The sequence below is a fragment of the Arthrobacter sp. MYb224 genome (assembly GCF_002975455.1).
In the GTDB taxonomy this organism is placed as follows: Bacteria; Actinomycetota; Actinomycetes; order Actinomycetales; family Micrococcaceae; genus Glutamicibacter.
In genome coordinates this window covers 57,672-115,342 of record NZ_PCPU01000011.1, presented here as the reverse complement: position 1 = coordinate 115,342, position 57,671 = coordinate 57,672, and the positions used below count along the sequence as shown (strand labels likewise).

Here is a 57,671-nt window from a genome sequence, read left to right as displayed (position 1 = left end):
TGATCGGTTCCGGGAAGAGTCGCTGGGATCTGCCCACATCGAGCACCTGGCCGTTGCCGCCGAAGACGATCGGGATGATCTGGGCATCGCAGAGGAGCTGGCGAAGTTCGCCGGGCTCGAGTTCCACACCGTGCGCGGTCAGCCCCTTGGCCTGGGCCAGGTCTTCGAGGTTCTGCGCCTGCATATTCACCAGGATCTGCGGGGTAACGGTCTTGGCGCCCGGTGCCGATTGGGTCAGTGAGGCGAGCAGCGCGTTCAGGCGGCGCTGGGCCACCGTGACCTGGTCCGCTTCGGCCGCTCTGTCCGCGGCCCCTGTTGGTGCCTCCGGGCCGGGAGTGGGATTTCCGGCTGACTCGGGTGCGGAGGCTTCATCCTCCGCCGGGATCTGCGCCCACGTCGGGGCGGGCCGATCGCTGTCGAATAGCGTTTCGGGGGCCGGTTCGGGTGGGTTGGCGGAGCGCGCTGCTTGGCCGCTTCGGGTGCGCGGGTTGTCCGCCTGTCCGACAAATGAGCGGAATTGCTCGGCTTGGGCTCCCTTGACGCGCACCAGGTAGGTATCCACCCCGTTGCGGGTGCCGCGGCTGAAGAACCCGCATTCGGGCTCGGTGGCCTGCGCGTGGGCTTTGCGGTAGCCGGCCAGCAGGTCCGTGAACTTCTTTTCCCCGGTGGCGCGGTCTTCTTCGGTGAGCAGCTTGACCGCATGCGCCTGCATCGGCCGGCCGTCTCGGTGCGTTGCCACCGGGTCCAGTGGCGCGCCCTCGAAGCTGGTATCTGCCGGTTCCAGCTGCTCCAGGCTGCGGGCGGTTTTCGCGACGCGTCGTGGGTCCAGGCTTTCATGTTCGGAATGCAGTGTTGCGAGCTCTGCGAAGCGCGGCGACAGTGCGCTGCCGTCCATATTGCGCCGGGCCACCAGCAGGTGGGCGTCGTTGATCCGCCGGTCCGCCTCGTGGAAGTCCAGCCCGAGCCAGCCGGCGGTGAACCCGGCGGCATTCCGGTAGAGGGTGCGTCCGGATTCCTGGCGCGCCGCCCGGGAGTAGTCCGCCCGGTGTTCGCGGACCGCGCTCAGCTCTTCTTCGGCAAGCAGATGCGCGCCGGTTCCCTCGCAGTGGGCCGCCGCGCGAAGTTGCTCGCGCACGGCGTAGCGGAAGATGTTTTCGATGCACAGCGCGTGGGCGGCGGCCACGCGCGGGTCCGTTGATTCGCGCAGCCGCACCGAAAGCTTCTGCAGTACCTCCAGGCACAGCTCCATGACCTCGAGGAGCACGGCGATGGCGCCTTGCGGGATGCTCCCGGTCACGAATTCACGCAGTCCGGTCAGTCCGGCCGCTAGCTGGGAAATACTCATGCAGCCATCATCACGCCATTTCCGGCTGCGCCCCGCGGACGCCGACGGGCTGTGGAGAACCTCGGCCGGGTTAGTGCCCGCCGCCGAGCTTGCCGCCCAGGCGTTCGCGCATCTTCAGGCTCGCCGCGTTCAGCCCCTGGATCTGAACGGTCTTGCCGTACTTCTCGTACTTCGCGCCGATGGCGTCCAGCGCGGCGCTGGTGGAGGCGTCCCACAGGTGCGAATTGTGCATGTCGATGACCACGCGGTCCGGATCCTCGGCGTAGTCGAACTGGGTGTAGAGGTCGTTGGAGGAGGCGAAGAACAGCTCCCCGTTGACCTCGTACTTGGCGACCTGCACCCCGAAGTGCTCCTCCAGGCGGCGTTCGACGGTGACCAGGTGGGCCACCCGGTTGGCGAAGAGCACCATCGCGGTGAGCACCCCGACGCCCACGCCGATGGCCAGGTTGTGCGTGGCGACGGTGACCACGACGGTGGCCAGCATGACGGTGGTTTCGCTCTTGGGCATCATGCGCAGGGTGGCGGGCTTGATGCTGTGCCAGTCGAAGGTGGCCACCGAAACGAAGATCATCACGGCCACCAGCGCGGCCATCGGGATCAGCGCCACGATGTCGCCCAGGGCCACCACCAGGATCAGCAGGAACACCCCGGCGAGGAAGGTGGAGATGCGGGTGCGCGCCCCGGAGGCCTTCACGTTGATCATGGTCTGCCCGATCATCGCGCAGCCGCCCATGCCGCCGAAGAAGCCGGTGATGATATTCGCCGCGCCCTGCCCCCAGGACTCGCGGGTCTTGTTCGAGCGGGTGTCGGTGACGTCGTCCACCAGCTTGGCGGTCATCAAGGACTCGAGCAGGCCGACGAAGGCCATGGCCAGCGCGTAGGGGAAGAGCACCTGCAGGGTTTCGAGGTTCAGCGGCACATCGGGGAAGAACAGCGCCGGCAGGGATTCGGGCAGCTGACCCTTGTCCCCCACGGTGGGCACGGCCAGCGAGGCCAGCACGGTGATCAGCGTGAGCACCACGATTGCCACCAACGGGGCCGGGACGGCGGTGGTGAGCTTGGGCAGGCCGAAGACGATGAGCAGGCCCAGAGCCACCAGCGGGTAGACCAGCCAGGGCACTCCGAGCAGCTCGGGAACCTGGGAGAGGAAGATCAGGATGCCCAGGGCGTTGACGAAGCCGACCATCACCTGGCGCGGGATGAAGCGCATCAGCTTGGCCACGCCGAGCAGCGCGAGCAGCACCTGGAAGATGCCGGCCATGATCACCGCGGCGATGAAGTAGTCGATGCCATGGCTGGCCACCAGCGGCGCGATAACCAGCGCGATGGCGCCGGTGGCCGCGGAGATCATCGCCGGCCGCCCGCCGAGGAAGGCGATGGACACCGCCATGGTGAAGGAGGCGAAGAGCCCGAGGCGCGGATCCACCCCGGCGATGATGGAGAACGCGATGGCCTCGGGGACCAGCGCCAGGGCCACCACCAGCCCGGCGAGCACCTCGGTCTTGAGCAGCCGCGGGGATTTGAGCGTGCGCAGCACCGATTGGCGCTCTTCCGGCGTGGGAACCGGGGGTGCTGCCGTGGTTTTTGTCGCCATTACCGGCTCCGTTCGGGAAAGGGGGCGAGCGCGGTGGCACCGCGTTGCATAGAATCAGTGGGGTGTGCGCGGCTCTGGCCTCGGGCAGACCATGGCCGAGACCGGGAATGGCCCCGGCGGCGCAGCAACCGACTCAAACCTACCTTAACGTAAGGGTAGAGTTTAAATCCGAGGGATAAGGAGCATCACATGGACGAATCCACCCCGGCCCCGGCCGAGGCCGCACCGAGAATGCACATCGGGGACATCGCCGAGGCCACGGGCCTCTCCCAGCGCACCATCCGCCACTATGACGAGGTGGGCCTGCTTCCGGCCACCACGCGCAGCGAGGGCGGCTTCCGGATCTACACCCCCGCCGACCTGGCGCGCATGCTGGTCATCCGCTCGATGAAGCCGCTGGGCTTCACCCTGGAGGAGATGGGCTCGCTGCTGGACACCGTGGACACCCTGGCCGGAGATCCGCAGAACGCGCCCGCCCGCGCCCTGCTCGCGGACTACCTGCAGCGGGCCACCGAGAAGCGCAATAAGCTCGCGCTGAACCTCGAACGCGCCGATAAGTTCATCGAGGACCTGCGCGGCCGCTAGCCTGCACGCCAAGGGTGAGGCAGCTGGCAGTGCCCTGCGAATCAGCCGGGTTCCGGCCCGCCGGCCGGGTTGACCGCCTAGAGTCGTGAGCGTGATTGAACTTACCGCGCTCAGTAGCTACGAGGACGAGCTGGGCAACCGGATCGAGTCCCCCACCGTTTTCGAGAAGAACATAGCGATCAAGATCCGCGGGAAAAACAACCGCGTGCTGGTCGACCCGGACGCCAAGATCGGCCGGTTGGACCTGGTGTTCGACTGCGACAACGGGACGCTGCTCATCGGCCCCAGCAAGAAGAAGGGCTGGCAGCTGAACATCCGCATCGGGCAGGATGCCACGGTGCAGATCGGCCGCGACCTGACCACCACCGCCAAGGCCTTGGTCAGCGCGGTGGAGGGGGTGACCGTGCGCTTCGGCGATGATGTGATGATCGCCAGCGGAAACCAGTTCCGCGCCGATGACGGGCACCCGATCTTCGATGTGAAAACCGGCAAGCGGATCAACCCGGCCAAGGACATCACGGTCGGCAACCATGTCTGGATCGGCGCGCAGGCCGCGTTGCTGGCCGGCGCCAGCATCGGGGACGGCTCGGTGATCGGCTACCGCAGCCTGGTCACCGGCAAGATTCCGAACAATGTCATTGCCGCGGGCACCCCGGCGCGGGTGCTGCGCAAGAATATCGCCTGGGAGCGCCCGCACCTCTCCTTCCACAAGCCGCCCTATAAGCCCGATGCCTCCACTGTCACCAAGAGCGAGGCGTACTGGAACGACACCGTCGAAGCGCAGGAACACGCGGCGATCGCGATGCCGCAGGTGCAAAGCCAGCTGCCGAAAAACCTCATCCGGCGCGCCGCGGCGAAGCTGGGGCTCACCGGGAACGGCTAGGCGCGGCACAAGAAAAGGCCACCGCGAAGGATACCGAGCATCCTTCGCGGTGGCCTTTGCCCGTGGTCGGCGGGGTTAGCCGACCGCCACGCGCAGCTGGTTGTTCCATGGATCCATGAAGCGCAGCTCGGCACCGGTGTGGTGGTTTTCCACCTTCGCGAAGCTCAAGCGTTCGGCGAGCTTGCCGACCTCATCCTCGGTCGGGACGTTGATCAGCACCTCGCCCAATCCGAGGGTGTCCTTGCGCGGTCCTGCGCCGCGCGAATTCCACACGTTCATCGCCATGTGGTGGTGGTAGCCGCCGGCCGAGACGAACAACGCCTGGTTGCCCAGGGACGTGGTCTCATCGAAGCCCAGGGTATTGACGTAGAACGCCCGGGCGGTGTCCACGTCTCCTACCTGCAGGTGCACGTGGCCGATTTCCGCCTCCGCGGTACGCTGCGCGGCAATGGCCTGCTCGCTCAGGTGCGAGCTGAGGAAAGCGTTCGGGTCCAGGTGCACGGTGTCCATGGCCACCTGCCCATCGGACCACGACCACGCCTCGCGCGGGCGGTCCCAGTACAGCTCGATGCCGTTGCCTTCCGGGTCGGTGAAGTAGAAGGCCTCGGAGACCAGGTGGTCCGAGCTGCCCACGAAGCGGCTCTGGTCGAATTGCGCGGCGGAGAGCACCGTGGCGGCGAGATCCGCTTGGGTCTCGAAGAGCAGCGCGGTGTGGAAGAGGCCGGCCTCACCGGCGGCCGGCAGCTGGAGCCCCGGAGCGTGCTGCAGGTTCACCAAGGTCTGCGTGCCGCGGCCGAGGCGCGTGCCCTGGGCCGATTCGCCCAGCACCTCAAGCCCGAGGGCCTGCTGGTAGTAGCCGCTCATGGCCTTCATGTCCCCCACCTTGAGCTGCACGGCGTTCATCTGGAGGTCTGCGGAGAGCTTGTCTGCTTGGAGGATCGTCATGATGAGAGGCCTTTCTGTGTACCGGTCGACTGTTCTTGATTACTACCCTACTCCAGTTTACTTGAAGCTTCAAGTGTTTTGCCGATTACCTGCAAGTGTTCTCCAATACCCTCGGGCCCGCCACCCGCGGTTCACAATCGGATTTAAGTTGACGCGACAATGTTTCTCTTCTTGAATGAGCGAAGGGAGCTCATCACCCCACCCCACTCGCAGCTTCAAAAGGAAGTCATCAATGAGCAAGAAAAGAACCGCCTGGATTTCGATCGGCGTAACGGCCGCCCTGGTCACCGGCGGCGCGGTATACGCGGGCACCTTGAATAGTGACTCGCGCGGCACGGTAGTCCGCGTGATCGACGGGGACACCGTGGATATGCGCATCGCCGGCGAGGAAACCCGCGTGCGGCTCCTGAACATCGACACCCCAGAGACGGTGGACCCGGATAAGGCCGTCGAATGCATGGGCCCCGAAGCCTCCGACTACCTCAAATCGCTGCTCGCCCCAGGGGACAAGGTGAAGCTCGAGTACGACATCGAACGCACCGATAGGTATGGACGCACACTGGCCGGTGTCTACAAGGATAAAAGCCTGATAAATGCCGAGATCGCGGCCGCCGGTCTTGGCATCGCGGTCAAATATGAGCCGAACGTCCGATTCTATGACGAAGTGCTTCGGGCAGAGAAGGAAGCATCGACCACGACCGCCGGGCTCTTCGACCCAAACGCCGAATGCACTATCCCAGCAAAGCTGGAAGAAGCCACGCAAGCTCTGGGCCAGCTTGGCGACGCTCCGGCGGACTCGATCAACGAAGCCGAAAGCCTGGCCGGAGAGGCCGCTGCCGCCATAGCACTCGGACAAGGCGCCAAAAGCGCACTGGACAAGCTCACGCCGAACACGCATCCCGTTGCTTATGCGCTACTCGCCACGCACTTTGCCAAGAACGTAGCGAATCTCGATACATCAATATCGCGTGCAAACGGCATCGAACAAGCACATCAAGACCATAAGACCGCTCTGATCAAGGCCGAGGAAGAGCGAAAGGAAGCCGAAAAGAAGAAAAAAGAGGAAGCAGCAAAGAAAAAGAAGGCAGCGGAAGAAAAAGCAGCCGAAGAACAGCGCCGCGCAGCCATAGAGCGACAGCAACAAGCTGCCGAACAAAAGGCCGCCGAGCAACGTCGCCTCCAGCAGCAGAAACCGAAACCGGCCGCACCCAAGGTTCAGCAGCCGCGACCGAAAACTCAGCAGCCGCGCCAGCAGGGACCCAGCAACTACACCGGTCCGCGCTGCTACGCACCCGGTGGCAAGTCATGGAAGCCGTGCCCCTAGAGCCCGCCACGGCGGCCTGGCTTCACCCAACCCCTCGGATTCCCCGCTGGTACGCGGTGGCCCCGAGGGGTTTGCCATCTCCATTCCCCTCGGACCCGCCACTCGGCTGCCGCGAATTCAAAAAGCAGCGCGCGGGTGCTTTGAAATGCTTTGACATCCAAGTAGATTGGCACGTAACGCAGGTCACCTTTTGAAGCCACACGGAAGTTGGAGGACATCTATGAACGTCAGCGAGGAATTCCGCGCCGCCCGCAATCAACTCTTGGAGCTCCGCAAGGATTATTCAAAGGCCAGGGAGTCCTTCAGCTGGCCCGAGTTCACCCACTTCAATTTCGGCACCGACTGGTTCGACCACCTCGCCGCGGATCCGCAGCGAGGCGAGGAACCGGCCCTGATCATTACCGAACTCGATGGCAGTTCGACGCGGCGCACCTGGCGAGAACTCTCGGCCCGCTCCACCCAGCTCGCGCGCTGGCTCAGCGACCAGGGAGTGCAGCGCTCGGATTCGATCGCCGTGATGCTCGGCAACCAGGTTGAGCTGTGGGAAACGATGCTTGCCGGCATCAAGCTCGGGGCGGTGCTCGTCCCCTGCACCACCCAACTGACCCCGGCAGACCTCGAAGACCGGATCGAACGCGGCCACGTGTCCTGGATGATCACCAATGAGTCGGAGATGCACAAGTTCGAGACGGTGCGCGGAGACTACCGGCTGATCCAGATCGGCGGCGCACCGGCCGCCGGGATCCTCAGCTACGAGGACTCGCTCACCGCCGAGGCCGAGTTCGAATTGAGCGAGCCGACCCGGGCCGATGAGACCCTGCTGCGCTACTTCACCTCGGGCACGACCTCCAAGGCAAAACTCGTCGAGCACACCCACACCTCCTACCCGGTGGGGCATCTGAGCACGATGTTCTGGATCGGCCTGGAGCCAGGAGACGTGCACCTGAATGTGGCCTCCCCGGGCTGGGCAAAACACGCCTGGTCAAATCTGTTCACCCCGTGGATCGCCGAGGCCACGGTCTTCATCTACAACTATGAACGATTCGACGCCGCGGCGCTGATGGGCCAGATGGCCAAGGAGCAGGTCACCAGCTTCTGCGCGCCGCCCACCGTGTGGCGGCTGCTGATCCAGGCGGACCTGTCGCTGCTTCAAACTCCCCCGATCAAGCTGGTCTCCGCCGGGGAACCGCTCAACGCCGAGGTCATCGATCAGGTGCAGCGCGCCTGGGGCCAGGTGATCCGCGACGGCTTCGGGCAAACCGAAACCACCGTGCAAATCGCCAACCCGCCCGGAGAGCGCATCACCATCGGCGCGATGGGCCGTCCGATGCCCGGATACGAGGTGGTGCTCCGCGATCCGGCTACCGGCGTGGAAGGCGATCTCGGCGAGATCTGCCTGGTGACCGCGCCGCGGCCCCTGGGGCTGATGAAGGGCTATTTCGAGGACGCGGAGAAGACCGCCGAGGTGTTCCGGGACGGAGTTTACCACACCGGAGACATCGCCGAACGCGATGAACACGGGGTGCTCACCTATGTGGGCCGCGCCGATGACGTGTTCAAGTCCAGCGACTACAAGCTCAGCCCCTTCGAGCTGGAATCGGTGCTGATCGAGCACCCCGGCGTCGGCGAGGCGGCGGTGGTCCCGGCGCCGGATGACCTGCGCTTGACGGTGCCCAAGGCGTATATCGTCCCGGCGGCGGGCTATGAGCCCTCCCCCGAACTGGCGGAGAGCATCCTGGGCTTCTGCCGCGAGCATCTGGCGGCCTACAAGCGCATCCGCCGGATCGAATTCGCCGACCTGCCCAAGACGATCTCGGGCAAGATCCGCCGGGTCGAACTGCGCCGGGCCGAGGAAGACCGGCACCGCACCGGCGTAGTCGCGGGCACCGAATTCCGCGATTCGGACTTTCCCGCGCTGCGTCCGCGCGCCTAGCTCAGGCGCTGCGCACCCGCGTCTGGCGGATCACCAGATAGATCAGGTACGGCGCGCCGATCACGGCGGTGGCCACGCCCGCGGGAAGCACCACGGAGAATAGCCGGGCCGCGGCCAAATCCGCAAGCAGCACGAAGATGGCACCGACCAGCGCGCTATGCGCAACCGGCGGCACGGTGCTGCGCGCAATCAAGCGCGAAGCGTGCCCGCTGGCCAGCGCGACGAAGGCCAGCGGCCCGGCAATCACCGTCGCGGCCACCGCCAGCGCGGTGGCCAGGCCCAGCATGATGATGCGGTCCCGGCCCAGGTCCATGCCCAGCGCGCGGGAGGTATCCGAGTCCAGGGCGAGCACTTCGCGCTGGTTGCGCAGCGCCGCGGCCAGCGCGACGCCTATGGCGATGACCAGCGGGGCGATGGCCAGATCCGCCCAGGAAACGCCGTTGACGGTGCCCGCCATCCAGGTCAATGCCTGCTGCGCGTTGTACACGTCGCCCAGGGTCAGCATCCACGAGGTCAGCGCGGCGCAGAGCCCGCTCATGCCCAGTCCCACGAGCACCAGCCGGTTGCTCTCCAGCGAGCTGTGCCAGACCAGCGAGAAGACCAGCGCCGAGACCAGCAGCCCGCCCAGCGTGGCGGCGATCGGCAGCCCGTAGGCGTGCAGGAACATCGGCAGGCCCTGCACCTGGCTGGTGAGCGCCAGCAGCGCGACGGCGCCGAGCGCCGCACCGTTGGTCACGCCGAGGATATCCGGGCTGGCCAGCGGGTTGCGCGCCACGGTTTGGGTCAGCGCACCGGCCACGCCGAAGCCGACGCCGGCGCATAAGGCCGCGAGGCTGCGCGGCAGCCGGAATTCCATAATGGCCAGCTCGGTGCGTGGATCCGGGGATATGCCGAGCAGGCTGCCGACCACGTCGGGCAGCGGAATTGGGGTGCCGCCGATGGAAAGATGCAGGCAGAGCACCGCCAGCGTGGCCAGGAACAGCAGCAGCGCCGTCGGCGCGGTGCGTCGGGCGCTCATACGGTGACCGGCTTGCGTCGTCGGGCCACGTAGATGAAGAAGGGCGCCCCGAGCATGGCCACCACCACGCCGACCGGGAGCTCGCCGGGACGCGCCAGCATGCGCCCGAGCACGTCGGCGACCACCAGCAGCAACGCTCCGCAGACCGCGGAGCCCGGGATCACCCAGCGGTAGTCCGCGCCGAAGATCCGCCGCGCCACATGCGGCACCAGCAGGCCGAGGAAGGCGATGGGCCCGGCGAGGGTGACGGCCAGACCGGAGAGCATCACGATCGCCGCCAACCCGATGCCGCGCGCCCGGGGCGCGGTGATGCCCAGGGCCCGGGCCGAATCTTCACCGAGGGTCAGGGCATTGAGCCCGCGCGCATTGGCCATGGCGAGCCCGGTCCCGGCCAGCAGCAGCGGCCAGAGCGCCAGGAACGAATCGTAGCCTTGGACCACGGAACCGACCTGCCAGAAGCGCAGCGTCTCCAATGCCGCCTCGCTGAGCAGTACGATGGCGGAGACCACTCCGGCGCACAGCGCGGTCACCGCCGCTCCGACGAGCACCAGGGTGATCGGCGAGGCGCCGCGTCCGTCCACCCGGCCGATGCCGAAAACTATCAGGGACGCCGCCAATGCGCCGCCCAGCGCCAGCAGTGCCTGCGGCCAGGGCTGCAGCGGTCCGGAGAACACGGCCACCGAGACGATGGCCAGCGCGGCTCCCTGGTTGATGCCCAGCAGGCCCGGTTCGGCAATGGGGTTGCGGGTATGGCCCTGGATCAGGGTTCCGGCCATGCCCAGCGCGGCCCCGGCGGCCAGCGCAGTGACGGTACGCGGCCAGCGGATCTCCCGGATGGCGATGTCGCTGACCCGCTCATCGGGGCTGAAGAGGGCATGGCGCAGTTCGGCGATGCTCGAGGTGCTGCTGCCGATCCAGAGGCTCAGCAGCACCGCGGCGATCACACCGAGGGAAAGGGCGAGGAGGCTGGCGGCCCGTGCTGTGCTACGTGAAATGACTCATTACCCTTCGTGCGACGCGGGATGTTGCCCAAGTGGGCCAGAACCATGCTACTGTACATTTCGCAGATTGAGTTTACCCTTACCTAAGCTCGCGTCTAAGAATTAGACTATGCGCCAATAAGTAAATCATCTTCACGGAAAGCACTCGCATGCATACTTCGCGCTTGATCGGCCTCACTGCAGCCTTGGCCGCCGCAACCCTCACCCTCGCATCCTGCGGCGGCGCCGCAACCTCCGAGACTCCCGCCAAGGAAAATGCATCCGCAGATTCCGGCTTCCCGGTCACCATCGAGCACTTCCGCGGAAAGACCGAGCTGGCCGAACGCCCGCTGCGCGTGGCGGCGCTGGATCCGTCCTATGTGGACGCCACGCTGCTGCTTGGCGCCGAACTCGTTGCGTACACCGAGTACCGCAAGTCCGGCAACCCCTTCCCCGAATACCTCGGCGACGTCACCGAGCTGACCGAGGACGCGGTGAACGTTGGCACCACCACCGAGCCGGATCTCGAAAAGCTGCTGGCCGCAGACCCGGACATCATCATCTCGGCCGACGTGCGCCAGGGCGGCATGTATGACCAGCTGAATAAGATCGCCCCGACCGTCTTCTCCGAGTCCACCGGACCGACCTGGAAAGAGAACGTCGTGCTGCTGGGCGAGACGCTGGGCAAGAAGAGCGAGGCGGAGCAGGCAGTGGCCGACTACGAAACCCGCGCGGCCGCCGTGGGCAAGGAAATCCTTGCGCAGCAGGCGGATACCACCTACTCGCTGGTGCGCTTCGCCGGCGAAGACACCGCCCGGCTCTACGCCACGGATTCCTTCATCGGTGAAATCATGGCGGATATGGACATCCCCCGCCCCAAGGACGCTCCGGACACCACCGAGTCCATCTTCGTACCGCTGTCTTCCGAGGAGATCCTGAAGGCCGACGCCGAGGTCATCTTCCAGTCCACCTGGGCACCGGAAGGCGCCGAGGGCGACGCGTCGCGGGATCAGGAAAAGAAGTTCACCTCCAACCCGCTGTGGAAGAAGCTCACCGGCGAGGTGCTGCCGGTGGACGACTCGATCTTCCTTTCCTCGGTCTCGCTCCAGGGCGCCAACGAGGTCATCACCCAGGTGGCCGAGCACTTCGACGTGGATCCGCAGCTGTCCTAAGGCTGCTTGCCCGCCAATAACCGGCGGCAGAACGCCATCGAGCCCCTGCCCGGCGATCATTCGCTGCGGTACAGGGGCTCGATTGGTGTTTAGTGCTTAGGCACAGCGCTCATGGCTGGCTCTTAATTATTTGGCTGACTTCCGCACCGGCTCGGTGACCGTATCAGCGTGCTTCAAGCGCTTTTCGGCGCGCTTTTCCTTGATGGACTTGCCGGGTTTTTTCGCATCGCTCTTGCGTGGTGACTTGTTCGACATAATGTGCCGTCCTTGCCGGAAATGCTGGGCATTTCCAAAAATGGGGAGGGTACCCCGTTAGCCCTAGCCTAGGATATGCGGCAGTTTTTCTCTAGCTTTCGTCCGCCAGCGAAATGCGATTGTACGGTGTTGCAGCTGGATACCGAAAAAGCAGTCCGTAGAAAAATCTCCATCCGGGATTCGGGCTCGGACCTGCATTGGCGGATTCAACACAAGACGCTTGCGAGTTCTTTCCCCTGGGGATCCAGAATCCTTCGAGACCATCGGGAAGATATCCCTAAGCGATAGCCGGTGGATCGCTTTCTATCAGATAACCGGATAAACGATAGAAGGTACGCCACGTGGTCGCGCGCAACATGTCAACTCCCGTTTCTGCCGGTCTTCTGGCGGACATCGGCGCCTACCACCGCTGCCTCGATGCGTACCGCGATGGCAATCCCGAGCCGATCATCACGCTCTGCTCGGAAGCCTCATTCCGGGCAATCAGGAACGGCACACAACTTGCCGAGGACGTCACATCGATTGCAGACTTCTGGAAAGCCGACCCGTGATAAATGCCGCGGTTCTGGAAGCAGAGCTGGGACTCGACTACCTCAGGTCCAAACGGGGCAGATTCTGGCTCGCTCCCGAGATGCTCAATGCCCTGGAAGCCTTCGCAGAACGGGCAGACCGCCGGTAGCAGTCGGGTTCCGTCTAGAGCGCCTGCGCGCTCAAAAGGACTGCATGAGCTGCGGCCGGATGCTATCAACCAGCTGTTCCTCAACCGAGCAACCGAGTTCATTTTCTATCCCGCGGGCGCCCACGCTGGCGATCGCGAAGTTCACCACTTCGCGATTCGAGCCGCAAAACGAGGCAAAAGAAAGTTTGCCCTCATCCATATGGGCAATTTCTGAAATGGCAACAACTGTGAGCACGAGGCTTTGCCATCAAGCCGCGCCGAGGAGTTCATCGCCTCGATCAGGTTTGAAAGAGATGAAGCTGTCCGTCAGTCTTTAAAGCTTGTCGATACGATCACATTCAGCGGACGTACCTGGGTTGAGCGGCAGTAGAAGTTCGCCGCGATCTACTTTCGGTTTGAAAGTTCTGCCGTGAATAACAGTCGGCACCAACCTCGGCGAAGTGAAGCTGCCCCATGCTTCCTTGGATGGGTTGATGCAGGCTCGGTTTTGGGATGAATGGGTTTGAGAGAATCAGTTGGCTATCGCATAGCTGCAGGACTGCCCAATGGGACCCAACCAGGACCCCTCAACAATCGAGAGGCCCGTCTCCTGACAGATCCACTGGTTCAACCTACGTAGCCGTTCGCGAAGGACTTAGCGGCTTCAGCCACGTCCTTGTACCGCTCTTCGCGAATGGCTTTCGGAGGCAACTCGTAATCGAGCTGCTCGTTAACCGGGGTCGGCCATGCGGCAGCGATCTCCTGCGATTGGTTCTGGGCAATGCATGAAGCTTGATCCAGGAGGAAGCGAAGCCGGGCAGCGGACGCCGCGGTGGGCTTCAGCGCCCCACTGCTCCACTTGCGTACCTGGCCTGGGTCTTTGACTCCTGCGCCGGAAGCGATCAGCACCATGGGCAGGAAGCCAGTGAGTGCTTCAACGACCTCTGATTCTGCAGCCCGGACCGAGTGGCCACGCGCTGAAGTTGGCATGATAGTCATTGGGAGCCTCCCTCACCTAGGTTTGCCTCTCCGTCATACGCCGTTTTCCTCCCGCATGACACTCCTATGACTGGAATATCCCTGCATAGTCACTGCTAGGAGTCCCTCTGCACTTCAACCGCGCACGCGTCGGCCAGCTCTGGAGGCAAAGTTGTCCAACGCCTCAATGACCTTCGGTGCGACCCATACCCGGTGTCCGTTGATATGTCCCGAAAGCTTCAGGGCTCCCAATTGTTCCAGGCGATCGATATTGCGGTATGCGGCGCTGGAGGACTGCCCTGCAGTGTCACTGAGCATCTGGGCGGTGATGGCCGGCTCACGCACGATCAGCTCGATTGCCCACTTCAGCCCTTCACCTGGGGTGCGTCCGAACCCGGCGTAGATCTCTTGGCGAATGATGCGGATATCCTCTGCCAGTTGCCGCCCATTGGCGGTGGCCCGGAAGGTGGATTCTGCGAACATCTCCACAATCGGTTCAATCTGCCCCTCGCGGAAAGCTCCCAACGCATCGAAGTACGCCTTGGTGTCCGTCAGCAGGCCAGAAGAGACGGGAATGGTGACCTTCTCGGTAACCCCCTTGTTCCTCAGCATGGACCCAACCAATGCGCGTCCGGTGCGTCCGTTGCCATCCGGAAAAGGATGGATGGTCTCAAATTGAGCGTGGGCGATCGCCGCTTGGGTCAGCGCCGGGATGTCATCACGCTGCATGAAGCTGATCAGGTCCTCCATGGCCTGCGGAACTCGTTCATGGCTAGGAGGCACGAACATGGCTGCGTGCGGGGAATTGCCGCCGATCCACACCGCTTCGGTGCGGTAGCGACCCGCCATTTCCGGTTCAGAGCCAGCCATCAAGGCACGGTGCATGGCCAGGATGTTGGTTTCATCCAGGTTGTCGGCCAAGTCGACTGCGGCCACCATCGCGGAGATGTTCGAGGCCACCAGAGCTGCGTTGCTGCTGGAGCGGTCCCCTAACTGGGCCAATGCGATGCGTTTAGCCCCGACGGTCAGGTTCTCGATTTGGGAGCTGGCTGCGGATTCGCTTCGCAGGAGCAGGGCTGCGAATGGTGCGGCGTCGTCACCCAAGTCGCGGTCGAAGCGGACCGTTTCGATGGTCGCTTCCTCCACCAGCGCTGCGGCCTGTCCGGAGATTGCCGGGTTGGCGTTAGCGATGTTGGGGACGATGGCAGCTTGGTAGGGACCTCGTGCTCTCAGTCGCTGTCGTCGCGACTGGGCCGGATCGTGCTGTGCTTCCCATTGCTTTTCCTCATAGGCAATGGATGGCCATTCGGCTGCCGGTAGGCTGACTCCTGGTTCGGAACGGTGACGCTGAGCGAACTGCGCTCCAGAGCTGATACCTCGTGGGACACGTGGTTGATCCAAGGAGTCTCCCCTTTCTCGGGTGGGAATGCCTAGGTTCTATATTCCCACATTGTCAGATATATGGGAATACGAGCGGTAGCGACTACCACTTAGCTACTGCCGCCGAGGAGTACCTAAGTCCCACCCGACGATATCGAGGGCGCGCAGCGGTGTGATGGAGACCGCGGGGTCGGCCATGGCTACGATTTCTTGCCACACGGACATTTGTTGCACCACATCCCTTTGCAGTTCCGGCAGCCAGGCGATGGCGAAGTCACGATGAGTCCGCGACCCGATCGGTGGCACCGGTGCCGCGCCGATCAGGCTGTAGCAACGGCGAATGTTCTCGTCGAAGAGCGGGATGAGCTCAGGACGTTTGCGATGCAAGACCTTCAGCAACTTCGTCTTGCCTACCTGCGTCGTTGGCTTAGCACCCAGGATCCCAAAGAAGTCAGTGATGGTCTCCAGAGTTTCTAGCGAAGCTTCGGCAAACGGCTCGTCTTTTGGGAGTCGTGCTAAGACTTCATTCATATCCGGTATGCGGGACTGCAACCCGTAATAAATCGGGATCGGTTTCTGACCGGCGTTCAAAAGGCAAATAGCCAGCAAGTCAGCATCACCTACCTGATCGCTGTCAGTGCCGGGATAAGCATCATAGGCCGGATAAGCATACCGCCCAATGCCCCTCAAATAGTCTGCAGCGTACTCGAGCACTTCATCTCGCGGCTTTTCGGCTCCGCCAACCTTCACCATTTCGCTCATCCGAGAATCTTGGCATGCTTGCGCGTATCGCCGAGCTTTGATGAGCCGCTCCCCATCGAATCCAGAGAACCCAGATTTGCATAGGTCCACTTGCAGATCTACGAAGTCTTCGCTGCTCCTTCGCCTGGCAGTCCATCACGCACGCTCAATGGGTCTCCGATGCGTTCCGCTCAGGGCCGGTGCCGAGGTGAAAATGTTAAAGTCTAATGGAACAGTCCTAAGGCCCAGTGGACATGACGAAGCGGATCACCCGAAGATAGCTCGCCTCGCGAATCGCCATGCATCAGGAGTTGGTGATGTAATTCGAATGCGCCACCCCTGACAGGGCCCGGTTGATGAACGGGCTCAGCGACCTGCTCATGGTCCTGAAGAAGCCAGGCCCCGTCATGCTTGAGTACAGGAAGCGGCCGACCGGTAGAGCATCAATAAGTCCAGGTTCAGGCTGTCCTTTCGCATCAGCCGCTTCGCTCTGGGACGATGGCTCCGCTCTCGTCTGCAGCGCCCGGATTCGCCGATCCCTATTTCCGGTGCCGCGGCTAGACGCAGGTCCGTGGTTGCCGACGACCGAATTGATCTGCATACCAGACCCACCAGCAATCAACGGAAGAGGGACCCCCGGCTGCCCGCACGCCGATTCGGACCATGGGTTGACCGGCCGCGGCCGCTGGGCTCGTTGCAGTGGTGGTCGCCTCCGAAGGAGTACTTCTCCAGAGCCGGTGTGAGCGCCAAATTCGGATCCCACTGACTGCGAATCTTGCCTTCCAGTACTCATAGCTTCGCCGCCCTTCTACGGGTGGCTAAATCAAGCTGGGATGCGACGCCGAGCTAGTCGCTTCAGGAAGACTTGGCTTGCTGCAGCACCGGTTCCAACGCTTCCTTGACTCCCCTGGCCAGGTAATACACACCGTCCGAGTACCAGAAGAACATGAGGCCCCGGCGCAGCGGCTGAGGCACTCGGGACAGCCTTGGCGAAGTCTTCATGGCACGGTTTGCGATGGCTCCGGCGGCCAGGACGGCCACGCTGGAGAAAATCAACGCCCGGGGGCTCCACCCGGTGCGGGAGAGCAAACCCATCAGGCCGGTGGCCTCGCGTTCGAACTCTTCGAAGGTGACGCGGATCGAGTCCAGTACCCCGTGGACATGGATTTCCCGTGCGTCTTCGGGAACCGGTGCGCCCGAGAGGAAGTCGATGCTCCGCGGGTCATAGCCATGAAGTGTCAGGAATCTTTTGAGATTGTTCGCCGAGCGAGGCGCGCGCAGAATCGATTTTGCTTCTTCCCGCGCGGGGCCGGCTGCCAGCAGCTGATCCGCGATCTCATAGTCGTCCGCGTAGACCCCGTCGTTCCACTCGTCCATTGCATGCAACAGCAACTGCGCATCGCTGCCGGTACTGGCCTGAAGAATCCTCATGCGTTCCAGATCGATCTGGTAGGACAGGTGGTCGGGGAAGAGCTGCGGCCGCAGCGGGCCCTTGGAGTGGATCGATGCGGTGAGCACACTGCCGCTGCGCGTCAGCGTCAGGTACGGCCGGCTGGACCGCGAGACGTTGGGCTCTTCCAATGGATTACTGGGCAGGACCGTCAGCCCGGCGAGATTTCTGAATACCGTGAAGGTCTTGCCTTCGACGCTCGGGGAAAGTGTCAGATCCGAGACCTTCAGGGTAGCGCCCTGGAATAACTGCGCGTCCGGAGCGTACTGGCCAAGCTGTTCTTCTCCCGGGGCCGGGCCGTCCAATTCCTCGCCGTTGATCAAGACATACCGCGCACCGCTTGCCGCTTTGAGATTGTGGGCCAGCTCCGTGAGCCGCGGGCCTTGGATGAGTACATCTTCCGGGCCGAGCTGGCACAGCACCGGGTCCCTGGCATCGTTCAATGTCGCCAGTTCGGCGAGCACCTCCGTGGCATGCTCCCGGGATCTCGCACCGTCGATAAAACCGACGAGCCGATGTTCGGCGAGGACGGCGTGGACATCAGCGGCCGCTTCAGGCTTTGAACCGGCGAAGATAAATTCAAGGTTGATAAAGCTGAACTCATTATCGTCCACGATCTAGGACCCCTTTTTCACGCTTTGATCAATCGATTTCTCACTAGTTTAGGCATGGGCAGGAATCACGCGAAATCCTGTCTCATTCGGGCATGGCGTCGGGGTGAAGCAGTTTCGGCCCGCGCTGCCTGCTTGAGAAAATCTTGGAAAGCAGCAAGCCTCCGCCGGACGGTGGCTAACCGAGAGGCAGAGGCTTGGCTAGGCGCTGTCTTTAGGCCGCTGATTCGCTACCTAAGGATCGGACGCTGATGCTTATTTGGCGTTTTTACGTGCTGATTCGGTGAGGGAATCAGCACTCTTCAGCCGCTTCTCGGCGCGTTTTTCCTTGATGGATTTTGCGGGCTTCTTCGCTTCGCCCTTGCGTGGTGACTTGTCGGACATGATGTGCCGCCTAGCTGGAAATGCCGTGCACTTCCAAAATACGGGGAGAGTACCCCTGCCTTCCATCCTACGGCGCGTGAACCGGAGCCGAAACCAGTGGTCTCGATAACTGGCGTAGCGCAAAGAAAACTGCGCCCCGCGAACCGAAAAGGTTCACGAGGCGCAGTCTGGTAAAAACTGGAGAATTACTTGTTGCCCAAGTACTTCTCAAAACCTGCTGGCAGGTTCAGGCTCGACGGATCGAAGTCCTGCTGGGCGCCCTGACCGAAGGCCGAACCGGCAGGCGCCGCGGACTTCTTGGTCTTGGCTTCCAGCTCGGCCTGCGCGGCCTTGGCCGGGTTGCCGAACTTCGCCTGCTTCTTGCCCTTGCCCTTGGCTTTCGCCTTGCGCGCGGCACCCTTGCCAGCCCCTGGCATTCCCGGCATGCCGCCGCCGGCGGCCATTTTCTTCATCATCTTCTGCGCTTCGGTGAAACGCTCGAGCATCTGGTTGACCTCGGAAACCGCGACACCGGAACCCTTGGCGATACGCGCACGGCGCGAACCGTTGATGATCTTCGGAGCCACGCGCTCGTGCTGGGTCATCGAGCGGACGATGGCCTCCACGCGGTCGATCTGGCGCTCGTCGAACTGCTCGAGCTGCTGGCGGGAGATCTGCGAGCCGGGCATCATGCCCAGCATCTTCTTCATCGAGCCCATCTTCTTGATCTGGGCCATCTGGGCGAGGAAGTCGTCCAGGGTGAAGTCTTCCTGGTCGGCGAACTTCTTCGCCATCCGCTCGGCTTCGCCCTTGTCCCAGTTCTTCTCGGCCTGCTCGATGAGCGTCATCACGTCGCCCATGTCCAGGATGCGCGAGGCCATGCGGTCCGGGTGGAAGATCTCGAAGTCGTCCAGGTTTTCGCCGGTGGAGGCGAACATGACCGGCTTGCCGGTGATCGAGGCCACCGAGAGGGCCGCGCCACCGCGGGCGTCGCCGTCCAGCTTGGAGAGCACCACGCCGGTGAAGTCGACGCCTTCGTGGAAGGCCTGGGCGGTGTTGACCGCGTCCTGGCCGATCATCGCGTCGATGACGAAGAGGACTTCGTCCGGGTCGATGGCTGCGCGGATGTTCGCGGCCTGGGCCATCATCTCGGTGTCCACGCCCAAGCGGCCGGCGGTATCGACGATGACGATGTCGTGCAGCTTGGCCTTCGCCTCGGCGACACCATCGCGGGCTACGGTTACCGGGTCACCGGTGGCAGTGTCGAATTCCGAGGAGACGCCCGGGTGCGGGGCATAGACCGGAACGCCTGCGCGTTCACCGTTGATCTGCAGCTGCTTAACCGCGTTGGGACGCTGCAAGTCACAGGCCACCAGCAGCGGGGTGTGGCCTTCGGACTTCAGATGCTTTGCGAGCTTACCGGCCAGGGTGGTCTTACCTGCACCCTGCAGACCGGCGAGCATGATTACCGTCGGAGGATTCTTGGCCAGGTTCAGGCGGCGGGTTTCGCCGCCGAGGATGCCAACGAGTTCCTCGTTGACGATCTTCACAACCTGCTGCCCCGGGTTCAGCGACTCGGAAACCTCCAGGCCCAGTGCGCGTTCCTTCACCTGGGCTACGAAGGCGCGAACCACCGGTACGGCGACGTCGGCGTCCAGCAGGGCGCGGCGAATTTCGCGGGCGGTACCGTCAATGTCGGCCTCTGTCAGGCGACCCTTGCCGCGCAAGTTCTTGAAGGTCGCTGTCAGGCGATCGGAAAGTGAATTAAACACGTGCCGGGCACTTCTTTCGATAGGTCTTACGGTGCGCATAAAAAATCACACAGGACTCGATTACTTAGAATATCAAGAATCGGGCGCGCTCCAACATTACGGGAGATGGAGGTGATACATCCTACTGTGATAGCAAGCGGGAAGGCCGGGTTACTTTTCTCTTATTTTGAGGTAAGGATGTCAATTAGCCATGGCATGCCAGTCGATGAGTTAGGACCAATCTCCCCAGGTCCCAACTTCGGATCAGCTCGGCGTGCGATTTGGCATGCACGTTTATAATTCTCGACGGGGAATTTGGGCGATAACGATTTCTCCTTCTCGAAAATCTTTTGCTCACTCATCATCCGGTCCAGTTGCTTCGATTCGAAATGAGACACACTTTCAACTACGTGCCAAAGCAACCAGACCTCAAACTTGAGATTGGATACAACAACGCTGATCTCGTTGCGAGCCGCCAGAGCCAGCGCTTCCTTCAACTTTGCATGCGTGTCTACATCTATCAGGCAAACTGCGATATCGAAGGGATCAATTGCCTTGTCTCGAACAGCCATGCATTTTTGCACGATCTTGACAGGATCTCGGCCTACACCAACAGTGCGAATCGTTACGGATTCTCCAGACGTTCCCAAAATCTGCTTCAACGAATCAATATACTGCGGCTCCGTTACTGTCCCTTCAGTACAAATCAGAATCCGTTTCTTTTCAGACCTCTTACGGCGCGCCACTAGCTATCATCCGATCCGATCACTCTTGCCAGCAGGCTCGGAGCCGTACGTGGCACGGCGCCATATCGTCCCGCGAGATATCGACGTTCAAAGTTGGCGTCCTTCGGATGAGGGAAATCTGCTAGCGAATAAATCTCCGTTGCACCGTCTGTATCTTTATCTGCGAACCAAATTTGCTCGGCTTCAAGATCAAAACCAGATTCCGGAGACAGAAGATTTGTGTCATGACTGGTGAACAGGAGCTGAGCACCAAAGCGGTTGATTCGAGGATTCAGAAAGAGGCTGATTACCAGCTCAACTAAATGCGAGTGGAGGCTGTTGTCAAGTTCGTCGACCACCAGCATTGTCCCGTATCGCAAAGCCTCTACTGCAGGAGTAATTAATGAAAGCCAGACGATAGTGCCTGCACTTTCCTCGTTGACCCCGAAAGCCCGAGGGTCTTTTTTCCTGCCCTTATGCAAAAATTCCAGGGTTCGAACTACAGCATCGGATTCAAGGGGTTCGATATGAATCCGCTTCTCTTCACCAACAATCTTTTCGGCTTCAGAATCAACGAGTTCCGCAAATATTTTCATTAGTCGAACAGCTTCTGGAGGAGCTTGATCTTCCTTGACGGAAATCGACCGAACACCGATATCGGCAACTTGCAGAAGGGTCGTCAAGTCCTCAAAGCTCATCTCCTGCTGCAGCAATGAGTCGGTGATGCTTGCGAGTCGGCGTTCTCTATTCGTGTCACCAAATGGTGCGAGTTCGATCCCATCTAACAATGATTTGCCGAGGCCAGTAAGCTCTTCATGCTCCAGCAGAATTGCTCGCGAAAGGATCAGTTCACGTCGAGTTACAGCAACCAACCCACTCTTCTCCTTAAAGCGAACTTGGGTGGGCGACTCAGAACTACGGTCACGATCAATTAGCGTTCGCCAGCGGGTGCGAGGAAGATCAAGCAACCATTCTTTTTCGATTCCCTCCGGGGTAACTGTGAAACCATATTTATGACGCACGCCCTCGAATACCCAATCGAATTCATACGAACTAGGCCCCTTAGCTGACTCATCGTCAAGAGCGAACGGAACATGTACCATTTCCGGCCTCTGTTGCCAGAGTGTAGACGAATGGTTAATCGCCGCTTGGGCGTACTTGAATGCGTCAATGAGCGTAGATTTACCGGAGGCGTTCGGGCCGAATACACCAACCACAGGATAAGTGACGGCAGACCAATCGTCATCGGCGCCCGGCTTCAACTTCTTAAAGCTGGGACGCATAAACTCCAAAGTGCACTCATCACGAATACTCTTATGGTTCGATACCGTAAAGTTGAGTAGCAACATACTCTAATCATAGCTTAGAGTCGAGAAATTTGACGATTACCGTCAAAATTTGATAGCTCAGATAATTCTCGATACGTGAACTCCCTGAGAAATCTCCGAAGGTCACGACTTGCTGAGTAAATTTCCCATCTTAAAAGCGCACTTTACGAGCGCCACACAACCTCGCGAATCCGTTAAATACTATGCACGCTAACCCGTGAGACTCTCGCGAACTAAGGACTCCCCTCTAACCAGAGCGGAGCCTGGACGGGCTTGGTCGTATTTGGCCGACATTCCCCCTTCTGAAACTATCGCCTCTCACGGAATCACCAGCGTCCACACGCGTGCAATCCCCCATATCGTTTCGTTCGCATCTCATTGCCCAAATAGCAGCTACAGCTACCGATAAAGAATATTCGGGGCACTGCATTCGCGTGTTAGTGATGCAGCAGATACGTTATCTCCCTACCTTCCCCAAAACAGGGAGCTGACGGTATATGACAGCTCAATATGACATGTTGGTTATCTTGCGCGGCATTGGTCTGTTATTTGCTTCGGCTTGAAAAGGTTGACCACACCCAAGTAGGGCGCGTCTCGCTAGAGGGTTGCCTAGCAAGAAGCTAATTTCAGACGGATTACCAGGGCCACGAATAACCACTGGCACGGAAACTTCGCTGCGGCACGACAATAGCCCCGGCAAAATACTTCTTGTTTCATGGACCCAGCAGATATCTGTCCTCGCCATAGATCAGATTCGAGTCCCGGCCGAAGATTCCGTGTGGTATAACGGTCATCACCGGCTTTCGTATTGATCGTCGTCCGAGGCGTTCAGATCCGGGTCCTCTCAGATCGCGGGATCGTCTTCGTCGAATAAGCCGTCATCCCCTGTGCCGTTGCGGGTTTCCTGCTCGATGTCCTCCTCCTCCGGCGGCTTCACCTTGCCGAGAAGGTTTTCAATCTTTTCCTTGGCCTCTTCGAAGAATGACATGATGCTCCTCTGCATTGCGCGCGGCGCCGATTCTGCCCTTGGCGGGATAATTGCGAGAATTCCACATCGACTCGGAGAGCGCAAGGAATTCCGGGCAAGGCGGAAGACTTTCTGGCTCTGCGCTGGCTTGATTCTCCCAAAAGACTGAGATTGCTTGGCGATCGACACTGCGGTTCATAGAGTGGGCATAGTGGCAGCCGCCGCCGAAAAATACCGTGCCGCACTTCGGAGGTCCATCATTCCAAAGCAACAGCCCGCCGTGCGCACCGTGGGATTGCTTGCCGACCCGGGGATCGCTCAGGTGCTGGCAGGCAAGGTGCGCGAACGCTTGGAAAACGCATTGAATAGCGAGGATCAGGATCAAGTCCGCTGGTCGGTCAAGGTCGGCCCGCTCACGCTGCCGCTGGATGAATCCGGGCAAGTGATGCTCAATCGGCACGTCGGTGCGCTGCGCGAGAAGTTCGGCTGGGAGTACATCATCTATCTCACCGATATCCCGCAATACGGCCAAGGCAAGCCGGTGGGTCGAAGCATCAGCCAGCTCCACGGGGCCGCGACGCTGGTGGTGCCGAGCCTGGGGATGGCCCGCCCGCGCAATCTCACCAGCGCGTTGGTTGACATCATGGGCGAATTGGCCAGCGATCGGAAGCCGATTATGCCGACGTCTCTGTCGGCTCGAGCCTTCTCGGTGAGCGGAAGCCTGGACGAGCCGAGCGAAGATGGCCAATCATCAACCAGATATGTCAGCCTCAAGGGTCTGCGTGGACGAATTTTCCTGGTCTGCGGAATGGTGCGCAGCAACAGGCCATGGCGGCTGGTCCCCCGGTTGTCCTCGGCCCTCGCCGGCGCCGCGGCCACCGGTGCCTTCGGCGTGTTCTACACCAGCATCTGGTCCATGGCCGACTACCTCAGCAGCCTCCGTCTGGCGCTGATTACCGTGGTCAGCATCCTATTGTTCGGGCTATGGCTGCTGTTCCATAACAGGCTCTGGGAACGTCCGCGCGGCAAGCACTACCGCGAGCGTCTGGTGCTCTACAACACCTCTACGGTGCTGACCGTAATGCTGGCGGCAGGCGCAATGTACCTTTTGCTGTTCGTCGCGCTCTTGCTCGGTTCGCTGGTGGTCATCGATCACGGATTCCTCGCCTACCAGCTGCGCCATCCGGTGGGCTTCGCCGAGTACTTCAACCTCGCCTGGCTGGCGGCGTCGCTGGGAACCCTGGGCGGGGCCATCGGGTCGAGTTTCGACCAAGTCGAATCGATCCAGCAAGCGACCTTCAGCCAGCGCGAATATGAACGCCGGAATATGGATTTCGGTGTGGACGGCAGCGGAACGCAGAAGCCTTGAATCACGCCGGCTGCGCTGCGCCACTTGGGTACCTGCCCCGGACGGGTCGGCCACAGGCCACGGACAGGATGTGGCAAACGCAGAGGAAGCCTGCCGATGGCCCCATGAACCATTGGCAGGCTTCCTGCGGAACTGCCGAGTCGCCCCGGAGTTCTACCCCTTATTCATCCCGCATTGCTATTTGCTGACCCAGTGGTACCCGCTTTCGTTGTGCTCGGAGACGTCGATGCCTTCGATCTCGGTTTCGGCCGAGACGCGCCACGGGGCGATCTTGTCGATGACCGTGGCAATGATCCAGGTCATGGCCGCCGAGAACACGATCACGACGAGCAGCGTCATGAACTGCGCAAGCAGCTGGCTCAGTCCGCCGCCGTAGAACAGGCCGCCGGCGTTCTCCTCGGTGGGCAGTGCGAAGAAGCCCAGGTACAGGGTGCCGATGATTCCGGCGACCAGGTGGACGCCCACCACGTCGAGCGAATCGTCGTAGCCGAGCTTCCACTTCAAGTTGACCGCCCAGGCGGCACCGGCACCGGCAATCAGTCCGAGCAGCAGGGCCGCCCATGGGGACAGGTCGGCGCAGGATGGCGTGATCGCGACCAAGCCGGCGACCAGGCCGGAGGCGACGCCTACCGAGCTTGGGCGCTGTCCGCGCAGCTTCTCAACCAGGATCCAGCCAAGCACCGCGGCGGCCGGAGCACCCATGGTGTTGATCCAGATCAGGCCGGCCTGCTCGATGGTGGTGGCGGCACCGGCGTTGAAGCCGAACCAGCCGAACCAGAGCAGTGCGGCGCCCAGCATCACCAGCGGGGTGTTATGCGGCTGGGGACGGTCGTGGAAGTTGTGGCGCTGGCCGAGCTTCAAAGCCAGGACAAGAGCTGCGATACCTGCGTTGGTGTGGACCACGGCGCCGCCGGCGAAGTCGATGGCTTCACCGAAGAGCTGGCCGAGAACGCCATCCTCGGAGAGCAGCCCGCCGCCCCAGATCCAGAAGGCCACCGGTGCGTAGACCAGCGAGACCCACAGCGGCACGAAGAGCAGCCACGGGGCGAAACGGCTGCGGTCCGCGATGGCGCCGGAGATAATCGCCACCGAGATCAGCGCGAAGGTGCCGGAGAATCCGGCCGCGAGCAAGCCACTGGGTTCGGTGTTCTGCATGGCGATGTCGCTGAACGGGTTGCCGATGACCCCGGCGATCGCCGGCTCCCCGGCGGAGAGCGAATAGCCCCAGAGAATCCAGACGATCGCGCTGAGCGCGGCCGCCGAGAAGCTCATCAGCATCATATTGACCACGCCGGTCGAGCGGGTCATTCCGCCGTAGAACAGGCCCAGTGCCGGTGTCATGAGTAGAACAAGCGCTGCGGCGATCATTATCCATAGGCTGGCTGTATCTAACTCCATGGGGTCCACATCTCCTCAAAGGTGTTAGGTGTATCGGTGAGTGAATCAAATACTTTCAAGTACTAATTCTTGGCCACCGATATTTCGCGGGCCTCCACCTTTGGTTTCGGGGATGTGACATTTCACCGGTTAGCGTGACGGTTTGTTCTCTTCGGTGTTTCCGGCAGGTTTCCGGATATTTATATGCACGCTGAACGAGCCGGCAGCTGCGTGTTGCAGCTGCCGACCCGACGAATTGCGTTTAGCAGTACTTAGAGCCATACGTTGCTTACTGCTTGGATCTGGGGACCGGTGGTTGAACCGAAAATACTGGTTTCATAACTCGGCGAGCCGGAGATGATCGCGGCGGAAGCGCGTTCGGCGTCAAATTACCGTGTAGTAGCCCCCGGCAGTCAAAGACAACCAGCAATGCAAAAAATTGTTGGACCGGTCAGGAGATCTTTTATTGCCACTCAGTCGCGGGTGTGAGTTTCAGAGCATCACATGTTTCCGGAGACAGTCGGCTTCTGCGCGGCGACCAAAATCTAAGCGAGACTTGGCATACTTGAATGATGGACCGAGATCTTCTTACTCCGGATGCTTTGCACGTCGCCCCGAGGTTGCTAGGAGCCTTATTCTCCGTGGATTCCGCCGAGGGGACGGTGACTCTTCGCATCACCGAAGTTGAAGCGTATATGGGCTTGGGCAGTGCTGGCCCGTATGATCCCGGCAGCCACTCGAAGGATCGCCGCACCGAGCGGAACTCGTCGATGTTCTTAGATCCCGGGCATGCTTACGTGTATTTCAGCTACGGAATGCACTTTGCGATCAACTTCGTCTGTTCGCCACAAGGTGCTGCCTCAGGAGTTCTGGTTCGTGCAGGTGAAATTGTCGAGGGCGCGGAGATTGCGCGCGCTCGCAGGCTTGCGCGAAGAGTAGACAGCAGCTCGATATTCGCAGATACCCAGCTGGCTCGGGGTCCAGGAAATGTGGCACAGGCGTTGGGGATTAACCGCATTGATCACGACGGAAAGGACCTTTTCGCCGCGCCGTTCCAGCTGGAAGAACCACGGAAAGTGCCAACGCGCATCTCTGTCGGTCCGCGGGTAGGGGTGGCAGGAATCGCAGGTGGTCCCGAATTTCCCTGGCGGTTCTGGCTACCAGGAGAACCTACGGTATCTGCCTTTAGACGTGGCAAGAATGCCCCGCAATAGCACGGCGATATTCTGACTCCAGTCCGCGGCCCTTCGGCTGGACCTTCCTACAGTACTGACCTGTAAGCCAATTCCCCATGCGCGTGTCCAGGACCTTGCACCCGAAACCCGCAGTATGTCTCAAGCCCCGAGGATCTTGAGCTCTGCGGATGCAATCGAAGCTCAGGGCGCTAGGCATAAGCCGTTGCAAGCTCAACTGCTTCACTCTTCTGGATCAGTCGATTCTGGCCGCTTCGCAGATTTTTCTTGAGCTGACGAGTCTGGCGTTTTGGACTTATCGGACTTTAGCGTTGGCAGCACGTTTGAATCCGGCACTTTAAGCAGCGGCGCGGAGGCACTCGGACTAATCTGCGTTTCCGGGGTCACCTTAGGAGGCTGACTCGGCTTCACGCTGGGAGTCGGCTTTGCGGATTGCTTTGGCGCTTCGATGCTTGGAGCTGATTCCTTGGGCGAATCACTTGGAGATTGGGTCGCCTTCGGTTTCACCGTGGGTTCTGCTGACTTCTCCGGAAGCTTCGTAGGAGAGGGAGTCACACTCGGCGACTTGCTAGGGCTTTGAGTTGGCTTCTGTTCTTCACTCTGGCTCGGTGAAGGAGAAGCTGACGGTTTAGCCGAAGGTGATTTGGAAGGCTCTTCCGACGCTGACGGAGTAGGTTTCGCTGACGGCGACTTCGAAGGCGAAGGAGTTGGTTTGACCGACGGCGTCTTCGAAGGCTTGGTGGATTCCGATGGCTTTGGCGAAGGCTTTGCCTTTGGCGTGGGCTCCGATTTCGGCTCGGGTTTCGGCACCACGGGGGTGTCGTCCTTCGGCACTACAACGTCAGGATTCTGTTCCTTGCGCGATTCCTTGCTTTGACGGTCGTCATCATTTTTTGAAGGGCTGTTTTTGCCGCCTTTAGGAGCGCTCTTGGCATCTACAGTCAAACGCGATGAATCGATCATCGCCTGACGTTGACCAGGGATCGATGGCAGATACAAACGTGGATCGGTCCAGCGCCCGTTGACAAGTACCTCGAAATGCACGTGACAGCCTGTGGAGTTGCCGGTCGTTCCTGCAAGCGCAATGACTTCACCTTGCTGAACTCTTTGACCCACCTTGACCAACAGCTTTGAGTTATGGCTGTATCCAGTTTGGACATTATGCTCGTGATCGATTGTCACGCGCATTCCGGAGTGCCCCGCCCATCGAGAAACGGTGACGGTTCCCGATTCGCTGGCGTAGACAGGCGAGCCGCAGGAGATTGGATAATCTTGGCCAATATGAATCTGGTTGCCAGGTCCCGTCGGGTTGGCACGCCACCCGTAAGGGCTGGAAATACGACGCGTCGTCACTGGGTGCATGAGTTGCAGGTTTCCAGGGAGCTGCCCGACTGAACTCAGCCTTCCCACGAGTTGCGCCCTTTCAGCGGGTACTTTCGTATCGCCTTGAGTCCTCTGGTTGACCGTGGCGTTAGAACCGGAGTTCTCGTCCGCACCGTTTGCTTCCCAGACATCGAGCGGCATGTCCACGGGACGTCCGTCGATGGCCAAGGCTTTGCCCGATCCCCCGAATATGGCCAGCGGTGCAAACTCGCTAACGACAATTGGGTAGCTATCTAGGCTACTGGCCTCCAATGAGCCCACCACTGTTGGAATGGTTCCGCTTCTGACTTCAGCCGGTTGGGCGAATAGCGGCCAGCCGAGTGCTCCCGTAAGACAGAGCGCGGACAGCGCAGAAGTTCCCCAGAGTACCAACGGTCTTTTCCGCTGAACGACTCTGTGTCTGGGCAAAAAATAGGTCACATGATGACGACGTTTCACAATAATCCGGTCCCCCCAAAGCACGAATTGATTGTAGGCTTCAAGACTATGCCGAATTCGAAAAGTAATCTAGATGTGGGAGAAAATAATCCAAATTCCTACTCCCGATAAGCGGGTTTGAATTTAATCGCTTCAGATCAGAGGCACACATTTCTTCCTTTCTTGGGAATAAATTTTCACGAAAATATGCCGCATCACCTAACGCCAACTCTTTGGTGTCAAAATCGAAAATCCTGCTATATCTGGCAGGCATTGCGAAAACCAAGTAGTTGCACATGCCCACACATGGATTCTCCGAGTTGTTTACCATCCTCGGGCGCTCCTCCGTGAAAAGGATCAATTCTTGCACTTCTTACTTCACTTCTTTACAGGGTTTAAAGAGTAAAAATAGCGGCCGTATGCCGCGTTGCTAGGAGGAATTCTAGTAGATGGTCACAATTACGCTTCGATTCCTCTAATTCATGTTCAATCTAGTGATTCATTGGGATACTTCGAATATGGAATATTTTCGCTTGGGGGAAAAGATACTTGCTGCGGTTGGCATGCTTGCCTTATGCATTTCGACTGCTTCGTGCACAACTGGACCAACTTCGGATGACGGCGAACCGAACGCGCAATATAGCGTTAGCCCTTCAACCGCGAACACCACGAGTACAGACCCAACCCCGGAAACAAGCAGACCAGTTGCCACGGCGACAGATCAGCCGAATCTGACACCGAAAGCCAGCGCGACACCGACTTCTTCAACCACTGAGCCGGGAACAATAACTGGTTCAAATCAAGGTGAAATTTTCATCGACATCCAAGCTAGTCCAATGCCGCCGGATGTTAGGTGTGAAGGTTTTGCGTACAATTCCGATGGCGTGAATTCAGGCGGCGGTGCTTTAGTCGGTGCAACGCTAAAGCTTGGCTCAGTTTCCGCCACTGTGCCCACGCGGGTGACCCTGCTCCCTGGCAATTACGAGATCAGTATCGACTGTTCATTTGATAGCAGGCGTTGGAGCGGCAATAGTGAGCAGACCTCGGTCGCTGGCGGTCAATCCTCGGATCTCCAGATCACATTGAGTGAATCAAAATAACGTAATGTGCTTTTGAAGTTCTTCGGATTATGAGTCCAGGATTTCACCAACGGCAACTGCCGCCGCGGGTTGGTGTCCACACCATCGCAATGGAGCAGATACGGCTTCCTACTAGTTATGTCGCAGATCTGCCGACAGCTACGATGGGTTCTACGGAGCCAAGAGACTAATTTCGGCTTGGTGAACGACACAAACGCAATGGCTCTCAGGATTCGTCCCTTTCCATGACTCCTGAATACAGGACTTTTAAGTAAGCGCCTGAGAGAATATTTTACGGAGCTCACTGCAGTTCGGCTCAGCTTTCAATAAAGATCTAGGTTTCAGCCCAAGTCCATGGGACGTGGATTCACGAAACACCAAAAATGAATTTATTGCCGACGGTTCTTGGTTAGGCTGAAGATTAGAGACCGACATGCAACCATCTGTGAAAGTAGCTGTGATGATCAAGGAATACCCACCGGTTTCGGCAGAACATTTGATCAGTGTTCCTGACAATTACAAACCAGGTGCCCTACCCACGTTGATGGTGACTTGGACTGTTGACGAAATATTCGGTGGAATGACGAAGATGTGCCTCGACCGCGCCCATATTTTCCATGAGCGCGGAGTTCCGTCTGCCGTTGTGACATTTGCTCCGAATCCAGACTTCGAGGTGACGCGTCGGGCGCTGGTCGAGGCCGGGAAACTCAACGCGAATGTGCCCATCGTCAACTTGCATGAGTATTACGCCCGGCATTTTCCCGAGGACGCCGCCACCGGTTTCAAAGCCAGTGACGTGGACGGATTTCAATGGGTAGATGCGGAAGAGATTCACCGTTCTGATGACCAAAGCCTTTTATCCCGAGACTTCACAATTGATGCTGAGCCGGAACAACGCTGCCGGGAGTACTACCGCAGAGATGGCAGCCGCTACATGGTTGACTGCACGCTCCCGCAGCTCAACGATTCCTCCAAGAAAAGACGAGTCCTGCAGTTGTTCAGCCCAGATGGTTCGCCCGTCGCGGAGTTCCCAAGTGCTGCCAAATTGTACCGCCACTGGCTCTCGGAGATCATCGGTTCTGCCGACACCAACCTGATAGTCGATAGCAAATACTCAGCCGCATTCCTCGGCGTTTGGAAGCATCCGTCAGCAGTCAAACTGTACGCATTCCACAGCACACATGTTGCGCCCAGGCAGAATCTCCTTACCGGCAAGCTGACAAAATCGCACAGCCCCATCATTGAACAGCGCCAAGAGTGGGATGGCCTGGTCTTTCTCACGAAGTCGCAGCGAGATGCATTCACACGCAGGTTTGGCAACGACACTAATTCCTTCGTGATTGGCAATCCGACAGAAGGTCCTGCCTCCTATCCCCCAGCTGCTGAACGGGATCCCAAGAAAGTCGTTTACGTTGGCCGGCTATCAGCTGGAAAGAATGTCAACGAAGTCATCGATATCGTCCACTTGCTGGTTCAGTCCGGTGAAGCGGTGACTTTGGACATCATTGGCGATGGCGTACAGCGTGAAGCCTTGGAACAGCAGGTCCGAGATCTGGGTCTCGAAGGAGCAGTCAATTTCCTGGGCCACATATCCTCGGTTACCCAGCATCTGCAGAAGGCAACCGTCCTATTGCTGTGCAGCAGCTACGAAGGCCAATCGCTGGTGATGCTCGAAGCCCAGGCCAACGGTTGCATCCCGGTGACTTACGACGTTGATTTTGGGCCACGTGATGTCATTGAAGATGGGGTGTCGGGCTACCTGGTGCCTTTCGGAGAGAAAGACAGCGCGGCGGAAACCGTCTCGCAATTGTTGAAGGACGAGAATTTGAGGGCCAGAATTTCCCTTGAGGCCTTCAACCGCGCAGTGAATTTCAACAACGAGTCAACGTTCAACAGGTGGCAGCAGGCCCTGGGCGATACCCGACGCAGCCGGCAAGTGGCCCAGATGCTCGCTACGATCAAACCGGTTCTCGAAGGCATCAGATTCTGCGTCGATGGAAATCTAGAGCTCATGCTTGCGTGGGATGGTCTTCAGCTGGAATTCGATGCCATGGAATTACTGGTGGCTCCGCGAGGAGCCGCTGGGTTAGACACTCAGGCCGTGCTCGAGGCTTCGGCCAATGGGAACGGAACAGCAACGTTCACTATCCCAGGCAATATCCGTACGAATACCGATGCGAAGGAACCGCTGGATCTCAGCGTCCGGTTGCGCTCGGGCGATGCATCAGCCATCTTGCGGCTGGGTGTTCCTCAGGGCCACAGCCTCAGTCCATATCTGACCGCGTACGGAAACCTGAGCATCAAGTAGCCTCACATCCGAACCCAGCAAAAGGCGCCGCTTGCAATGTGTGAACATTGGAAGCGGCGCCTTTTTCATTCTATTTCTGGCTGGTTACTCCTTGATGCGGGTCAGCCCTTCTACTCGACCGGAGCTGGCTCGGGGGCCAGGTTGGTCGGGCTTGGGATCATGTTCGTCTCGTTGGAGTAGGCCGTTTCGGCGGTCCCTTGATCATCGGTGTATTCGATGGCCAAGCGGATGAACTGATTTTGCTGCCCGGTGGTTACCAAGAAGCTGGCCATAGTCGCTCCGTCGCCGGTGGCTCCGTCGATGTTGCTCCAGTCGCCACCTTCTGTCCTCTGCTGCCAGGTGTAAACGCCGCCTGGCTCTTCGAGTACGGATTCGGCGCCATCTTCATCCGACATCTGGGTGGTGATATGCAGGATATCTCCAACCGAGGCTGTCTGAGGAGCAATGACCGGACCGACCGGTTCGTCATTCACGTTGGCTACCGCTTCGGTTCCTGCCGAGGCGATCTGCTCGTGAGTGCCGTTGCCGTCAATGTAGGTCACCAGTACCCGGACCGGTGCGCCAACTTCGGCGTCGGTGAGGGTGAAGGTTCCGGACTCATTCGTCTGGGTGGTGACCCAGGCGTTGGAGAACGGATCGGTTCCGGCTTCCACGAAGGACTGCAGCGAGAAGGTGAAATCAGAATCGATGCCGTCGAGGTCTTCGACCCCATCGGCGTTCGTGGTAATCTCGCCATTTTCGGTGATCGGATCGGTGATGCCAAGCACTACCTCGCCTGTAGCCTGTCCACAGGTTTCAGTGGTTCCCAATGGCAAGCAGACGACTTGGTCATTGAACTGAATGCGTTCAATGTTCCGCAGTACGTTTGACATCTCTTCGCCTTCGAGAGTGTTGACTACCTTGACCACATTGTCTGCCAGCGCGGAGACCGTGTAGTCTTCCTCGATGCCTTCAAAGACCACCGTGTCGATGTTCTCTGATTCGTTCTCCAGCTGAAGAACTTCGCGAACCATGTGCAGTTCGCTTGGGTTGATGGTGCCGTTGAGCATCCGGGTGCTGAAAGCTGCAATCGAATCCTGGGACTCGACGGCTCCGCCCTCTGGCCGGTATTCAACACGCACGTTCAACCAGGCATCCCCGTCGACGAAGTTGCGTCCGTCGCGCGGTTCGATCAGATCAGAACCCGTGCCTCCGAGGAGGATGTTGTTATTGTGATCCCCATCGTAAGTGGTCGGGTCGTCCAGGAGGAACGGACGTGCGTATTCAGGCAAGTCCCCGCCACCGAGCAAGTCACGCAATCCGTCAATCCGGTTCAGGTGATCTTGGGTCAGATGGTGACCGTAGCCGATCGCTCCGCCGGCAGGATCGAAGGTGAGATCCACACCGCCTTGCGAACCGCGCAGGATGTCGTCTCCGTTCCAACCACTGGTTGCTTCGGTCTGCAGGAACCTGTCACGGATGCCTGTGATCGACTGCGGCATGCCAACGATAAATCCCATGTCGGCATTGACCAGTGTCCGGTGGCCCTTGTAGCTCACCCAGTCGAATCCCAGTACTCCCGAATACCTGTCGGTGGCTCCACCGGCAACCATGATGTCATCTCCGCCTTCTGCGTCGAAGTCGTTGTTGCCACCACCGCCGATGAGGATATCGTGCCCACCGTGGTACAGGTTCGGATCATTGAACATGGTATTACCCATGTCACCTTGGAGCAGGTCGCCGTTGCCGCCGTTGCCCTGAACCCAGTCGTTGCCCTCGTCTCCATAGAGGATGTCCGAGCCGGTGGAACCGAGCAGGAAATCATCTCCAAGGCCACCGTGTGCTGTGACTCGATCCTGGCCGCCGAGCATGAAGTCGGTGCCCGAACCGCCAAAGGTGAGGTCCCCGACTCCGGGCCCTGGGTTCAGCACATCGTTCCCTGCTTCGCCCTGCAACCTGTCTGCGTCGCCGAAGAGGTCGGTGATGATGTCATCGCCATCCCCGCCCATGATGGCATCGTTGCCGTCATCGCCTTCGATGCGGTCATTGCCGCCACGACCCCAGATGGAGTCATCGCCCAGTCCGCCGCGGATGCTGCTAGCCTCGTTGGTGTCCTGGATGACAATGTGCTCTGCTCCGGTGAAGCGCCAGCCATTTGCTGCCGACCCGGTGAGCCCGGCGGCGTTCAGATTCTCCTGCGTATCCGAGAGATCGAACGTCAGTTGCGGTGCGGCAAAGACATCATGCGGCACCTTCTCTGCGGTCGTGTTGCGGATGACCAGCTGCGAGAGTGAATTCGCTTCCAAGGAGTGGAAGAGCGTATTACCCAGGTTGCGGGTCAAGTAGTAGAACCTGTCACCATTTTGCAGATCCTCCAGTTGCGCCTCGAACACGTAGTTGAACGTGGAACCGAGCATGCCACCGAAGATGTATGGCTTTTCTGCAAGTCCACCCATCCACAGATCCACGTCGTTCAGTCCCGTTTCAGCTGCCGGAAGAGCCATATAGGCTGGATCAGCAGCCAATACTGTGCCGGCTGCGCGTTTTGCCTCCAGCGTATCCACCCCGGTTACCGACTCATGTGTTGAGTAGGCGGCCAGGAAGTTGCTGATTGATTCCGGGTTCTTCATTGAGAGCCTGAAATCTTCCCAGCTGGCGTATGGCTCAAGCTGCGAGTCACCGGATTCATTGAAGAACGTCTCACGAGCGGTCTGCATTGAAGGAACACCGGTCTCCCTTGCTCGGGCAAGGTTGATCGTTGGCAGGTCCAGTGGCAGACCCAGCAACTTGTTGCGCAGCGTGTCGGTGACAAACTCATCAACGCCGTTGGCCGTTTGATTGGCCAGGCCCTTGAGAATGCCGCCGGCAGATTCATCGGCAGTCAACGGAGTACCGTCTGGTGCCGTGGCGAATGCTTCAGGATTCAAGAACGCATCCAACAGTGGCATTTCGACTATCTGCCCGTTGTGTTCACGAGGAACAGTTTCACGCAACATGGAGTGCCCGAAGCGGTATACCGCGTGGGCGAATTCGGCCCTGATCGATGCATTGATGCCCGGCTGGTATGAATTCTCGTTCAGCACCGTCGGATCGATCGAAGGAGCGATACGGCGAGCGAATTCCTCGAACACCAGGTGCTGGTACTGCATTTCAGTCATGAAGCGTCCTGCTTGGTACAGGCGTTCACCATAGTTCCAGAATCCATCCTTCTGGAAACGCTCCAGCAGCTCGGCTGGCAGATTGTTTTCCAGTTCGTCACGGATCTGTTCTGTCACGCGGTTGTGCTCGGAGTGGAACACGTGGTGCACGGAGGTCAGCCCGATATTCTCATTACCGCGTCCGTCACCGGTGATGTAGTGGTTTTCCAAGGCTGTATTATCGTAGCCCGGGATCTGCGGCCCATCCGGATCTGCGGGATTATCAACCAACAGCGGTGTCGCGCCATGGGCAATATCATCAAGGAATGATGCATTGGCCGTCAGCGCGCCGTCGGTGGATAGCGGAGCAGCGCGGTCACCGGACCGCATTCCATCCTCGAAGGCAAGCTGTGCTTGCCCATTGGTGCCCAAGACCAATCCACCATAGGGATCGGTGTAAAGCAGCGGCACGTCCAACACATCGAAGTCATCCAATTCGATGCCCAGCACGGTACGCGCTTGGTCTTTCACGTTCTTCCAGGTTGGAAGGCCTTCTCCGCCTTCACCGTTGAGAATCTTTCCGGTTGGTACCGGAGAATCATTGACCAAGACGTACTCACGCATGAATGCATTGTGCGAAGCGTGCGAACCATAGGTTTGATTCTGATCCACGAACGGAGTGGTGCGGTTGACGTGTTCGCGCTGCCCATCGGTGTCATCGATCGTGGCACGGGTCAGCGTCAGGAAGTTCGTGTTGGCACCTTCCACGTACAGTGGATCATCGGGCTTCAGTGGAACAACTACGGTTCCGTTTCCACCCTTGGATACGAGATCCAATCCGTGATCGAAGAACTGACCGAAAATGGTGAAGAGGCTCGTAGCCGAAGCTGAAAGTCCCTCATCAGTCGCGATATCCGGGATCATATAGTTCGTTCCTGGTACAAATGGGTTCACTAGACCTTCGAGGGTCGGACCCACTGCCACTTCGCCACCCAGAATCACAATACTGGCTGGCTGCAGTCGTTCGATCTCAGCTTGCACGGCTGCCGGTAGAGTACCGTTGCTAGGAACTAGCAGGATTGGCGCTCCCTTTGTTCCTGCCACCGAAGCGATCGACAATGCATCTGGAAAGTTGCTTCGGGTTGTTAGATAAACAACTGGCACCGGCGGGGTGAAATGAGCTGCCGAAATCATCGTCGCGGTTTCAATAGCCGTGGCGCCACCAATGCGTTCGGTGGTCCACGAAGCAGCTAAGGTGCTCTCAACCTCTGCGGAAACTGCCACTGGGCCACCAAGAATTACGACTTTGGCCGGGTTCAATCGGTTTATTTCCGCCAATACGTTCGCCGAAATTGAATTCTGCGAGACCAATAGCACTGGCGCATTGTCTCGTGCTGCAGGTGAAGCCACAGCAAGCGCATCTTGGAAGGTTGCGCCCGTTGCAATGTATACCGTCTCGACCGGAGCATCGCTAACCGGGTCCGGATGCGCATACTTGCTCATCTCGATGGCCGTATCAAACCTGGTTGCTCCTGCTAAACGTTCAACGCCCACCGAAGCGAAGGCTTCCAGCTGTGTCGCAACATTATCGCTAATGGCCAATGGACCACCGGCGATGATGATGCGATTAGGGCTGAGCCTAGTGAGCTCGGTAGCAGACACTTCAGGAATGCTGTCAGTATTAACCAGAAGCACTGGAGCCCCGGCGGCTTTGGCCACGGCGCTTACCGTCAAAGCATCAGGAAAATCATTGACACGTGCGACAATCACAGTTTCAACATCGGCAGGGAAATTCGTCCTACTAATTTCCGCTGACGTTCCAACAGCATTTGGGCCGAAAATACGTGTGGACGTGCCGTGACCTTCTATGCCAGCTCCCTCAACCCGATCAGCAACCGCGCCTGCAGCGTCGTTGGCGACGGTCTGATCAACAATCAAGTTACTGATTGTTCGTGGTTCGGAATCATAGACGAATCCATCGGTCTGAGCGTAACTCGTTTGCGCGCCAGGTTGATCGGAGTTATTGCCCGGAGCAAAGGGTGGCGTGACTTCGGCGTCGTTGTACTCGGCGTCCAAAAGACGAGGGAAAACTTCCTGCGCCGTACCATATCCGTTCTGGTCAGGCATGAGGTTATTCCACCGCCCATCAACCGTTCGCAGACCAAATGGCAATAGCGGCGATCCAACACAAGGATCCCCATCTAAGTCAAAGTGAGTTTGCGTAGGAATATCAAACGTGGCAGTCGATTTGCATAACGGAGACGAACTCGCATTCGCAAGCGTATCTTCAGCATGAGCCTCAGAAATCTCGATTTGTTTGATGATGAATTCGAGGTCTCCTTGTGAGACGTTGAAATCCTGGCCTGCCGGCGGTGCTGCAACTGCTGCAGGGACACCTGTCATCGCCCCAGAAACAACCATCGTCACGGCTACAGCCAGTGCGCCGATTTTGGCGCCCGGAGATCCGGGCGCACCTCTCTTGCGTGGCATCTTATTTCTCCCCAAAGAAATGGTCCAGCGCTAATCGCCATTGGACCAACGAGCCCCTGGCGTGTTCCCCCAATTTATTGCCCCGCTTGGGATCCCACTCCCGAGTTGGCTTAACTATCATCGAAAATTCACTTTAAGTAAATAGACTTCGCGGAATTATCTGATATTTATCAAAATAAATGTGAAACGGTCACTAAAGGTTGATGCGCACCAACTAACTCCTGCGTAAATATTCAACGTTTCAACGAAATTCCAAATTATAACTTATTCATGAAATGCGACTCTCTCCAAAACTGCAGAGTTAAATTAGGATTATATAAACAAAAGAATTCGACTCCCCAAAAAACGTTGACTATCAGATACGAGTCGATGTACTGCCGAAGGGCTCTCGAAAGAATGGAATTGAGCCCAATTGGCGAGGGATTTGAACAGTAATAAATGTCCAGATTCATCCAGTTAAAGCATCATATTTTCGGTAAAGTCAGGTTGCATTTCCCGCAGATATCTAAACGCACAATTGCGCCTCACGTCGACTACGCACATGCCCGAGCCAACGTGAATTCAGATGCAATCAGCGACTATATTAATGAATTCTTCGCCGGCGTTCGAAAGTGAACTCAGGAATATCATCCCGAGTAATCCCAAGTCCAGCCACCGGTCTTTTCAGGGTCGTAGACTACTTGCCCTGAATCATACGGCGAGTCCAGCATGATCTCTCCACGAATCGAGCCTCCCGCCCCTACCGCAATGTCCAGGGCGTTTTCAACCTCGCAGGAGTAAGACGCCACCGTATCCAGCTGGTACGTCACTTCCTTGTTCTGGCCTGCTGAGACGCCAAAGACCGAAGCGTCCATTGGCATCAAGGCGATTTCCTCATCCACCACTTTGGCTGCCGAGGTTGCCAAATTGGCACTGACATCAACTAACAAGAAGTTTCCATTTTCAGGTTTGATTTCCTCCCCGAAGCCGCGAAGTGTGCAGGATTCAAGGACCTCGACACTGTGCACGGTGATTTCAAAGGACGGCTTCGTGGCGCCATCAACGGTTAGCTTGCCTGGTTCCCCAAGTTTCTTGATCACCTGGGCTTGAGCATCAACGAATACTTTTTCACCCGTTGCGGCGTCCGTCTTGGCTACATCAGCGAGGTGCTTTTGAGTATCAGCGGAAGTACTTTCGGCCTGCGCTTGGAAAGTGTTGCCAAGCACCAAGCCAGCGGCACCCAGTGCCAGCACACCCGCGGCTGCCAAAATGAGTGGCTTCGTCCGTCGGGGACGATTGCGCTCAAGTACTTCCTGATTGGGCCTTTTCATGTGGGGTTCCTTGCCTAGGAGCGCTTTAAGAAGTCGCCTGAGGAGATGTATCGACCAGAATTTTTGACAACCTTCTCCGAGAAGGCTGTCGTCTTGTAAGTCCAGGACTGAGAACCATCACTCAGTCGAACCTTCTGACGCGTGTACATGGGTTTACCTTGGTAGCGCAGCTGACTTTCATAGATGTCTAGTTTCCTGAGCATTCCTGGTCCCTTGCTATCGGAATACTGGAACTGTTCGGTCACTACCGTCTTGGGACCGTTGGTCAAGAATGTCCAGTTGCGATTCCAGAGTTGGTAGAGCGATGACTTGGAGATCCTCTGATTCATCGCCTTCTGTTGGAAACCACCCATGACGTTGTAAGCAGATTGCCCCGTGCGCAGCGTCCCGTAGACCGCCACCGAGTATGGCCCGTGCAGTCGCAGGTTGCCCTTTTCCTTGATGAATCCCGCGCTCGAGCCAACCTTGATCTTGACCCAACCGCCGTCAGCTTTGTGAGTGACGGTGACCTTCATGCCCTTCTTGACGCTGCCCACCGATTTTGCCTTTGAGCTTGGATCTTTGGCCAAGTTCAGAGATTTGGTGGTGAAGCGTGCATAGTCGGAAACGTTTTTGACCGGTGGAAGCAAGCCTGCGGGTTTTTTCCGGTCAGTCACGTCAGTCCAGACCCATTTTCCGTTGACTTTCACTTCGTCGCGTCGGTTTTTAGAGTTCCAAGTCGCCCATTGGACCTTGGTACCGCGTGTGATGGTGCCTATTTTTCTGTCTGTCGATTTATCCGCGCGATCGTAGAGATTGCCATTCTTCTGCGCATATCGATATTGGGTCTGTGGCGCTTTGCGGTTGGTGACCGCGGTCCACGCCCATCTGCCATTAAGTTTAATTTCGTCCCTGCGGGCTTTGGAGTCCCATGCTCCGAAGCGGACCTTTGTCCCGCGTCGAATGGTGCCGGTGGCTTTGCCGCTTGAGGTGTAGACCGTGCCTGTGCTTTGCGCATAGCGATACTGGACGGTCACAGCCTTGCGATCGGTCACGTCCGTCCAAACCCATTTGCCGTTGACGAGGATTTCGTTGCGTCGGCTGCTGGCCACCCAACGGCGCACCTCGTATTTTTCGCCGACATGGACGCGCCCGACTACTTTCGATTGCTTCGGATCGTAGTGCGAATACGTGGCGCCACTTCGCTGTACGAAGCGGTAGGCCCTAGCCGGCGCTTTGCTACTCAGCTGACTGGTTTTGACCCAGCCGTGGTAATAGCTGGTCTTGATATGCGCTGCGGAGCCTTGAATCTCCAGGAGTTGCACCTGAGTGCGCAGATTGACCGACCCGACACGTCGAGTCAATTGCGCGGTGGAGTAGATCGACGCGTAACTGCGCATAAAACGTTTGGATTCGTCCTTGGTATAGGTACGAGTTTTTAGATACTGCGTCGCAGACCAACCCGTCTTTGAACCCCATTTGAGCTGGCTCCAGTTGCCTTGTTCTTTGCCGGTGAGTTTAACGACGGTCCCCTTGGACATGACGCCCAAGGAATCGGAATTCGTTGCTGGACTTTTACGCAGCTTCAGATTCACCGTGGTGCTGGTCTCGGTGACTTTTTTCAGGTATTTCGACGGTGGAGCGTGTTCGGCTTCATGCCCCGCGCTTTGAATCCGTACGGACATGACCGGCTCGACGGCATGCGCCGAAGGCGTCAGTGACAACGGTGCCGCCAACGCGAGAAAGCCAACGATTGCCACAACACGTTGACTGAATTTAGGTTGTTTGCGCATCAGAAAAACTCTCCACCCATAACCACCAAGTAACCCATTTATTGGTAGCGATTAAATAGAGAGTACCGCCACGATTCTGATCATAGATAGAACGGCGGCGTCCCACAAGTCTTTTGTCGACTGTTTGTAATTTGTTCATCCTTGCAAGCGGGATATCTGGTCAAACTGCTACGAGGCCAGTCACACAACGTGGTTGATTCACCTGCTGGTGTGGAATTACGCCAAAGATATAGCTGTGGGTCGCGTTTCTTCCTAGGAAATGCGACCCACAGCCATGTTCGGATGCTTGCCGCCGAGCCGTACCGGCAAGGCCTTGGATTGGTTTTACTCTTTGTTCGAGGCGAACAGCTTGTCGTTGTCCAGTGCCGCTTTCAATCGGGCATCCAGTGGTGTGGCCAGATGCGCGGCCATGGTCTGCGACAGATGCGAGTGATCCCAGAAGGCGATCACCCCGCCGATAACGCCGTGGCATGTCTCATCCCGGCAGAATTTGTCATTCATGCTCAGCGCCACAATATTCGGATCGTCCAGGGAATTCACCGCGTCAACCTGTGGATCCATGGGAATCCACTCTTCGGCCGCGCCGCTGCATTCGCCCAGGCGCTGCTCATTTTCGGCCACGCAATCGGGCAGGTTGTCCACGGTGCTTCCGGGGAATGGGGTATCGCGGATGACCGCGACCTGCGCTCCGGTGCCTTCCCACTCGCGCAGGGTCTTTTCGAATGCTTTTTTCGCTGGCTCTGCGGACCCTGCCAGATCTTGCCCGAGCACCGGCAGCGACTGCCGGCTCGATGAGATGACCAGGTCGTAGTCCTCTTTCTCGATCTCGCCGGTGACCCACCCGGCGTACTCGGTGCAGCCATCGATGGAGGCTTGCTCGTCATAGTCCTGCGGCTCGCCCATCACGGCGCAGCGGCTGATCAGGTAGGTGTCTAGCGCCCAACCGCGTTTTTCTGCAATGGACTTCACTGCGGGGACCCACTGTCCGGCATGCGAGTTGCCGACGAGAGCAATCTTAATTTTCCCTTCACCAAAGCTGCACACGGGACGCTCGGCGTAGTTGTCCCCTTGGCCGGCAAAGCAGTCGTCCTTGTAGATATCGGGCTTGTCCTCCTTGGCCATAATGGGGGCCGGAGCCAATTGCTGATATCTGTCCGGAATGCCCTTTTTCGCCACACAATCATCCGTCAGCCCGTTGGACGCAAAGCAATCGACACCGACTTGGGCGCTAACCCGCTTGACGGACGCGGAGATGTCCTTGGACTCCTCCATGATGGCGCCGCTCATCGAATAGAACGCGCCGGCGGCCAAGGCCAAGGTCGCGGAGCCCGCAAGCAAGAAGCGCGGGGCGCTGAAATGCTTCGATACCTCAATGAACTTGCGGAAGCGGACCTCCACGAGCTTCTGCGTGAGTACCGACAGCACCAAGGTCAGAGCCAGCGCTCCGAGCTGGGCCGCGATTCCAAAGTCCGCCACCACGTAGGGGGCAAGGATCAGTATCGGCCAGTGCCACAGGTAGATGGCGTAGGAATTATCGCCAAAGAACCCCATGAAGCGGTTTGCCAGCAACTTGTTCGGAGACCACTTGTGTGTCGAATGAGCCAGCAGCAGCAAAGCGGTGCCAAGGACGGGAAGGAGTGCAATGTATCCGGGGAATGGCATCTCGCCGTCGAAGCTCAGCGCACTGAACACGATGGCCGCTAGCCCCACCCAGGTGGCCAGCATACTCAGCACATTGTTTTTTGCGGCGTAGGCGCGCTTGCCCAATGCAGCGACCAACGCGCCGGCGGCAAATTCCCAGGCACGGGTGAAGGTCGAGAAGTAGGCGGTGCCCGCATCGGTGGCCGTAGCGTACATGGAATACCCCAGCGACAAGGCGAAGATCAGCCCCACGCCGGCTAAGGCTACGTTGCGCCGGTTCCAGCCGAAGCGCACGGCTGCCATGATCAGCGCGCCAATGAGAATCGGCCACACCAGATAGAACTGCTCTTCGCCCGAGAGGGACCAGAAGTGTTGGAAGGGGCTTGGCGAATCCGCCTCGGCGAGGTAGTCGACCTTGGAGGTCGCCAGATACCAGTTCTGGAAATAGAAGGTGGCCGCGATGGCTTGGAATCCCCAGTCCTGCCAGAGGGTGATCGGCGCCAGCAGCCAAACTCCGAGCAGGGCGCTGAGGATCACCAGAAATGAGGCGGGAAGCAGGCGCTTGACGCGGCGCATCCAGAATTGCGCCACATCCTTGATGTTCTGTGGTGGACGTTTGATCAAGTGGGTGGTGATCAAGAATCCGGAGATCACAAAGAAGACGTCGACCCCGACAAATCCGCCGGGCAGGGCGGTGGGCCAGAAGTGGTAAAGCACCACGATTCCCACCGCGATAGCACGCAGTCCTTGGATATCCCCACGGAAAACCGCCGGTGTGGATTGTGGCGCGGACGCGACAGTCTTGGTTTGCTGCAGGCTCACGTGCGGCGGGATCCTTTGTCCGGGGATAGGTTCACAAGGCAAGGCGGGGCATGCACGGCTTGCCAACGTAGAAACGGCCTCGAATACTCGAGGCCTGCTTTTCATGTCTATCGATCTAAGCTGAACAAAGACTGAACAGTTACCTCATCTTAGCTTGGCGCTGAGGTTGCTTGGCCTGCATCTATATATAAACCGCCCTGCCCACCGGTGCATTCAAGGCGATTGGTGCCCATATGCATCGATCGCATTGTGACCCAACGCTCAGGAAACTTCGGTATTGGCAGGCACAGGGAATCGGCGGTGCGCGAGCACGCTTGGCGCCACCGGCATCCGTTGCTGACTAGAAGCTCCAGGTCCAACCGCCGGTTTTCTCCGGATCGTAGATCACCTGGCCCGAGCTAAACGGCGAATCGAGCATCAGCTGCCCGGTGACCGTATCCCCGGCTCCGACCGCGATATCCAAGGCGTTGGGCACCTGACAAGAATAGGATGCAATGGTGTCCAGGTCATAGGTGATGTTCTCGTTCTCTCCCTGCGATACCCCGAAGACCGACGCGTCCAGTGGCATCAAGGCAATGTCCGCATCCACCGCGGCTGCCGCCGCGGCATCCAGGGTTGCGCTGATGTCGAGCAGCAGGAAGGTGCCGTTTTCAGGTTCGAGCTGTTGGCCGAACCCGCGAAGTTGGCAGCTGTCCAAGGCCTGCACCTTCGTGACGGTGATTTCAAACGACGGAGCTTGCTCGCCCTCGACGGTGAGCTTTCCAGCCTCGCCGAGTTTCTTGACCACCTGTGATTCGGAATCCACATAGACCTTCTCCCCGGTCTGCGGATCGGTAACCGCGACATCGGCAATCCGGTGTTCGGCGGTATCGCTGGCCTGCGCCGGCAGGTCGTCGTTGGAGTTGGCCACGAGCACCGCGCCGGTGACCGCGCCGGCGGCAAGCAATGCACCGGCGGTGAGCCCGATAGCCCGTTTGTTCGAGTTCATGGTGCGGCCTTTCCGCTTGAGCCGCCAGCGGGCGGCAGGGTGATGATCCTGGCTAGGAGCGCTTGAGGAAATCGCCGGAGGAAATATACCGGCCCGAGTTCTTCACGACCTTCTCGGATTCGCTCGTGGTCTTATAGGTCCAGGACTGCGACCCGTCTGTCATGCCGACCCGCTGCCTGGTATACATCGGCTTGCCGTTGTACTTCAGTTGGCTCTCGTAGATGTCCAGCTTCCGCAGCATCTCTGGCCCGCGCGAGTCGGAGTATTGGAACTGTTCGTTGACCACCGTTCCACTGCCGTTGGTCAGGAACGTCCAGTTGGCGTTCCACAGTTGATACAGCGAAGAACGCGCAAAGCGCTGATCCATCACCTTCTGCTGGAATCCCGCCATCAGGTTGTAGGCCGACTGCCCGGTACGCAGCGTGCCGTACACGGCAATCGAGTACGGTCCATCCTGGCGGAGGTCATAGGATTCTTTGACGTAGCCGGTGCGGCTGCCGTAGTTCACCCTGACCCAACCGCCTTCGGCCTTGCCGGTGATCGTGACCTTATCCCCCTTTTTCAGGGTAGTCAGGATGCTGTCATACGGGTCGCTACGCGGGGTCTTGCGCAAGGGAGCATTCTTGGAGCCAAAACGTCCGTAAGGTGAAACGGAAACGGTATCCGGGATATAGCCGGGAGGCTTCATGCGGTTGGTGACCCCGGTCCAGACCCAGCGTCCGTTGTGCAGGATCTCGTCCCGGCGGTTAGCCGAGCTCCACGCGCCCCAACGCACCTTGGTGCCGCGCGAGATGGCTCCGACTTTGGTGTCGCTGGACTTATCGGCTTTGTTGTAGGTGCTTCCATTTTCCTGTGCGTAGCGGTACTGCGGTGAGACATACGGCCTGTCGGTCACCGAACTCCAAACCCATTTGCCGCCGACCAGGATTTCATCGCGCCGGTTTGCGGAGTCCCAGCGCCGATACTCGTATTTTTCGGAGTGGTGGATGCGACCGACGACCTTCGAGTTGCTCTTGTCCTGGTGGGAGTAAACGGGGCCGCTCTTGTAGACGTAGCGGTACGCTTTGGCGGGGCGCACCTTGGTGACCTTGGATGATGGCACCCAGCCGTAGTAGTAGGCCGTTTTGATTTGGGACCACGAACCGCTGACGTTGAGCAGGCTGACCTGGGTGCGGAAATTAACCCCGCCAATCGCACGGTTGTAATTTGTTTCCGCGAAGATCTGGGTGAATGAGGTCATGTACCGCACCGATTCGTCCTTGGTATAGGTGCGTGTTTCCAGATATTGGCTGGCGGCCCATCCGGTCATGGATCCCCACTTCAACTGGCTCCACGTACCGTCCGTAGTGCCGGTCAGCGTGACGACCGTTCCCTTGCTCATCACCCCGTAGGAGGTGGAATTAGTGGTCGGCTGGGAGCGCAGGTTCAGGTTGACCGTGGTTCGTGTCTCGGTGACTCGTTTAATGTATTTGGATGGTGGCGCATTTTCGGGGTCAAAGGCACCGGTCGCTACGCGAATGTTCTGTGCTTCGGGCCCAGAATTCGTTGGAGCGGCGGCAGCCGGTGCGGTCAACCCGAAGGCCAGCATGGCGCACAATGTCACCCACACCGTCAGCGCGTTGCGGGGTTTGAGATGTTCAGATGCCATGAAATGTCCCTCTGATCCCCGCGCCATTGCGGGAGTCCAAGTTATCCGGCTGCGCCAGCTGAGGTCGCACCGGACCTGTGGCCTTCGATGATAGGCCTCTGCGGGCGTTAGTACAACACTTATAGCTTTAAGTTCTTATTGAAGAGGCCAAAGCCGGTTAATGCAAAAGGCACCTGGCGCTGTACCGAAGTACAGGGCCAGGTGCCTTTTGCCGACGTTCGAAGATTAGTCTTCGAGCAATGCGTCCACGAATGCTTCTGGATCAAAGGGCGCCAGATCATCCGGGCCCTCACCCAGACCCACGAGCTTCACCGGAACACCGAGCTGACGCTGGATGGCCACGACGATGCCACCCTTGGCGGTGCCGTCAAGCTTGGTCAGCACGATGCCGTTGACGTTGACGACCTCGGAGAACACCTTGGCCTGGGCCAAGCCGTTCTGACCGGTAGTGGCGTCCAGGACGAGCAGCACCTCATCGATGGTTGCCTTCTTTTCGACCACGCGCTTGATCTTGCCAAGTTCGTCCATCAGGCCAACCTTGTTCTGCAGGCGCCCGGCGGTGTCGATCATGACGATGTCGACTTCCTGGTCGATGCCGGCCGAGACCGCTTCGAAGGCTACGGATGCCGGATCCGCCCCGTCGATCTCCGAACGCACGGTAGGCACGCCCACCCGGTCACCCCAGGTAGCCAGCTGCTCTGCGGCTGCGGCACGGAAGGTATCCGCCGCTCCGAGCAAAACGTCCTTGTCCTCGGCAACCAGCACGCGGGCGAGCTTGCCGATGGTGGTCGTCTTGCCGACACCGTTGACGCCAACCACCATGATGATGCTTGGACGGTCCGGATGCGGGGCAGGCAGGTAGCTGCGGTCCAGAGAGGGGTCCACCAGCTTGAGCAGCTCTTCACGGAGCATTGCCTTCACCCGCTGCGGGTCGCGGCTGCCTTCAACCTTCACTCGCTCGCGCAGGGCGTCCACGAGTTCGAGGGCTGGTTCGGTGCCGAGATCCGCCAGCAACAGGGTCTCTTCAATCTCTTCCCAGACGTCCTCATCAATCGAGTCCTGGCTGAGCAGGGCCAGCAGGCCCTTGGAGAACATGTTGTTCGACTTGGTCAGGCGAGCGCGCAAGCGCGCCAGACGTCCCTGCACCGGCTCCGGAACATCCAGTGCCGGGGCGGCGGGAGCCGCCGGCTCAACGGGAGGTTCTTCGGTCAGTACTGCGCCAGCTGGGCTCTGCCCCTCTGCCGGGGTATCGCCTGGCTCGGCTGAGGACGCGCTGGTTGGCGTATCGTCTGCGTCGCGCTCGGAAGTGTACGGAGTCTTGGGCTTGCGCCCCTTGGCCACGAACGCGATGACACCAATGGCCACCACGGCGATGACCGCGACAATGATAATGGTAAATAATAGCTGATCGGTCACGAGTGAAATTCTCTCACAGTCTTGCCAAGCCGATGCGCTTAGGGCCCGCACGAGTCTTCGGTCACCAGTTGGACGCCGCTTCGCCAAGACGGCATAGACTTGCTGTGGCCTTACCGCCAGCAGTTTTCATTGTCCTCAAGAAAGGTCTCGCCACGCTGTCGCGATGACAGTTTGGAACCGGTCACCATGCCACGTCTACGTTCGACTAAGCCACGTCCGCCAATCCCCCGTGAAATCGGGATCCTCTTGGTCGCAGCCTTCATCATTGCTCTGGGCTTTGGGCTCATTGCACCGATCTTGCCGCAGTATGCGGTGAGCTTTGATGTCGGCGCAGCCGCCGCCAGCGTGATCGTCAGCATCTTTGCGTTTACCCGGCTGATTTTCGCCCCGGTCGCGGGCGTGCTGGTGGGCAAGCTGGGCGAACCACGCATCTATGTCACCGGCGTGCTGCTGGTTGCGGTCTCCACGCTGCTGTGCGCGGTAGTCCAGGACTACACGCAGCTGTTGATCGCGCGTGGGCTCGGCGGCTTTGGCTCCACCATGTTCACCATCTCGGCCATGGCGCTCATCGCCCGTCTGGCACCGAATGAATCGCGCGGCCGGATCTCCGGCATGTATGCCGGTTCCTTCCTGCTCGGCAACGTGATCGGCCCGGTGCTGGGCAGCCTCTTGGCCCCCTTTGGCATGCGCATCCCCTTTGTCATCTACGGCACGGCTCTGGTGATCGCCGCGGCCGTCGTCTATTTTGCGCTGGGCCGCCGGCGTGACCTGGATAAGGATCCGGCAAAGAACGGCGCCGCCTCGGCGGTGGAGGTGGTCACCACCCGCGAAGCCTTGAGTTCACCGGCTTACCGGGCGGCCCTGGCCTCGGGCTTCAGCTATGGATGGATGGCTTTTGGCATTCGCACCAGCATGATTCCGCTCTTCGCCCTGGCGGTCTTCGGCGAGGACCTCGGTCCGAAGGTCGCCGGCGTCTCGCTAGCCATCTTTGCCGTCGGCAATGGAATCGCGCTGACCTTCTCGGGCAAGCTCACGGATCGAATCGGACGAAAGATCCCGATCCTGGTGGGCATGACGGTGCTGCTCGGTTCCATTGTGGCCATGGGATACTTCACCTCGCTGGCCGGGTTCATCATCCTCTCGGTGTTGGCTGGTTTTGGCGGCGGCATCTTGGGCCCAGCCCAGCAGGCGGCCGTGGCAGATGTCATTGGCTCGGGGCGCAACGGCGGCAAGGCGCTGGCCGGATTCCAGATGTTTACGGATCTCGGGGCCATTATCGGCCCGCTGATCGCCGGGGCCATGGCGGACGCCATCAGCTACCAGGTGGCCTTGAGCGCCTCGGGGGCCGCTTGCCTCGTCGGCGTGGTCGCGTGGTTGCTGGTCCCCAAAACCATTCGCCCGGTTGCCGTTGACGCGGAGAACGCAAACCAAGGCAAATAACTGAAGTCTCCCGGACCCGCACGCGGAACAGGGCGACTTTCGTTTGTCGGTTTTATAGACTGTGGGGAATCACCGCTGACACACTCGCATTCCCTACAGGAGATTTTATGCCTGAACACCGTCGGGCAGGCACACGCCTGCTTGCGCTATCCCTGGGGGCGGCATTAGTTTTGCCGCTGGCCGCCACAGCACCAGCCGTGGCTCAACCTACGGGAGAAACCGCCCCTAGCGCTTCGCCCTCCCCCACGCCATCACCGAGCGGCTCCGCAGAGCCGGCGAGCCCCGAACCTTCGGCGCCAGCAAGCGCCCCTAGCCTTGCCGGGTCTGCAGCCAAGGCCATTGAAGACGGGCTAGCCAAGCGCACCGATCTTTCGGCGGAGGAACGTATTTCGCTGGCCGACCTGGCTCTGGATGCCCTCGGCGAAGATTTCATCGACGCGAGGATGGGCCAAGGCCAGAAGCGTATCGATGAGTCCGGGGATCCAACCGCTCCGACGCTGGCAGAGCTCGCCGACCTAGCGCAAGAGGTCGCCGACGAAACCGGGCAGCAGGAAGAGCTGGACCTCGCGGTGCCGGGGTCGCTCGAAGAACTTCGCACCTGGCGCCCGCCTGGTCCATTGGGAATCGACGTCTCCCACCACCAAGGGACCGTCGACTGGACGCAGGCCTATAAGAATGGTGCGCGCTTCGGCTACATCAAGGCCACCCAGTCATGGCCTTCCACCCTCTTCAAAGATCCAAGGTTCAATGCGAACTACGCCGCTTCGCGCAACGCAGGAGTCATCCGCGGCGCCTACCACTTCGCCATGCCGGCCCACTCTTCGGGTGCCGCGCAAGCAAAGGAGTTCCTGGCCAATGGTGGCGGATGGTCAGCCGATGGCAAGACCATGCCTCCGCTGCTGGACATCGAATGGAACCCATACTCGGCCACGGCCTACCCGCAGGGCAAGGGCGATGTCTGCTACGGCATGACCCCAGCCCAGACGGTGAACTGGATCAAGAGCTTTGGCAGTACCATCAAGGCGAGCACCGGACGCCTGCCGATGATCTACACCGCCCAGTCCTGGTGGGATAGGTGCACCGGCGATTCCGAGGCCTTCAAGTCCTGGCCGCTGCATGTTTCAGTCTTCCCCACCGCAAACGTTCCCAAGAACCCACGTGAGCTTCCCGAAGGATGGAAGACCTTCAACGTGTGGCAGTATTCATCGAATTCGAACCTCATTGGCAGCGCGAAAAATGTGGATGCCAATGTGTGGAACGGGGACCTCACCTCGCTGCGTGACTTCGCCAAGAACACGCGCAGCACCCCTTACCGGATGGTGACCTCATATCTTGGCAATGCGGATGTGTGGCCTACCCGGCTGGAGCCCGTACGGCTCTACGGGCACCGCTGGTTCGATACCCCGGTGGCGATTTCCAAGCGCACCTTCCCGTCCTCGGCATCCACCGTGGTGATCACCTCCGGCGAACGCTTCCCCGACGCCCTCGCCGGTTCGCCCCTTGCCTCGTTGAAAAATGCGCCGCTGCTCTTGACGCAGAAGAATTCCTTGCCCTCTTCCGTGGCCGCCGAACTGAAGCGGTTGAAGCCAAAGAACATCGTCGTCTTGGGCGGTCCGATTGCCATCAGCGAGAGTACCGTCAAGAAGATTAAAGCCTACGGCCCGGTGACCCGAATTTGGGGCAACGACCTCTACGACACCAGCGCCTTGATTTCCAAGAATTGGAAGAGCTCCAACCAGGTGTTCCTGGCCACCGGCGAGCGATTCGAAGACGCGATGTCGCTGGCAGCCGTGGCCTCCGGACGCGAGGCCCCGATGCTGCTGACCAAGAAAGCCTCGGTTCCGGCGGCAACCATTCGCGAACTCAAGCGCCTGAAGCCAACGCGCGTGTATCTGGCCGGCGGCCCGCTCGCCATCTCCGCGAAGGCCGAACGCCAGGTACGCAATGCGGTTCCCAACGCGAAGGTGATTCGCTACGAAGGTGCTACGCGCTATGACACGAGTGCGCTGATTGCCAAGACCTTCTGGCCTAAGGGCTCGCAGCGTCAGTTTGTGGCCACGGCCGACGATTTCCGGGACGGGCTCACCGGTGCCGTGATCGCTTCTTACAATGATGCGCCCTTGTTGCTGACCAAGAAGAGCTGCATGCCCTCTTCCGTGGCCAGCGCCATGCGGTCCATGAAGGGCTGGACCAATGTCTTGCTCGGCGGCCCGGTGGTGCTGGACGAGACCGTGGCCTATAAGAAAAATGGCCAGCAGAATATCTGCTGACCATTTTAGCCAGGTAGTACCGAGAGGCTCGGCGGGCGTTAGCCCCGCTGGGCCTTTCGTGTATCCACGCTCAAATAACCGTAGGCGGTGCGGTAGACCCGCACGCCCCCGTGGACCACTTCTCCGGCTTCCTCCGGGAGGCTGATCCGGCGGCGGTCCGTCTCGGAGTAGTGGACAAGTGCATTGCCCAGGCGCGGGATCTGCGCTATCAGCGCGTGGTGCGCGAACTTCGCGACGTACGTATGGGAAGCGGTCGCCACCAGTTCGGCGTTCACGGTAGTTTTTGACTCGCGGTCTTCGAACAGCAGGGCCTTGGGCACCGGGGCTCCGGCCGGTGAGGTCAACACGACCTCGAGAGTGGAATCGGCGGCGCGGATCTTCTCCACCACCGGGTTGGCGGTGGCCTCGATTTCACCGGTGGCCAGGCGTTCCAGAGCTGCCAGGTCTCCGCGGGCGATGAGCTCGACCTTGACCAGCCGGGCAGGATTGAATACCGTCTCGCGGTCGGTGGCGATGAACTCGTCGAGGTATTTCCGGTGATGATCCACCCAGGCTTGGCGTGCCTCGGGCGTGTATTTCATGAAGCGCCGCCCTTCGTAGAAGGACAGGGCCTTGCGCGTGAATAGTCCTGCCATCAGGCGCCGGGTATAGGCGGCATCCTGCTGGGTGTGGTTGCGTACGGTCCGGGCTATGTGGCTGAGCGAAGCGACGTAGCCGGCCGGGTCGATTTTCCCCACGCTGATATTCTGCCCATCGGAGCGCAGCCGAATCTCGTAGTAGTCGTAGTCGGCGAGGATGCTGATGCGTTCGGCCGCCACATAGGCTTGGACCATCGCCATGCCGTCCTCTAGGCGCACCTTGTCTTCGCGGAAGCGTATCTGGTGCTGCTCGATGAGCCGGCGGCGAATCATCTTCTGCGGGGACAAAGAGGCCAGCACGAATTCGAGGGAGACCTCCGGACGCGTCTTGGCGAAGAATCCTTGTTGGACGCGGCGCCCGCCGATTCCGACCATCCGCGGTATGAGGATGTCGAGGTCATGGGTGGTGGCGTAGCTGGTCATCCGCCGCAGGGATTCGGAGCCCAGCCGGTCATCGGCGTCGCAGAAGAATACGTAGTCGCCCCGGGCATGGTCGATGCCGACGTTGCGCGGCTTGCCGGGCCAGCCGCTGTTTTCCTGATGGATGATTCGGAAGTTGGCGTTCCGCTTGGCGTAGATATCAAGAATTTCATCACCGAAGTCCGTAGATCCATCGTTCACTGCGATGACTTCGAACTTCTCGGCTGCCAGATCCTGGGTCTCCAGCGAATTCAGCAGCTCGGTGAGATAGGGCATCGAATTGTAGACCGGGATGATCACGCTGATCAGCGGCGCCGTGCCGGGTTCTGTTTCCACGCCAGCGTTTTTCGAACCGGGCGCAGCCGTAGGAACAACGGTTTTATCCCGTTTACGATTACTGAACAATGCCATGGAACACCCGCATAATCATTTGTCACTGAATTCGACCAGATGGCCTATGGCCAGTATATCGACAGACGTGAAATAGATGCTAAACGGCCTGGGTCCGGGCCATCTTCTGGCTGATTACCGTGGAGACTCCGTCCCCGCGCATGGTCACCCCGTAGAGCGCGTCGGCAACTTCCATGGTCTTCTTCTGGTGCGTAATGACAATGAGCTGGGAAGCTTCCCGGAGCTCCTCGAAGACGGTGATCAGGCGCCCCAGATTCACGTCATCAAGTGCGGCCTCAACCTCGTCCATCACATAGAAGGGCGAGGGACGAGCCTTGAAGATGGCCACCAGCAGCGCCACGGCGGTCAGTGAGCGTTCGCCGCCGGAGAGCAGGGAGAGCCGCTTGATCTTCTTGCCCACGGGGCGCGCCTCGACCTCGATACCGGTGGTGAGCATGTTCTCCGGGTCGGTGAGCACCAGCTGGCCCTCTCCCCCGGGGAAAAGGCGCTCGAAGATTCTTTTGAACTGAATCGCGGTGTCGTTATAGGCCTCGGTGAAGACGCGTTCCACATGTGCGTCTACATCCTTGATGATCTGCTGCAGATCGATTCGCGACTTCTTCAGATCCTCCAACTGTCCGCTGAGGAATTTATGCCGCTCTTCAAGGGCCGCAAATTCCTCCAGCGCCAGCGGGTTGACCTTGCCCAGGGCCGCGAGGTCCCGCACGGCCTTTTTCAGCCGCTTTTCCTGCTCCGCGCGGTCAAAGGGCTTGGTCCCCAGGAGGTTGCCTTCTTCATCCACGTTTTGGCGAAGCTCGGCCCATTTGTCATCGGGGTCCGCTTCTTCGGGAATCAGCTGGTCCGGGCCGAAGTTGGCGATCAGGTGATCCGGGGAGAGCCCCAGATCTTCCAAGGACTTGCTCTCCAGGGCCTCGATGCGCATGCGCAGTTCGGCGCGCGCCATTTCGTCGCGGTGCACCGCATCGGAAAGGCGGGCGAGTTCCGCGGTCAATTGCTCGGCTTCGACCCGCTGGCTGGAAAGCAGCTGGTCCAGATCATGCTGCTTGCCGGTCAGCTCTTCGCGTTCCTGGGCCGCCAGGCCCACCGAAACCTCGATGAACTGCAAGACGCGTTCGGCGGCTTGCGCTACGCGTTGCGCGTTGGCCGCTTGCGCCCGGCGTTCCTCGGCTCGGCGGGCGGCCACCTGGCGGTGGGTACGCTCGGCTGCGGCGGTCCGGCGCAGCCCCTCCACGCGCGAGCGCAGGGCGCTGACGCGTTCCTCACTGCTGCGCAAGGCGAGGCGAGCTTCGAGTTCGCGCTGGCGGGCCGAGGAGGCGGCATCTGCCAAGGATGCCCGCCCTGCATCATCTACGGCGTCTTCCTCTTCGTCTTCGGAAGCCATCTCCATGCGTTCGGTGATCTCTTCCAAGGACTCTTGCTCGAGTTCAAGCTTTTCCCGGGTCGCCAGAACCCGCTCGTGCAAGGTCTCTTTATCGGTGCGCGCGGTGCGAAGCTTCTGCCCAAGCTTGGCCAGGTAGCTGGAGATCTCATCGATGCTGGCATCCGACTCGGCCAGCGCACCTTGGGCGTCCTCGTAAGCCAGTTGCGCCTCGGAGAGCACCGGGGCCCGGGCTGCCAGGCTGGCTTCGCAGTCTTCCAGCTCTCGCTGGGCGGTGGCCAGTTCGGAGGCCGTCTGCTCCACCAGAGCCTGTTGGGCGATCAGCGATGCACCGGCCGGGTCCCCCACGGAGCTTCGCAATGCGGAGACCGTGGTGCCTTCCAGGGTGGTGAACTGAGCGCGTGGGTCGATATGCAGAAGTGCTGCGGCTTCGGTGAGATCCTCCACGACGTAGTGGTGCGTAAACAGCGCGTCCAGGAGATTGCCGATCTCCGGTCCCGCAGCGACGACGTCCCGGGCGGCGATCGCGGCAAACCTTGGCGACTGGACGCTTGTATGAGTTACCGAGGCATGGACAAAGCTCGCATGCGTGGCTTCGTCCGAGCCGATGGCCTCAAGCAGTTGCAGAGCAGAGTCTTGATCCCGGGTGACCAGGGATTCTGCCGATTCGCGCAGGATTGCAGAAATTGCCTGCTCATATCCGGGAGTGACCGAAATAAGCTCGCCGAGGCGGCCCAAGATCGCCTCCGGCTCCTGCTGGATGATTCTTTCGGAATGATCGTCGCGTTTGGTGTTGAGCTGCAATGCGTCAAGGCGGGCCTTCAGTCCGGAGATCTGGACCGACAGTTCGCGTTCCTTCGTGGCGGCTTCGGACTGCGCCTTGGTGTGCAGGGAGTATTCCTTTTCCGCGCGGTCGAATTCGTCGTTCAACGCGGATTCCCTGGCCAGGCGATGCTCTAGTTCCACCGAAAGCTCGGCGTGCGACTTCGCGTCCGCGTCGAGATCCGCGTCAAAGGAGCGCAACCCGTCTTCCAGGCGCGCAATCTCTGCCCGCGTGACATCCACACGGCTGCGCGCCGAGGCGACTTGGGACGCCAGGCGCGACATGCCTTCGCGGCGGTCGGCGGCCGCGCGCAGCAGCGCGGCCATCCGCTGCTGGTCGGCCCGCGATTGCTCCTCGGCCAGTTCTTTGGCTTCGATTGCCTCGGCCAGGATTTCATGCCGGTCTTCAACCGATTCTTCGAGCTCTGCCAGCTCTTCGGCTAAGCGCTCCGCTTGGGATTCCAATCGGTCCGGGTCGCGGCTTGAATCGAAGTGCGACTGGTTGCCTTCCAGCAGCTTCCCGCGTTCACGTGCTAATGCGGCCAGGGACCGGAATCGCTCGGACTGGGTAGTCAGCGCCACCCATGAATCGTTGATCAGGCCGAGCCGTGGCGCCAGTAGTTCCATTTCGCCGGCCAGCTTGGCCACATGCTTCTTCACATGTTCCAGCTTGAGGGTGGTTTCTTGCTGGCGAGCTTGGATCTTAGTCTCGTCGTCAATGTCCTGAGCCAACTTGTTATTCAGCGAGACCAGGTCATCGGCGAGAAGCCTGGCTTTGGCATCACGCACATCGAGCTGCACGCTCTGCGCGCGGCGCGCAATTTTTGCTTGGCGTCCCAGCGGCGCCAGCTGCCGGCGTACCTCCGAATTCAGATCCTCAAGACGGTCCAGGTTGCCCTGCATGCCCTGGAGCTTGCGCAGGGTTTTCTCCTTGCGCCTGCGGTGCTTGAGCACGCCCGCGGCTTCTTCGATGAATCCGCGGCGGTCTTCGGCCGTGGCGTGCAAAATTCTATCCAGCTGGCCCTGGCCGACAATGACGTGCATTTCGCGGCCCAGACCGGAGTCCGAGAGCAGTTCTTGGATATCCAGCAGTCTGCAGGACGAGCCATTGATGGCATATTCGGATCCGCCGGCGCGAAAGAGGGTCCGTGAAATGGTGACTTCCGCATAATCGATGGGAAGCTTGCCGTCGGCGTTATCGATGGTCAGCGACACATGGGCACGGCCCAACGGTGCACGTCCGGAGGTGCCTGCGAAGATGACGTCTTCCATCTTGCCGCCACGCAGGGTCTTGGCCCCTTGCTCCCCCATCACCCAGGCCAGCGCATCGACCACATTGGACTTTCCTGAACCGTTGGGGCCGACCACGGCGGTGACGCCGGGCTCGAATTCAAAGGTGGTCGCCGAGGCAAAAGACTTGAATCCGCGAACGGTGAGAGTCTTCAGATGCACGGCGTAAAGTTCCTATGTTTGGCGTTGTGTCGCTATGGTTGGCTAGGGAAATCTATCCAATCCTTGCTCGTAATTCTAGCGAAGCGATGCCTCGATTGGGTGTTTCCCGCTCGCTTTCACGAGAAGGAATATTGAGGGATTGATCAAATCATGAGCGTCTTAGCCGAGATCGAACAATGGCCAGTAGATCACGCGGTATCGGTCGTGGTCAACGGAGGCGGTGCGATATCCGACCAGCACGGCGACATTCAGCGCGTCTATCCATTGGCCTCTGTCACGAAACTACTGAGCACCTATGCGTTCCTCATCGCTCTGGAAGAAGAAGCGATGACGTTGGAAGATCCAGCGGGTCCCGAGGGTTCCACGGTTCACCACCTGCTGGCGCACACGGCCGGCTATGACTTCGACTCGACCACCATCCGTTTTGCCGTTGGAACCAAACGAGGCTATTCGAACACCGGGTTTGAAATCCTGGCGGAGCATCTGGAACGCGAAACTGGCATGAGCATGTCGGAATACGCCCGGGAAGCCGTCTTCACGCCACTTGGAATGAGCTATACCGAGATTGCCGGAAGCTGCGCCAAGGACGGCAGATCGACCGCGTCCGATCTTGCATTGTTCGCAGCAGAATTGCTCAATCCAACGTTGCTGGCTCCGCAGACCATGGCCGATGCGACTAGCGTCCACTTTGAAAACCTGGCCGGCATCCTGCCCGGCTACGGAAGGCAGAATCCGAATGATTGGGGCTTGGGCTTCGAAATCCGCTCCACCAAGAATCCGCACTGGACCGGCCCAAGCCACCCGGCAACGACCTTTGGACACTTCGGACAATCAGGTACGTTCCTGTGGGTTGATCCAGAGAATCGGCTTGCTTGCGTGACTTTGACCGATAAACCGTTCGGGCAATGGGCCGTGGACGCATGGGCGCCATTCAACGAAAAAGTACTTAGCGAATTTACCCAGTAATTCGCAGATAGGTTATCGGCGCCGCCGAGGCCGCGGCTGGCATACAGGGCAGCTGTACGAGGAGCGTCCCATGAAAGGGTCTCGGCGGATCACCGATTCTCGTCCGTTTCCGGTGCAGCGTTGGCAGGCCTTGCCCTCGCGACCGTAGGCGTTCAGGGACCGGGAAAAGTAGCCGCTTGCGCCGTTGACATTGACGTATAGGGAGTCGAAGCTGGTTCCTCCGGCTTCAAGCGCACGGGACATCACATCGATCAGTGCCGCGTCCAGGCGTTCGACCTCTGGGCGCCTGATGGTCGCTGTGTTACGTAGTCCCGATAGTCCTGCCTGCCAAAGCGCCTCGTCGGCGTAGATATTGCCAACACCGGAGATCACCCCCTGGTCAAGAATCGCTCTCTTCAGATCGGTGGTGCGTTTACGCAGCGAAAGATAAAGCGAATCCGTGTCCCTATATGGGTCCAAGACATCTCGAGCTATATGCGCGGCGGCCTGTGCAATAAACGGTTTATCGCTGCCGGCACCGCCTGGATGCCCATCCTCGGTCGGTACCAGCGGGGACAGG

Annotated in this window: 42 protein-coding genes (2 of these 42 cut by a window edge); 14 read left to right on the top strand and 28 right to left on the bottom strand. The window is 59.6% G+C overall.

Annotation, left to right across the window (positions count from 1 at the left end):
• Both CQ017_RS16540 and CQ017_RS16535 read right to left on the bottom strand, forming a co-directional pair.
• On the bottom strand, positions 1-1,345 hold the 5' portion of the coding sequence (locus CQ017_RS16540) for an HNH endonuclease signature motif containing protein (RefSeq protein WP_105554624.1). 275 nt of this gene lie to the left of the window's left edge; only the first 1,345 of its 1,620 coding nucleotides appear in the window; its start codon is at positions 1,343-1,345; its stop codon lies beyond the left edge, outside the window.
• A gap of 70 nt (positions 1,346-1,415) precedes the next feature.
• Positions 1,416-2,939 carry a SulP family inorganic anion transporter gene (locus CQ017_RS16535; RefSeq protein ID WP_105554623.1) on the bottom strand — a complete coding sequence of 508 codons (1,524 nt, stop codon included), beginning with the start codon at positions 2,937-2,939 and terminating at the stop codon, positions 1,416-1,418.
• A gap of 189 nt (positions 2,940-3,128) precedes the next feature.
• Here CQ017_RS16535 and CQ017_RS16530 point away from each other — a divergent pair, with 189 nt between their 5' ends.
• Both CQ017_RS16530 and CQ017_RS16525 read left to right on the top strand, forming a co-directional pair.
• Entirely contained in the window at positions 3,129-3,524 is a 396-nt protein-coding gene (locus CQ017_RS16530; RefSeq protein ID WP_105554622.1) for a MerR family transcriptional regulator, read from the top strand.
• A gap of 91 nt (positions 3,525-3,615) precedes the next feature.
• The gene (locus CQ017_RS16525; RefSeq protein ID WP_258133775.1) at positions 3,616-4,407 is read left to right on the top strand and encodes an acyltransferase; all 792 of its coding nucleotides are present in this window, start codon (positions 3,616-3,618) and stop codon (positions 4,405-4,407) included.
• 75 nt (positions 4,408-4,482) lie between these two features.
• On the opposite strand, the gene CQ017_RS16520 is transcribed toward CQ017_RS16525, so the two are convergent.
• Positions 4,483-5,352: a VOC family protein gene (locus tag CQ017_RS16520; protein WP_105554621.1), complete on the bottom strand. Its 870-nt coding sequence runs from the start codon at positions 5,350-5,352 to the stop codon at positions 4,483-4,485.
• A 232-nt stretch (positions 5,353-5,584) separates the two neighbouring features.
• Here CQ017_RS16520 and CQ017_RS16515 point away from each other — a divergent pair, with 232 nt between their 5' ends.
• Together CQ017_RS16515 and CQ017_RS16510 are read left to right on the top strand one after the other, a co-directional pair.
• Positions 5,585-6,676 carry a thermonuclease family protein gene (locus CQ017_RS16515; protein WP_181148264.1) on the top strand — a complete coding sequence of 364 codons (1,092 nt, stop codon included), beginning with the start codon at positions 5,585-5,587 and terminating at the stop codon, positions 6,674-6,676.
• A gap of 220 nt (positions 6,677-6,896) precedes the next feature.
• Positions 6,897-8,609, top strand: a complete 1,713-nt coding sequence (locus CQ017_RS16510) for an AMP-binding protein (protein WP_105554619.1) — start codon at positions 6,897-6,899, stop codon at positions 8,607-8,609.
• 1 nt (position 8,610) lies between these two features.
• Here CQ017_RS16510 and CQ017_RS16505 read toward each other — a convergent pair whose 3' ends face one another.
• Entirely contained in the window at positions 8,611-9,627 is a 1,017-nt protein-coding gene (locus CQ017_RS16505; RefSeq protein ID WP_105554618.1) for an iron chelate uptake ABC transporter family permease subunit, read from the bottom strand.
• Positions 9,624-10,571 carry an iron ABC transporter permease gene (locus tag CQ017_RS16500; RefSeq protein WP_258133774.1) on the bottom strand — a complete coding sequence of 316 codons (948 nt, stop codon included), beginning with the start codon at positions 10,569-10,571 and terminating at the stop codon, positions 9,624-9,626. Before CQ017_RS16500 ends, CQ017_RS16505 begins: the two co-directional genes overlap by 4 nt.
• Before the next feature lie 221 nt (positions 10,572-10,792).
• Here CQ017_RS16500 and CQ017_RS16495 point away from each other — a divergent pair, with 221 nt between their 5' ends.
• Entirely contained in the window at positions 10,793-11,779 is a 987-nt protein-coding gene (locus tag CQ017_RS16495) for an iron-siderophore ABC transporter substrate-binding protein (protein WP_258133773.1), read from the top strand.
• A gap of 126 nt (positions 11,780-11,905) precedes the next feature.
• Here the strand turns inward: CQ017_RS16495 and CQ017_RS18450 are convergent, their stop codons facing one another.
• Complete coding sequence (locus CQ017_RS18450) at positions 11,906-12,034, bottom strand: hypothetical protein (protein ID WP_258133772.1); 129 nt, start codon at positions 12,032-12,034, stop codon at positions 11,906-11,908.
• A 341-nt stretch (positions 12,035-12,375) separates the two neighbouring features.
• Here CQ017_RS18450 and CQ017_RS16490 point away from each other — a divergent pair, with 341 nt between their 5' ends.
• Entirely contained in the window at positions 12,376-12,585 is a 210-nt protein-coding gene (locus tag CQ017_RS16490; RefSeq protein WP_096287876.1) for a hypothetical protein, read from the top strand.
• Between the two features lie 159 nt (positions 12,586-12,744).
• On the opposite strand, the gene CQ017_RS16485 is transcribed toward CQ017_RS16490, so the two are convergent.
• The 10 genes from CQ017_RS16485 to CQ017_RS18200 form a co-directional block, all read right to left on the bottom strand.
• On the bottom strand, positions 12,745-12,948 hold the full coding sequence (locus CQ017_RS16485; protein ID WP_105554615.1) for a hypothetical protein: 204 nt from the start codon (positions 12,946-12,948) through the stop codon (positions 12,745-12,747).
• 371 nt (positions 12,949-13,319) lie between these two features.
• Positions 13,320-13,682, bottom strand: a complete 363-nt coding sequence (locus tag CQ017_RS16480; RefSeq protein WP_146112521.1) for a hypothetical protein — start codon at positions 13,680-13,682, stop codon at positions 13,320-13,322.
• 123 nt (positions 13,683-13,805) lie between these two features.
• Positions 13,806-15,071, bottom strand: coding sequence for a Fic family protein (locus CQ017_RS16475; protein ID WP_105554614.1), 1,266 nt, complete (start codon positions 15,069-15,071; stop codon positions 13,806-13,808).
• Positions 15,072-15,164: 93 nt separating this feature from the next.
• On the bottom strand, positions 15,165-15,812 hold the full coding sequence (locus CQ017_RS16470; RefSeq protein ID WP_105554613.1) for a DUF6308 family protein: 648 nt from the start codon (positions 15,810-15,812) through the stop codon (positions 15,165-15,167).
• A gap of 834 nt (positions 15,813-16,646) precedes the next feature.
• A complete protein-coding gene (locus tag CQ017_RS16465) occupies positions 16,647-17,855 on the bottom strand; it encodes a hypothetical protein (RefSeq protein WP_105554612.1) in 1,209 nt (402 codons plus the stop codon).
• A 252-nt stretch (positions 17,856-18,107) separates the two neighbouring features.
• Positions 18,108-18,236: a hypothetical protein gene (locus CQ017_RS18445; protein WP_255248468.1), complete on the bottom strand. Its 129-nt coding sequence runs from the start codon at positions 18,234-18,236 to the stop codon at positions 18,108-18,110.
• Positions 18,237-18,421: 185 nt separating this feature from the next.
• Entirely contained in the window at positions 18,422-19,987 is a 1,566-nt protein-coding gene (gene ffh / locus CQ017_RS16460) for a signal recognition particle protein (RefSeq protein ID WP_105554611.1), read from the bottom strand.
• Between the two features lie 161 nt (positions 19,988-20,148).
• On the bottom strand, positions 20,149-20,712 hold the full coding sequence (locus CQ017_RS16455) for an RloB family protein (RefSeq protein WP_105554610.1): 564 nt from the start codon (positions 20,710-20,712) through the stop codon (positions 20,149-20,151).
• Complete coding sequence (locus CQ017_RS16450) at positions 20,712-22,040, bottom strand: ATP/GTP-binding protein (RefSeq protein ID WP_105554609.1); 1,329 nt, start codon at positions 22,038-22,040, stop codon at positions 20,712-20,714. The genes CQ017_RS16455 and CQ017_RS16450 overlap by 1 nt, the downstream gene beginning before the upstream one ends.
• 823 nt (positions 22,041-22,863) lie before the next feature.
• A complete protein-coding gene (locus CQ017_RS18200) occupies positions 22,864-23,007 on the bottom strand; it encodes a hypothetical protein (protein WP_181150582.1) in 144 nt (47 codons plus the stop codon).
• A 190-nt stretch (positions 23,008-23,197) separates the two neighbouring features.
• Between CQ017_RS18200 and CQ017_RS16445 the strand changes: the two genes are divergently transcribed.
• Positions 23,198-24,355 carry a hypothetical protein gene (locus tag CQ017_RS16445; protein ID WP_105554608.1) on the top strand — a complete coding sequence of 386 codons (1,158 nt, stop codon included), beginning with the start codon at positions 23,198-23,200 and terminating at the stop codon, positions 24,353-24,355.
• A gap of 177 nt (positions 24,356-24,532) precedes the next feature.
• On the opposite strand, the gene CQ017_RS16440 is transcribed toward CQ017_RS16445, so the two are convergent.
• Entirely contained in the window at positions 24,533-25,753 is a 1,221-nt protein-coding gene (locus tag CQ017_RS16440) for an ammonium transporter (RefSeq protein WP_105554607.1), read from the bottom strand.
• A gap of 548 nt (positions 25,754-26,301) precedes the next feature.
• Between CQ017_RS16440 and CQ017_RS16435 the strand changes: the two genes are divergently transcribed.
• On the top strand, positions 26,302-26,946 hold the full coding sequence (locus tag CQ017_RS16435; RefSeq protein WP_308729563.1) for a DNA-3-methyladenine glycosylase: 645 nt from the start codon (positions 26,302-26,304) through the stop codon (positions 26,944-26,946).
• Between the two features lie 201 nt (positions 26,947-27,147).
• On the opposite strand, the gene CQ017_RS16430 is transcribed toward CQ017_RS16435, so the two are convergent.
• Positions 27,148-28,476 carry a M23 family metallopeptidase gene (locus CQ017_RS16430; RefSeq protein ID WP_146112520.1) on the bottom strand — a complete coding sequence of 443 codons (1,329 nt, stop codon included), beginning with the start codon at positions 28,474-28,476 and terminating at the stop codon, positions 27,148-27,150.
• Between the two features lie 767 nt (positions 28,477-29,243).
• Here CQ017_RS16430 and CQ017_RS17955 point away from each other — a divergent pair.
• Positions 29,244-29,825, top strand: coding sequence for a hypothetical protein (locus tag CQ017_RS17955; RefSeq protein ID WP_146112519.1), 582 nt, complete (start codon positions 29,244-29,246; stop codon positions 29,823-29,825).
• Positions 29,826-30,264: 439 nt separating this feature from the next.
• The gene (locus CQ017_RS16425) at positions 30,265-32,112 is read left to right on the top strand and encodes a glycosyltransferase (protein WP_181148269.1); all 1,848 of its coding nucleotides are present in this window, start codon (positions 30,265-30,267) and stop codon (positions 32,110-32,112) included.
• A 110-nt stretch (positions 32,113-32,222) separates the two neighbouring features.
• On the opposite strand, the gene CQ017_RS16420 is transcribed toward CQ017_RS16425, so the two are convergent.
• Positions 32,223-37,166 (bottom strand): peroxidase family protein, encoded by a 4,944-nt coding sequence (locus CQ017_RS16420; protein WP_258133776.1) that lies wholly within the window; start codon positions 37,164-37,166, stop codon positions 32,223-32,225.
• Here CQ017_RS16420 and CQ017_RS18440 point away from each other — a divergent pair.
• On the top strand, positions 37,086-37,403 hold the full coding sequence (locus tag CQ017_RS18440; protein ID WP_258133777.1) for a hypothetical protein: 318 nt from the start codon (positions 37,086-37,088) through the stop codon (positions 37,401-37,403). The two genes, CQ017_RS16420 and CQ017_RS18440, sit on opposite strands and share 81 nt — an antisense overlap.
• Before the next feature lie 941 nt (positions 37,404-38,344).
• Here CQ017_RS18440 and CQ017_RS16415 read toward each other — a convergent pair.
• The 6 genes from CQ017_RS16415 to ftsY all read right to left on the bottom strand — a co-directional run bounded on the left by CQ017_RS16415 (position 38,345) and on the right by ftsY (position 47,315).
• Positions 38,345-39,028: a hypothetical protein gene (locus CQ017_RS16415; protein ID WP_105554602.1), complete on the bottom strand. Its 684-nt coding sequence runs from the start codon at positions 39,026-39,028 to the stop codon at positions 38,345-38,347.
• A 14-nt stretch (positions 39,029-39,042) separates the two neighbouring features.
• The gene (locus CQ017_RS16410; protein ID WP_105554601.1) at positions 39,043-40,800 is read right to left on the bottom strand and encodes an SH3 domain-containing protein; all 1,758 of its coding nucleotides are present in this window, start codon (positions 40,798-40,800) and stop codon (positions 39,043-39,045) included.
• A 324-nt stretch (positions 40,801-41,124) separates the two neighbouring features.
• Positions 41,125-43,263 carry an acyltransferase family protein gene (locus tag CQ017_RS16405; RefSeq protein WP_181150580.1) on the bottom strand — a complete coding sequence of 713 codons (2,139 nt, stop codon included), beginning with the start codon at positions 43,261-43,263 and terminating at the stop codon, positions 41,125-41,127.
• A 340-nt stretch (positions 43,264-43,603) separates the two neighbouring features.
• Positions 43,604-44,251 carry a hypothetical protein gene (locus CQ017_RS16400; RefSeq protein WP_105554599.1) on the bottom strand — a complete coding sequence of 216 codons (648 nt, stop codon included), beginning with the start codon at positions 44,249-44,251 and terminating at the stop codon, positions 43,604-43,606.
• Between the two features lie 52 nt (positions 44,252-44,303).
• Positions 44,304-45,899: an SH3 domain-containing protein gene (locus CQ017_RS16395; protein WP_181150579.1), complete on the bottom strand. Its 1,596-nt coding sequence runs from the start codon at positions 45,897-45,899 to the stop codon at positions 44,304-44,306.
• A 225-nt stretch (positions 45,900-46,124) separates the two neighbouring features.
• On the bottom strand, positions 46,125-47,315 hold the full coding sequence (gene ftsY / locus CQ017_RS16390) for a signal recognition particle-docking protein FtsY (protein ID WP_105554597.1): 1,191 nt from the start codon (positions 47,313-47,315) through the stop codon (positions 46,125-46,127).
• A gap of 186 nt (positions 47,316-47,501) precedes the next feature.
• On the opposite strand from ftsY, the gene CQ017_RS16385 reads away from it, so the two are divergent.
• The gene (locus tag CQ017_RS16385; RefSeq protein ID WP_181150578.1) at positions 47,502-48,755 is read left to right on the top strand and encodes an MFS transporter; all 1,254 of its coding nucleotides are present in this window, start codon (positions 47,502-47,504) and stop codon (positions 48,753-48,755) included.
• Positions 48,756-48,862: 107 nt separating this feature from the next.
• Complete coding sequence (locus CQ017_RS16380) at positions 48,863-51,025, top strand: cell wall-binding repeat-containing protein (protein ID WP_105554596.1); 2,163 nt, start codon at positions 48,863-48,865, stop codon at positions 51,023-51,025.
• A gap of 38 nt (positions 51,026-51,063) precedes the next feature.
• Here the strand turns inward: CQ017_RS16380 and CQ017_RS16375 are convergent, their stop codons facing one another.
• Together CQ017_RS16375 and smc are read right to left on the bottom strand one after the other, a co-directional pair.
• Positions 51,064-52,419, bottom strand: a complete 1,356-nt coding sequence (locus CQ017_RS16375) for a glycosyltransferase (RefSeq protein WP_181150577.1) — start codon at positions 52,417-52,419, stop codon at positions 51,064-51,066.
• Positions 52,420-52,573: 154 nt separating this feature from the next.
• On the bottom strand, positions 52,574-56,146 hold the full coding sequence (gene smc, locus CQ017_RS16370) for a chromosome segregation protein SMC (protein ID WP_105554594.1): 3,573 nt from the start codon (positions 56,144-56,146) through the stop codon (positions 52,574-52,576).
• 150 nt (positions 56,147-56,296) lie between these two features.
• Between smc and CQ017_RS16365 the strand changes: the two genes are divergently transcribed.
• A complete protein-coding gene (locus CQ017_RS16365; protein ID WP_105554593.1) occupies positions 56,297-57,112 on the top strand; it encodes a serine hydrolase in 816 nt (271 codons plus the stop codon).
• A 12-nt stretch (positions 57,113-57,124) separates the two neighbouring features.
• Here the strand turns inward: CQ017_RS16365 and mutM are convergent, their stop codons facing one another.
• Positions 57,125-57,671, bottom strand: the 3' portion of a protein-coding gene (gene mutM, locus CQ017_RS16360) for a bifunctional DNA-formamidopyrimidine glycosylase/DNA-(apurinic or apyrimidinic site) lyase (protein ID WP_105554592.1). 380 nt of this gene lie beyond the right edge of the window; only the last 547 of its 927 coding nucleotides appear in the window; the start codon falls outside the window, past its right edge; the stop codon is at positions 57,125-57,127.

Coding starts and splice junctions, on each gene's coding strand:
- CQ017_RS16410 (WP_105554601.1), bottom strand. CDS start 40,800: ATGCGCAAACAACCTAAATTCAGTCAACGTGTTGTGGCAATCGTTGGC.
- CQ017_RS16515 (WP_181148264.1), top strand. CDS start 5,585: ATGAGCAAGAAAAGAACCGCCTGGATTTCGATCGGCGTAACGGCCGCC.
- CQ017_RS16505 (WP_105554618.1), bottom strand. CDS start 9,627: ATGAGCGCCCGACGCACCGCGCCGACGGCGCTGCTGCTGTTCCTGGCC.
- CQ017_RS16415 (WP_105554602.1), bottom strand. CDS start 39,028: ATGAAAAGGCCCAATCAGGAAGTACTTGAGCGCAATCGTCCCCGACGG.
- CQ017_RS16470 (WP_105554613.1), bottom strand. CDS start 15,812: ATGAGCGAAATGGTGAAGGTTGGCGGAGCCGAAAAGCCGCGAGATGAA.
- CQ017_RS16530 (WP_105554622.1), top strand. CDS start 3,129: ATGGACGAATCCACCCCGGCCCCGGCCGAGGCCGCACCGAGAATGCAC.
- CQ017_RS18200 (WP_181150582.1), bottom strand. CDS start 23,007: ATGTCATTCTTCGAAGAGGCCAAGGAAAAGATTGAAAACCTTCTCGGC.
- CQ017_RS16480 (WP_146112521.1), bottom strand. CDS start 13,682: ATGCCAACTTCAGCGCGTGGCCACTCGGTCCGGGCTGCAGAATCAGAG.
- CQ017_RS16400 (WP_105554599.1), bottom strand. CDS start 44,251: ATGAACTCGAACAAACGGGCTATCGGGCTCACCGCCGGTGCATTGCTT.
- CQ017_RS18450 (WP_258133772.1), bottom strand. CDS start 12,034: ATGTCGAACAAGTCACCACGCAAGAGCGATGCGAAAAAACCCGGCAAG.
- CQ017_RS16380 (WP_105554596.1), top strand. CDS start 48,863: ATGCCTGAACACCGTCGGGCAGGCACACGCCTGCTTGCGCTATCCCTG.
- CQ017_RS16385 (WP_181150578.1), top strand. CDS start 47,502: ATGCCACGTCTACGTTCGACTAAGCCACGTCCGCCAATCCCCCGTGAA.
- CQ017_RS18445 (WP_255248468.1), bottom strand. CDS start 18,236: ATGTCCGACAAGTCACCACGCAAGGGCGAAGCGAAGAAGCCCGCAAAA.
- CQ017_RS16425 (WP_181148269.1), top strand. CDS start 30,265: ATGATCAAGGAATACCCACCGGTTTCGGCAGAACATTTGATCAGTGTT.
- CQ017_RS16510 (WP_105554619.1), top strand. CDS start 6,897: ATGAACGTCAGCGAGGAATTCCGCGCCGCCCGCAATCAACTCTTGGAG.
- CQ017_RS16535 (WP_105554623.1), bottom strand. CDS start 2,939: ATGGCGACAAAAACCACGGCAGCACCCCCGGTTCCCACGCCGGAAGAG.
- CQ017_RS16365 (WP_105554593.1), top strand. CDS start 56,297: ATGAGCGTCTTAGCCGAGATCGAACAATGGCCAGTAGATCACGCGGTA.
- CQ017_RS16435 (WP_308729563.1), top strand. CDS start 26,302: ATGATGGACCGAGATCTTCTTACTCCGGATGCTTTGCACGTCGCCCCG.
- CQ017_RS16440 (WP_105554607.1), bottom strand. CDS start 25,753: ATGGAGTTAGATACAGCCAGCCTATGGATAATGATCGCCGCAGCGCTT.
- CQ017_RS16450 (WP_105554609.1), bottom strand. CDS start 22,040: ATGTTGCTACTCAACTTTACGGTATCGAACCATAAGAGTATTCGTGAT.
- CQ017_RS17955 (WP_146112519.1), top strand. CDS start 29,244: ATGGAATATTTTCGCTTGGGGGAAAAGATACTTGCTGCGGTTGGCATG.
- CQ017_RS16395 (WP_181150579.1), bottom strand. CDS start 45,899: ATGGCATCTGAACATCTCAAACCCCGCAACGCGCTGACGGTGTGGGTG.
- CQ017_RS16520 (WP_105554621.1), bottom strand. CDS start 5,352: ATGACGATCCTCCAAGCAGACAAGCTCTCCGCAGACCTCCAGATGAAC.